Genomic DNA, 55,021 nt, shown 5'->3' with positions numbered 1-55,021 from the left:
GGGGGCCGGTGAGGAACACCAGCTCAAGCGGAGCCTGGGCTTCAGGGACCTTGTCGTCTACGGGCTGCTGTTCATCGCGCCGATGGCGCCGGTCGGTGTCTTCGGCACCCTGGACGCCAAGTCGCACGGCGCGGTGGCCCTCGTCTACGTCGTCGCCACGATCGCGATGGCGTTCACCGCGTTCAGCTACGCGCAGATGGTGCGGGTGGTCCCCCAGGCGGGGTCGGTGTTCGCGTACGCGCGCGTGGGGCTCGGGAACGGGGCCGGGTTCATCGCCGGCTGGATGGCGATGCTGGACTACGTCCTCATCCCGGCGGTGGCGTATCTCTTCTCCGGCATCGCGATGGAGGCGCTGGTCCCGGAGGTGTCGCGCTGGGTGTGGACGGCGCTCGCGGTGGTCGTCACGACCCTGCTGAACCTGTGGGGGGTGCGGGCGGCGGCCCGGGTGGGCTTCCTGGTGCTCGCCATGGAGATCGTGGTCCTGCTGGTCTTCGTGGTGGCGGCGATCGTGGTCCTCGCGCGCGACGGTGCCGAGCGGGGCTGGCTGTCGCCGCTGTCCGGGGACGGCACGCAGGGGGCGTTCGCGCTGTCGGCGGTGGTGGGCGCGGTGTCGGTGGCGGTGCTGTCCTACCTGGGCTTCGACGCGATCGCGACGTTCGCGGAGGAGGTCACCGGCGGTTCCGCGAAGGTCGCGCGGGCGCTCCTGTTCTGCCTGGTGCTGGCGGGCGTGCTGTTCGTGGCCCAGACGTACCTGGCGGCGCTGCTGGAGCCGGTGTCGTCGGCGCAGCTGGCGGCGGAGCCGGAGCGGCAGGGTTCGGCGTTCTACGACGCCGTGGACGCGTCGGTCGGGACGTGGCTGCACGACCTGGTGGCGGTGAGCAAGGCGATCGGCGCGGCGTTCGCGGCGCTGGCCGGTCAGGCGGCGGCGGGGCGGCTGCTGTTCGCGATGGGCCGCGACCGGCGGCTGCCGGGGGTGCTGTCGCGGACGTACTCGGGGGTGCCGCGCGTGGCGCTGCTGGTCTCCGCCGTGATCACCATGGTGGCGGCGGTGTGGGCGGCGCGACGCGACGACGGCCTCGACCACTTGGTCTCGGTGGTGGACGTCGGGGCGCTGACGGCCTTCACGCTGCTGCACGCGAGCGTGGTCGGCTGGTTCGTGGTCCGGCGCGGCGGGGACCCGGTGAGCTGGTGGCGGCACGCGCTGGTGCCGGTGCTCGGCGCGGCGATCACCGTCGCCGTGATCGTGGAGGCGTCGGCCACGGCGCAGGTGGTGGGGGCGATCTGGCTGGCGGTGGGGCTGGTGGTGCTGGCGGCGCAGGCGCGCGGGAGGAGGCGTGCGGAGGGGGTGTGAGGGGGCCGGTGGGCGGCGTGCGGCGGAGGCGCGAGACGAGCCCGGCGGGAAGCCTGCGGCGGAGGCGCGAGGCGAGCCGGCGGGAAGCCTGCGGCGGGCGTGTGAGGCGGGCCGGCGGGAGGAGCGGGGGCCGTTGGGTGCGGGCGGGCCGGGTTGTCGTACCCGGCCGTTACGCTCGGGCGCATGGCTGTTAACTCGACCCCCGAAAGCCCCCTGCCCGTGGGCGAGGTGTCACGGCTGATCGGGGGCTGGATCGACCGGCTCGGCGCGGTGTGGGTCGAGGGGCAGATCACGCAGTTGTCGCGGCGGCCGGGCGCGGGGGTCGTGTTCCTGACGCTGCGCGACCCGTCGCACGACATCTCCGTGAGCGTGACCTGCTACCGGCAGGTGTTCGACGCGGTGGCGGACGTGGTCGGCGAGGGCGCGCGGGTCGTCGTGCACGCGAAGCCGGAGTGGTACGCGCCGCGCGGGCAGCTGTCGCTGCGTGCGGCCGCGATCAAGCCGGTGGGTGTCGGGGAGCTGCTGGCCCGCCTGGAGCAGCTGAAGAAGTCGCTCGCGCGGGAGGGGCTGTTCGCGCAGGAGCGCAAGAAGCCGCTGCCGTTCCTGCCGCAGCTGATCGGCCTGGTGTGCGGGCGGGCCTCGGCGGCCGAGCGCGACGTACTGGAGAACGCCCGGCACCGCTGGCCCGCCGTCCGCTTCGAGGTGCGCAACGTCCCCGTGCAGGGCGTGCACGCGGTGCCGCAGGTGGTGCAGGCGGTGAAGGAGCTGGACGCGATCGACGACGTGGACGTGATCGTCGTCGCGCGCGGTGGCGGCAGCGTGGAGGATCTGCTGCCGTTCTCCGACGAGCAGCTGGTGCGGGCGGTCGCCGCCTGCCGTACGCCGGTCGTCTCGGCGATCGGCCACGAGCCGGACAGTCCCCTGCTGGACCTCGTCGCCGACCTGCGCGCCTCCACGCCGACCGACGCCGCGAAGAAGGTCGTGCCGGACGTCGGCGAGGAGTACGAGCGGGTGCGGCAGTTGCGGGACCGGGCGCGGCGGTGCGTGGCCGCGTTCGTCGACCGGGAGGAGCGGGGGCTGGCCCACGCGCTCACCCGGCCGTCGATACAGGACCCGCACCGGATGATCGACGAGCGGGCCGAGCAGGTGACGGCCCTGCTGGAGCGGGGTCGCCGTACGCTCCGGCACCACCTCGACCGGGCCGACTCCGAGCTGACGCACACCCACGCGCGCGTGGTGGCCCTCTCCCCCGCCGCGACCCTGAAGCGCGGGTACGCCGTGCTCCAGCGGGCCGACGGTCACGCCGTCCGTGACCCCGGCGAGGTGGAGACGGGCGAGACCCTGCGCGCCCGCGTCTCCGAGGGCGATTTCTCCGTACGAGTCGATGCGTAAGGTGAGTGGATGACCAGCGAGGTGGAGCAGTCGGCGGCCGTGTCCGAGGCGCTCGGGTACGAGCAGGCGCGGGACGAGCTGATCGAGGTCGTACGGCGGCTGGAGGCCGGCGGTACGACGCTGGAGGAGTCCCTCGCCCTGTGGGAGCGGGGCGAGGAGCTGGCGAAGGTCTGCCGCCGCTGGCTGGACGGCGCCCGCGCCCGGCTGGACGCGGCGCTGGCCGAGGAGGCGGAAGCGGCCGACGGGGACGAGGACCGCTAACCGGCCCCGTACGCCCTTCCTACTTGCCGGTGTCCTCGGCGAGCGTGTGCGCGACCAGCGCGTTGGCGTGTCCGTGGCCCAGGCCGTGCTCGGTCTTGAGCCAGGAGACGAGTTCCATGTGCTTGGTGAGCGGCGAGGAGCGGATCAGCTCCTTCCACTCCGCGACCGGACGGCCGTACTTCTTCTCGATCGACGGGAAGTAGGACGCGGGTCCCTTGACGGCGCTGGTGGTCATGGCGGTGTGCTCCCTCGGTGCCGGTGATGGTGTTCTGCCGTTTACGACCGCCGCCGGGACGAGAAGTCATCGCCGGCCGCCCGTGACCCGCGTCACTCCGCACTCGCACCTCTCCCCTTCACACGGGCCACCCTGTGAAGCGGATCACCACGATCCGGCTTTGGTTGAAGGTTGAACTTCTTTCGCGTAGCGTCGTCCTCGTCAACGGCTCCCCGCCGACCGGTACGGGGCCGACGCACACCCCCCGAGGAAGATCACGTATGTCTCTCGTCCTTGACCCCGCCGCCCAGGACCTGCTGTTCCGCGAGGCCCGCACCGCGAACACCTTCACCGACGAGCCGGTGACCGACGAGCAGGTGCAGGCGATCTACGACCTGGTCAAGTACGGCCCGACCGCCTTCAACCAGTCGCCGCTGCGCATCACGCTGGTCCGCTCCCCCGAGGCCCGCGAGCGCCTGGTCCAGCACATGGCCGAGGGCAACCGGCCCAAGACGGCCGCCGCCCCGCTGGTCGCGATCCTGTCGGCGGACAACGAGTTCCACGAGGAGCTGCCCCAGCTCTTCCCGCACTTCCCGCAGGCCAAGGACGCCTTCTTCAGCGAGCGTCCGGTGCGTGAGGGCGCCGCCGCCCTGAACGCCGCCATGCAGGCCGCGTACTTCATCGTCGGCGTCCGCGCCGCCGGGCTGGCCGCCGGCCCGATGACGGGCCTGGACTTCGACGGCGTCCGCAAGGAGTTCCTGGACGACGACCACACCCCGCTGATGGTCGTCAACATCGGCAGCCCGGGCCCGGACGCCTGGTTCCCGCGCTCCCCGCGGCTGGCCTACGAGCAGGTCGTCACGACGGTCTGAGGCCGACCCCGGCACGGACGAAGCCCCCGGCGCGGCGCCGGGGGCTTCCTCGTGTCCACGGAGTGCGGCGGTGGCTCAGGCCAGCTTCAGCGCCGCCGCCATCTCGCCCAGCTGCTCGAACGAGCCGGTGCCGGCGACGACCGTCGTCGCGCCCTTCACGCCGTCGGTGTCGTGCAGCACCAGCGCCTCGTACCGGCCGCCCGTGTACCGGGTCCACGTCCGGCCGCCGATCTCCTCGGTGGCCTCGGTCTTCCGCGCCCCCTGGCTGGCCTCCTCGATGAACTCGGCCGGCTTCTGCGTCGACTGCCCGACCGCCACGTACTCCCCGTCGGGGGCGTGGTAGCCCAGGTGCCAGGTGTTGTCCTCGGCGCCGCGGTAGCGGACGGAGGTCGGCTTCCACTCCTTGGGCAGCCCCTCGGGCGCCGCCACCGGGTACGGCGCGGCGCGGCGCGCGGTGGTCAGCTCGACCGTGTAGTCGACCCGCTTGAGGTCGGGCCCGCCGTCGTCGTCGTGCGGGATGAAGAGATACATGACCAGTCCCGCGAGAACGATGACCCCCAGGGAGAGGACCATGTCCCGGGCCGTCTTCTGCTTGCCGTTCGTACCTGCCACGCCCCCTATCGTCGCAGGTCCCCGATGTGCTCATACGTGGGGTCCCCTGCTCATTCTGTCGGACTGACGATAGAGTCATGGCCACACCCTCATCCGGCCGTCGTCGTATCAGAAAGGTGCGTTCCGATGACCGAGCATCATCTGCCCTCCGAGCTGGACGTCCCCTCGGAGGCCCCTGACCGCAACCTCGCCATGGAACTGGTTCGGGTGACCGAAGCCGCGGCGATGGCCGCCGGCCGCTGGGTCGGGCGCGGTGACAAGAACGGCGCCGACGGTGCCGCGGTGCGCGCCATGCGGACCCTCGTCCACACCGTCTCGATGAACGGCGTCGTCGTCATCGGCGAGGGCGAGAAGGACGAGGCCCCGATGCTCTTCAACGGGGAACGGGTCGGCGACGGCACCGGCGCCGAGGTCGACATCGCCGTCGACCCGATCGACGGCACCACGCTGACCGCCAAGGGCATGACCAACGCCATCGCGGTGCTGGCCGCCGCCGAGCGCGGCTCCATGTTCGACCCGTCGGCCGTCTTCTACATGGACAAGCTGGTCACCGGCCCGGAGGCCGCCGACTTCGTCGACATCAACGCCCCCGTGTCCGTGAACATCCGCCGGATCGCCAAGGCCAAGCGGCGCACCCCCGAGGACGTCACCGTCGTCATCCTCGACCGGCCCCGCCACCAGGGGCTGATCAAGGAGGTCCGGGAGACCGGCGCCCGCATCAAGCTCATCTCCGACGGCGACGTGGCCGGCTCCATCCTGGCGCTGCGCGAAGGCACCGGCATCGACCTGCTGCTCGGGGTCGGCGGCACGCCGGAGGGCATCATCTCGGCCTGTGCCGTGAAGTGCCTGGGCGGCACCATCCAGGGCAAGCTGTGGCCCAAGGACGACGAGGAGCGGCAGCGCGCGATCGACGCCGGGCACGACCTGGACCGGGTGCTGACCACCGACGACCTGGTCTCCGGGGACAACGTGTTCTTCGTCGCGACCGGCATCACCGACGGTGAGCTGCTGCGCGGGGTGCGGTACCGGTCCGAGACGGCGACGACCGACTCGATCGTGATGCGGTCGAAGTCGGGCACGGTGCGGCGGATCGACTCCGAGCACCGGCTGAGCAAGCTGCGGGCGTACAGCGCGATCGACTTCGACCGGGCGAAGTGACTCCGTCGGTCGTGCGGGGCGCCCTCTGAATCGGGGGCTTCCGTCTCGGCGGCGAGTGCGGGCGCGTCGTGGTCGGTCGCGCAGTCCCCGCGTCCCTCGGGTCGGCCGCAAACCGCGGCATCCGAAGGTGCGGGTGGTCCTGCCCGCACGGCACGCCCCGTCCCGGCATGAGAAGGGCACCCTCTGTGCGGAGAGGGTGCCCTTTCGTTCGGCTGGAATCTAACCGGCCGCCGCTATGCGTCCCGTGGTGCGGGCCGCCTTCTTGAGTTCGAGGTCGCGGCGGCGGCGCCTCGCCAGGACCACGCGGCGTTCGGCGGCGGTGAGGCCGCCCCAGACGCCGTAGGGCTCGGGCTGCAACAGGGCGTGCTCGCGGCACTCGACCATGACCGGGCAGCGGGCGCAGACCCGCTTGGCCGCCTCCTCGCGGGAGAGCCGGGCCGCGGTGGGTTCCTTGGAAGGGGCGAAGAACAGTCCGGCCTCGTCGCGCCGGCACACCGCCTCGGTGTGCCACGGAGCGTCCTGGTCCCTGTGCCGCACGGGCACCCGCTGGGCCGGAACGGCAGCTACCTGCAGGGACGAATGCGGCGGTTGCAGCACGGTCTACTCCTGACGACGGCTTCGCGAGCGAGAGACGATGCGTCAAGGCTTACCCGTTGTACGCGCGCCTATGCACAGGGTTTACGACCGGCGCGCGAGCCGCGCTACAGGTGCTTGCGCAAACCCTTCTCCACCTTGCGGTGCACCCGGTCGAGGATGTCCGCGACGAGCTTGCCGCGCTTCGGCCGCGCCTCGACGCTGCCCAGTACGGCCCAGCCGTCCACGTAGACGATGGGCGCCTCGGCCTCGGCGGAGTCGACGGCGTCCACCTCGAAGCTGCCGAGCACGCCGCCGCCCGCGCCGCGCAGCGACACGTTCTCCGGGACGCGCACCTCGACGCTGCCGAAGACGGAGAACGCCTTGATCACGACCTGCTGGTGCTCGAAGAGCGCCTCGGTGAGGTCGATCTCGACGCTGCCGAAGACCGCGTAGGCGTGGATACGGCGGCCGGCCCGCAGGCGGCCCCGGCGGACGGCGCTGCTGAAGACCGCGACCACGTTCTCGTCGGGTTCCGCCGGGACGGGGCCGGCGGCGGGGCGGTGGGGAGCCGGGGCGGCGGTGTGCCGGCCCGCGTGCGCGGCGGGCAGGTCCCGCACGAAGACGTCCAGCTCGCCGACCGTCCTGGCGGCCAGCACGCCCTCGACGCGCTCGGCGTGCTCGTCGGCGGTCAGCCGTCCCTCGGCGAGTGCGTCGCGGAGCATGTCGGCGATGCGGTCGCGGTCGGCGTCCGAGGCGCGCAGCTCGGAGACGCTCGGTGCGGTGGCGCGCGGTGCCGCGTCCTGCGTTGGGGCGTGCTTGTGAAGGTCCACGGCGACAGCGTACCGAAACGCGATAGATCGCGACTACCCCCTGTGGGCAACCTTCTCGCGAGCCGGCCGCGGACTACTGAGCCTTACCTCACAAGCTCGGCGGCGTGGGCAGGTTTTACGCTGGTTGGCGCTGCCGATGGAGGCCAGCCGTCGTTGCTGAGGAATCCAGCCGCGCGTGATGCCGAGTGAGGAATGGGCGAGATGCCTGAGTTCGCGTACACCGATCTGCTCCCCCAGGGAGAGGACACCACTCCGTACCGGCTGGTGACCTCCGAGGGTGTCTCCACCTTCGAGGCCGACGGGCGGACCTTCCTCAAGGTGGAGCCCGAGGCGCTGCGCAAGCTGGCCGAGGAGGCCATCCACGACATCCAGCACTACCTGCGCCCGGCCCACCTGGCGCAGCTGCGCCGCATCATCGACGACCCCGAGGCGTCGGGCAACGACAAGTTCGTGGCGCTGGACCTGCTGAAGAACGCGAACATCGCGGCGGCGGGCGTGCTGCCGATGTGCCAGGACACCGGCACGGCGATCGTCATGGGCAAGCGCGGGCAGAACGTGCTCACGGCCGGCGGCGACGAGGAGGCCCTGAGCCGGGGCATCTACGACGCCTACAAGAACCTGAACCTGCGCTACTCGCAGATGGCCCCGCTCACCATGTGGGAGGAGAAGAACACCGGCTCCAACCTCCCGGCCCAGATCGAGCTGTACGCGACCGACGGCGGCGCCTACAAGTTCCTGTTCATGGCCAAGGGCGGCGGCTCGGCCAACAAGTCGTTCCTCTACCAGGAGACCAAGGCCGTCCTGAACGAGTCCTCCATGATGAAGTTCCTGGAGGAGAAGATCCGCTCCCTCGGTACGGCCGCCTGCCCGCCGTACCACCTGGCGATCGTGGTCGGCGGCACGTCCGCCGAGTACGCGCTGAAGACCGCGAAGTACGCCTCCGCGCACTACCTGGACGAGATCCCGGCCGAGGGCTCGGAGCTGGGGCACGGCTTCCGGGACAAGGAGCTGGAGGAGAAGGTCTTCGAGCTGACGCAGAAGATCGGCATCGGCGCGCAGTTCGGCGGCAAGTACTTCTGCCACGACGTGCGCGTGGTGCGCCTGCCGAGGCACGGGGCGTCCTGCCCGGTCGCCATCGCCGTGTCCTGCTCGGCGGACCGGCAGGCGGTCGCGAAGATCACCGCCGAGGGCGTCTTCCTGGAGCAGCTGGAGACCGACCCGGCACGCTTCCTGCCGGAGACCACGGACGAGCACCTCGACGAGGCCGGTGACGTCGTCAAGGTCGACCTCAACCAGCCGATGGACGCCATCCTGGCCGAGCTGACGAAGCACCCGGTCAAGACCCGGCTGTCCCTGACCGGCCCGCTGGTCGTGGCCCGCGACATCGCGCACGCCAAGATCAAGGAGCGGCTGGACGCGGGCGAGGAGATGCCGCAGTACCTGAAGGACCACCCGGTGTACTACGCCGGGCCCGCGAAGACGCCGGAGGGGTACGCGTCCGGGTCCTTCGGTCCGACGACCGCCGGGCGCATGGACTCCTACGTGGAGCAGTTCCAGGCGGCGGGCGGCTCCAAGGTGATGCTGGCCAAGGGCAACCGGAGCAAGCAGGTCACCGACGCGTGCGAGGCGCACGGCGGCTTCTACCTCGGGTCGATCGGCGGACCGGCGGCGCGGCTCGCCCAGGACTGCATCAAGAAGGTCGAGGTCGTCGAGTACGAGGAGCTCGGCATGGAGGCGGTCTGGAAGATCGAGGTCGAGGACTTCCCGGCGTTCATCGTGGTGGACGACAAGGGCAACGACTTCTTCCAGGACCCGGCGCCGGCGCCGACCTTCACGACCATTCCGGTGCGCGGTCCCGGACTCGCCTGACGAGGACGGTGACGATCCGCCTCCACGGGGAACAGTGGTCCCGGCGCGGACGCTGTGACACGTGGAGGTGATCGTCGATGACCGACGAGCAGGACAGGACCGAGTACCGCACCGAGCACGACTCCATGGGCGAGGTGCGGGTGCCCGCCCACGCGAAGTGGCGGGCCCAGACGCAGCGCGCGGTGGAGAACTTCCCGGTCTCCGGGCAGCGCATCGAGCGCGCCCACATCGAGGCGCTCGCCCGGATCAAGGCCGCGGCGGCCAAGGTCAACGCCGAGCTGGGGGTCCTGGACAAGGACGTCGCCGCCGCGATCCAGGAGGCGGCGGCCGAGGTCGCCGAGGGGAAGTGGGACGCGCACTTCCCCGTGGACGTGTTCCAGACGGGGTCGGGGACCTCGTCCAACATGAACACCAACGAGGTCGTCGCCACCCTCGCCACCGAACGGCTCGGCCGGGACGTGCACCCCAACGACCACGTCAACGCCTCCCAGTCGTCCAACGACGTCTTCCCCTCCTCCATCCACATCGCCGCCACCGCCGCCGTCGCCCGTGACCTGATCCCGGCCCTCGACCACCTCGCCGGTGCCCTGGAGCGCAAGGCGGAGGAGTTCGCCGACGTGGTGAAGTCCGGGCGTACGCACCTCATGGACGCCACGCCGGTCACCCTGGGCCAGGAGTTCGGCGGGTACGCGGCCCAGGTGCGCTACGGCATCGAGCGGCTCCAGGCGTCCCTGCCGCGCCTCGCCGAGCTGCCGCTGGGCGGCACCGCCGTCGGCACCGGCATCAACACCCCGCCCGGCTTCTCCGCCGCCGTCATCGCGGAGGTGGCCCGCGCCACGGGGCTGCCGCTGACCGAGGCGCGGAACCACTTCGAGGCGCAGGGCGCCCGGGACGGCATCGTCGAGACCAGCGGGCAGCTGCGGACCATCGGCGTCGGACTGACGAAGATCGCCAACGATCTGCGGTGGATGGCGTCCGGGCCGCGGACCGGGCTCGCGGAGATCTCCCTGCCCGACCTCCAGCCGGGGTCGTCCATCATGCCGGGCAAGGTCAACCCGGTGATCCCCGAGGCCGTGCTCATGGTCGCCGCCCAGGTCACCGGCAACGACGCGACGGTCGCCGCCGCGGGCGCGGCCGGCAACTTCGAGCTGAACGTCATGCTGCCGGTCATCGCGAAGAACGTGCTGGAGTCGGTGCGGCTGCTGGCCAACGTCTCCCGGCTGCTCGCCGACCGCACGGTCGACGGCATCGTCGCGCACCGGGACCGGGCCCGGGAGTACGCCGAGTCGTCCCCGTCCGTCGTCACGCCGCTCAACAAGTACATCGGGTACGAGGAGGCCGCCAAGGTCGCCAAGAAGGCGCTGGCGGAGCGGAAGACGATCCGTCAGGTCGTGCTGGAGAACGGGTACGTCGAGCGCGGCGACCTCACGGACGAGCAGCTCGACGAGGCGCTGGACGTGCTGCGGATGACCCACCCGTGACCGGACGGGCGCCGACGGCCGTCACGCGCGCGGGCGCTCCTCGCGATCACCGGCGCGTCGGGTGGCGAGGGCACCTAATATCTGCCCATGGCAGACGGTGAGACGGTGGACGCGGCGGCGGCGGAGGCGGGCGGGACGGCGGGCCCCACGGAGTTCTGGACGCCCGGGAGCCACATCCTGTGGCGGTACCGGGAGAACGGCGGCCCGCACGTGCACATCGCGCGCCCCGTCACCGTCGTACGGGACGACGCGGAACTGCTCGCCGTATGGCTGGCGCCGGGCACCGAGTGCGTGAAGCCGGTGCTCGCCGACGGCACGTCCGTGCACCTGGAACCGCTGGTGTCGCGCTACACCAAGCCGCGCACGGTGCAGCGCGACCGGTGGTTCGGCACGGGTGTGCTGAAGCTGGCGCGGCCCGGTGCGCCCTGGTCGGTGTGGCTGTTCTGGGACCCGGGCTGGCAGTTCAAGAACTGGTACGTGAACCTGGAGGAGCCGCTCGCCCGCTGGGAGGGCGGTGTCGACTCCGAGGACCACTTCCTGGACATCTCCGTGCACCCGGACCGCAGCTGGCACTGGCGGGACGAGGACGAGTTCGCGCAGGCCCAGCGGGACCGGCTGATGGACGCCCCGCTGGCCGAGCGGGTGCGGCAGGCGGGGCGGGCCGCGGTGGCGGAGATCCGCGCCTGGGGCTCCCCGTACGCGGACGGCTGGGAGCACTGGCGTCCCGATCCGTCCTGGGAGGTACCGTCGCTCCCCGGGGACTGGGACCGGACGCCCGCGCACGTGTCCTCATGAGACCCTTGATGCGCCCCCGGGCAAGAAACGTAGGATCGTCCTCCGCAACCAGCAGGGCAGCAACCGGCGGAGCGTGCATCATGCTTGACCGATCGTCACCGAGGGGCGGCAGGACGTGAGCGAGAGGTACGCAGGCGACACGGGTGCGGGCCGCGGACGGTCCGCCGGTGACACAGGAACAGCCTCTGACCACGCGGGAATCCCGTTCCCGGGGCACGTATTCCGGGTATCGGGATTTCTGCGGGACGAACTGCACGCGCCGCGCGCAGTCCCGGACGGATGGATTCGACACGCGTGACGGAGCACCCGACCTCCTTCGACCGCCCGACGGCGGGCGGTGACCCCGCGGATCCCCGCGGGGCGCTCCTGCGTACCCCCGTGCCGCCGCGCGCCTCCGGGTCCGCGTTACCGGCACAGGGGCGTGCGGGACAGACGCCGCCCGCCTCAGGCGCGGGCGCCTTCGAGCACTCCCAGCCCGGCACCGAACCGGCCGCCGGAGCCGACACCCACCGCCCGCGGCCCACGCCGGACGGCGTCCCGTTGCAGCCCGGCGGTGCGCAGACCGGTGCGGGAGCCGGGGCCGGGACCGACCCCGGACCGGGGACACCGGCGCGGGCGGAGCGCCGTACCGGGCAGCTCACCGCGCCCGGCCGGCCCACGCCCATGCGCCGGGACGGGGACCGGCTCCGCTTCGTGGGAGCGGCGACCCGGCGGATCGCCCGGGGCATGGACCTCGACGAGATCGTGATGGGGCTGTGCCGGGCCACCGTGCCGACCTTCGCGGACGCCATCCTCGTCTACCTGCGCGAGCCGTTGCCGGTCGGCGACGAACGGCCCACCGGCCCGCTGGTGCTGCGGCTGCGGCGCACCGACCGGATCCCGGCCGAACGGGACACCGAGAACGGGTTCACCCCGGCGGCCCCGCCCGAACCCTCGGAGCTGGAGACGGTCGGCTCCGAGCTGTGCGAGGTGCGGCCGGGCAGCGCCCTCGCCGAGGTGCTGCGCGGGGTGCGCCCCGTCTTCACCGACACCCCCTCGGCCCGCGCCGCCCTGCCCGAGCTGCTCGGGGACGGGGGCGACTTCGCCGTGCCCGAGGGCCGGCGGGCCATCCTCGCGCCGCTGCGCGGCCGACGCCGGGTGATCGGCGCCGCCCTCTTCCTGCGCGGCCCCGAGCGCATCGCCTTCGAGGCCGACGACCTGCTCGTCGCCGCCCAGCTCGCCACGCACAGCGCGCTCGGCATCGACAAGGCGGTGCTGTACGGCCGCGAGGCGTACATCGCCGACGAGTTGCAGCGCACCATGCTCCCGGAGAACCTGCCGCGCTGCACCGGCGTGCGGCTGGCCTCCCGCTACCTCCCGGCCGCCGAGACGGCGCGGGTCGGCGGTGACTGGTACGACGCGATCCCGCTGCCCGGCAGCCGCGTCGCGCTGGTCGTCGGTGACGTGATGGGCCACTCCATGACGTCGGCCGCCATCATGGGCCAGCTGCGGACCACCGCGCAGACCCTGGCCGGGCTCGACCTGCCGCCGCAGGAGGTGCTGCACCACCTCGACGAGCAGGCCCAGCGCCTGGGCACCGACCGCATGGCGACCTGCCTGTACGCCGTCTACGACCCGGTCTCGCACCGCATCACCGTCGCCAACGCCGGCCACCCGCCGCCGGTGCTGCTCCACCTGGGCGGCCACGCCGAGGTGCTGCGGGTGCCGGCCGGCGCTCCGATCGGCGTGGGCGGCGTGGACTTCGAGGCCGTGGAGCTGGACGCCCCCGCGGGCGCCACCCTGCTGCTCTACACCGACGGGCTGGTCGAGTCCCGGCTGCGCGACGTGTGGACCGGCATAGAGCAGCTGCGGGAGCGCCTCGCCGTCACCGCGCAGCTCACCGGCCCCGACCATCCGCCGCCCCTGGAAGCCCTGTGCGACGAGGTGCTGGACATGCTCGGGCCGGGCGACCGGGACGACGACATCGCGCTGCTCGCCGCCCGCTTCGACGGCATCGCGCCCAGCGACGTGGCGTACTGGTTCCTGGAGCCCGACGACACCGCTCCGGGACGGGCCCGGCGGCTGGCCCGGCGCTCCCTGGCCCGCTGGGGCATGGAGGACCTGACGGACTCCGTGGAGCTGCTGGTCAGCGAGGTCGTGACCAACGCCGTGCGGTACGCCACCAAGCCGGTCACCCTGCGGCTGCTGCGCACGGACGTGCTGCGCTGCGAGGTCGGCGACGACGTGCCGCAGCTGCCGCGGCTGCGGCAGGCGCGGGCCACGGACGAGGGCGGGCGCGGACTGTACCTGGTGAACCGGCTGGCCCGGCGCTGGGGAGCGACCCGGCTGAGCACCGGGAAGGTGGTCTGGTTCGAGCTGAACCGGGGCTGAGCCGCCGTCCGCACGTGAAAGGGCGCCCGGTGTTCGCCGGGCGCCCTTTCACGTGACTGCGCAGGTTACCGTTCCTCGCGGTCCCCGCCCGGGAAGAGCGGGTTCTCCGGTTCCGTGGACTGTCCGTCCGTCGGCGGTTCGGTGGACGGGCTGTTCGACGGGGACTGGCTCGGCGACTGGGTCGGCGACTCGGTCTCCGGCGCCTCGGACGTCGGCTCCTGGGACGTCGGCGCCTCGGTCTCGGGCGGCTCGGTCGTCTCCTCCTGGGTCGGCGACCGGGTCGGCGACTGGCTCTGCGTCGGCGTGGTGCTCGGCTTCACCGCGTTGCCCTGCTTGGTCTCCAGGTCGAACTCGGTGACCTCGCCCATCACGCCGAAGGTGTACGCGGCCCAGATCTCCGCCGGGAAGCCACCACCGTTGACGCGGTAGTCGACGCCACCCGCCTTGTACATGGGGACCTGCGGGTGCGGCGCCTTGTCGTCCTCGCCGAACAGGCCGACCGAGGTGACCAGTTCGGGCGTGTACCCGGAGAACCAGGCCGACTTGTTGTTGTCGGACGTGCCCGTCTTGCCGGCGACCGTCTGGCCGTCGCGCATCGGGTTGTCCCGCACCGATACCTTGGCCGTACCGTCGTCGACCACGCCGGTGAGCACGGAGGTCACCGTGTCGGCGGCCTCGCGGCTGATGACCTGCTCGCCGATCGGGTCGGGGAACTCCACCGTGCGGTCCTTGTGCTCGACCGACTTCACGACGGCCGGGGTGACCTTCTTGCCGTGGTTGTCGAGGGTGGCGTAGACGCCGGCCATCTCCAGCGGGCTCGCGCCCATACTGCCCAGGGTCTGGGCGGGCACGGCCTGCACGCCCTCGGTGTCCATGCCGAGGTCGCCCGCCGTCTTCATGACCTGGTCCATGCCGACGTCGATGCCCATCTGCGCGAAGACGGAGTTGACGGACTTGTTCATCGCCTCCTGGACGGTGATGTCGCCGTAGCTCTTGTCGTCCTCGTTGGGGGGTGCGAAGCCGACCTCGCGGTCGCCGTCCATGACGGGGCGCTCGCTGGTGCCGTCGTAGATCGTGTTGGCCGTGATGGGCACGCCGTCCTGGGTCTCGGCGTCCTGGTCGACGGCCGCGGCGAGGATCAGAGGCTTGAAGGTCGAGGCGGGCTGGTAGTCGTCACGGGTGGCGTTGTTGGTGAAGTGCTTCACGTAGTCCACGCCGCCGTACATCGCCACGACGCCGCCCGTCTTCGGGTCGACGGAGACGGCGCCGGCCTGGACGTCGGCGTCGACCTCGCGCTTGTCGGGGTCGAGCTTGCTGGTGAGCTTGGTCTTGACGGCCTTCTCCAGCTCCGCCTGCTTCTTCTTGTCGATGTTGAGGGTGACGGTGTAGCCGCCTAGGTCCACGAGGGCCTTGGCCTGCTCCATGTCCTCCGCGGCGCCCTGGGCGACGAGCTGCTTCTTGAGCGCGAAGTTGGCCGCGTCCACCAGGTACCCGGTCTGACCCTCCATGCCGGCGGCGGTCTTGGGTTCCTTCGGCTCGGGGAACTTCATGCTCTGGCGGTCGGCCTGGCTCAGCCAGTCCTCCTCGACCATGTTGTCCAGGACGTAGTTCCAGCGCTCCTGGACGAGCTTCTTGCCGGTGTCGGTGGCGATCGCCCAGTCGTACTGGTTCGGCGCCTGGAGCAGCGCGGCGAGGTACGCGCCCTGTTCGACGGTCAGGTCCTCGGCGTCGACGCGGTAGTAGGCCTGGGCGGCGGCCTGGATGCCGTAGGCGCCGCGGCCGTAGTAGCTGGTGTTGATGTAGCCGGCGAGGATGTAGTCCTTGGACTTCTCCCGGTCCAGCTTCAGGGAGATGACCAGTTCCTTCAGCTTGCGCGAGACCGTCTGTTCCTGGGACAGGTAGTAGTTCTTGACGTACTGCTGGGTGATCGTCGAACCGCCCTGCGCGCCCTTGCCCGAGAGGGTGTTCAGCACGCCGCGCGCCGTGCCCTTGAGGTCGACGCCGGAGTCCTTGTAGAAGGTCTTGTTCTCGGCGGCGACGAAGGTGCGCTGGACCTCCTTGGGCACCTTGGCCAGGTCGACGATCTCGCGGTTGCGCTCGCCGGTGCGGGCCATGATGCTGCCGTCGCTGTACTTGTAGACGTTGCTCTGCAGCTCCGCCTCGGGGTTCCCCTCGGGGATGTCGATGACCAGGTACAGCACGATGAAGGAGCCCATGCCGAGCAGGCAGAGGCCGAAGAACGCGCCCAGGATCTTCTTCCAGGTGAACAGCCGGCGTATGCCGCTCTTCCCGCCGGCCCCCGACGAACGGCGGCGCTTCGGCGCCGCGCGGCGGCCACCGCGCTGTCGCGCTCTTCTCTCTTCCGCTCGTCCCATGGGTCCGATCCGCTCCGCTTCGTTCATCTGTGGGCACGTCCTGCTCACATGTCACACAGGTTCGTCGCTCAGGTCAGCTCAGAAAGCTAACACCGGGAGATATGACAAACGCCTGCCGATCCGGCCTTGTGCGGACGTGAGAATCAGCACCCGTTCCCTTGGAACCGACGTACGAGAGGGGTTGAGGGTTGCCGTTCGAGGGTAAAGTGATATCACTTAGATAGGTTCGAGATAGACACACGGGCGTGCTCCGGCACGTCCGCCGAGAACGGGGGATCCATCGTGTCCGCACCCAACGCGCACGACACTTCGCAGGTCAGAGCGGATGTACCGGAGATGCCGACGCCACGCGTACGCGAGACGCAGGCGAACAGCATCGGTGGCGGCATGGCCCTGCTGCTGGGGCTGCTGGGACTGGTGGCCGGCGCCGGCCTGATCGCCGCGGCCACCGCGGTCTCGTCGACCGGGGGCAAGGCGGCTCTGATCGTCGCGGGCATCGTGGTGGCCCTGGCCGCCTTCCTCGCGATGTGCGGGCTGAACATGGTGGCGCCGGGCGAGGCCCGGGTGGTGCAGCTCTTCGGTCGGTACCGGGGGACGATCCGCCAGGACGGGCTGCGCTGGGTGAACCCGCTGACCTCGCGCACCAAGATCTCGACGCGGGTGCGGAACCACGAGACGGCGGTGCTGAAGGTGAACGACGCCTACGGCAACCCGATCGAGCTCGCGGCGGTCGTGGTGTGGCGGGTGGAGGACACCGCGCAGGCCACCTTCGAGGTGGACGACTACGTCGAGTTCGTCTCCACGCAGACCGAGGCGGCCGTGCGGCACATCGCCATCGAGTACCCGTACGACGCCCACGACGAGGACGGCCTCTCCCTGCGCGGCAACGCCGAGGAGATCACCGAGAAGCTCGCCGTCGAGCTGCACGCGCGCGTGGAGGCGGCCGGCGTGCAGATCGTCGAGTCCCGCTTCACCCACCTCGCGTACGCGCCGGAGATCGCCTCGGCGATGCTCCAGCGGCAGCAGGCCGGCGCGGTGGTCGCGGCCCGGCGACAGATCGTGGACGGCGCGGTCGGCATGGTCGAGGCGGCGCTCGCCCGGATCAGCGAGCAGGACATCGTGGAGTTGGACGACGAGCGCAAGGCGGCGATGGTGTCCAACCTGATGGTCGTGCTCTGCGGGGACCGCGCCGCCCAGCCGGTCCTGAACACCGGGACGCTCTACCAGTGACGGGTCGGTCCGAGGGGTCTCCGGCCGAGGGGTCTCCGTCCGAGGGCCTCCCGAGCGAGGCGTCTCCGTCCGAGGGGCCCCCGTCCGAAGGCTCGCCGCCCGAGGGACCCGGCTCCGGGGGCCAGGCCCCGAAGCGTCGGCCGCAGCAGCAGCGCAAGCAGGTGCTGCTGCGGCTGGACCCCCAGGTGTACGAGGCGCTGGCCAGGTGGGCGGGCGACGAGCTGCGCTCGGCCAACGCCCAGATCGAGTTCCTGCTCCGCCGGGCCCTGGCGGAGTCGGGCCGGCTGCCCGGCGGGGCCGGACCGCTGCCGCGCCGGGGGCGCCCGCCGCGGCGCCCCGGGCCGGGGTCCACACCACCGGCGTAGGAGACGGACGGCACGGCAGGCGTCGCCCCGTGCCGCGCAGCCGCGTCACCGCATCCCTGCGGAGGCGCGGCTTCCGTCGTAGCGGAACCGTGACAATCGCCTCCGACCTGGGAGTCCGTACGTCTGGGCACGTTCTCTGCACCGTGCGTATACATGGCGCGTATACACCGTGTGTAGAGTCGTCGGCATGTCCATCGGTCACACCCTCCTGGGTCTCCTGGAGTCCGGGCCGCGCCACGGTTACGACCTCAAGCGCGCCTTCGACGAGAAGTTCGGTCACGACCGGCCGCTGCACTACGGCCAGGTCTACTCGACGATGTCCCGTCTGCTGAAGAACGGCCTGGTCGTCGTCGACGGCATCGAGACCGGCGGCGGTCCCGAGCGGAAGCGGTACGCGATCACCGACGCGGGGATCACCGACGTACAGCGGTGGCTCGCCACGCCTGAGAAGCCCGAGCCGTACCTCCAGTCGACGCTGTACACGAAGGTCGTCCTCGCGCTGCTCACCCACCGCGACGCCGCCGACATCCTCGACACCCAGCGCTCGGAGCACCTGCGCAGCATGCGCATCCTGACCGACCGCAAGCGCAAGGGCGACCTCGCGGACCAGCTCATCTGCGACCACGCCCTGTTCCATCTGGAGGCCGACCTGCGGTGGCTGGAGCTGACCGCGGCGCGCCTCGACAAGCTCCGTGAGGCGGTGGCCCGATGACTCCTCCCGCAGGTTCGCTGCTCTCGGCCGAGCAGCTCCGCAAGGCCTACGGCCCGACCCTCGCCCTCGACGGCGCCGAGTTCTCCATCCACCCCGGCGAGGTCGTCGCCGTGATGGGTCCCTCCGGGTCCGGCAAGTCGACGCTGCTGCACTGCCTCGCCGGCATCGTGCCGCCCGACTCGGGGACGATCACGTACAACGGGCGCGAACTGTCCGCCATGAACGACTCCCAGCGCAGTGCGCTGCGCCGCTCCGAATTCGGGTTCGTGTTCCAGTTCGGGCAGCTCGTGCCGGAGCTGACCTGCGTGGAGAACGTCGCACTGCCGCTGCGGCTGAACGGCACCCCCCGCAAGGAGGCCGAGCGGACCGCGCTGAGCTGGATGGAGCGGCTGGAGGTCGACGACCTCAAGAAGAAGCGGCCCGGCGAGGTCTCCGGCGGCCAGGGGCAGCGGGTCGCGGTGGCGCGGTCGCTGGTCACCAGCCCCCGCGTGCTCTTCGCCGACGAGCCGACCGGCGCGCTGGACTCCCTCAACGGGGAGCGCGTCATGGAACTGCTCACGGACGCCGCCCGCTCCACCAACGCCGCCGTCGTGCTGGTCACGCACGAGGCGCGGGTGGCCGCCTACTCCGACCGCGAGATCGTCGTACGCGACGGCAGGTCCAGGGACATGGAGCGGGCCGTATGAGCGTGCCCACACGAGAGAGGCCGCCGGCCCTGGCCGCGGGAGAGGCCCCGCGCGAGCGTGGCCGGACGCGACGGGTCGCCGCCGACCTGGCCATGGGCGTCCGCTTCGCCTTCACCGGCGGGCGCGAGGGCTGGACCCGGGCGCTGCTGACGGCCGTCGGCGTCGGGCTCGGCGTGGCACTGCTCCTGCTGACGACGGCGATCCCCAACGCGCTCGAGGTCCGGCACGAGCGGGAGGCCGCGCGCACCGACATCACCTTCACCGACGAGCGGCTGGCCAAGGCGGACGACACCCTCATGGTCGCCGACGTCGGTACGGACTTCCGCGACGACACCGTCCGGGGCCGGGCCCTGGAACCGGAGGGGCCGCGGGCGCCGCTGCCCCCGGGGGTGGAGCGGTTCCCGGCGAAGGGCGAGATGGTGGTCTCCCCCGCGCTGAAGGAGCTGCTGGAGTCGGACTCCGGCGCGCTGCTGCGCGAGCGGCTGCCGGACCGGATCGTCGGCACCATCGCGGAGGAGGGGCTGATCGGCTCGGCCGAACTCGCCTTCTACCGGGGAGCCGAAGGGCTCGCGCCGCACATGGACGGCGGCCGGATCGTCCGCATCGACGGGTACGGCAACCCGAACGCCACCTCCGAGCGGTCCGACCCGGTGCTGCTCCTGCTGATCCTCGTCGTCTTCGTGGTGCTGCTGATGCCGGTCGCGGTCTTCATCGCGGCGGCCGTGCGATTCGGCGGGGAGCGGCGGGACCGGCGGCTGGCGGCGCTGCGGCTGGTCGGTTCCGACAGCGGGATGACCCGGCGGATCGCCGCCGGTGAGGCACTGGCGGGTGCGGCGCTGGGGCTGGTCTTCGGCGCCGGGTTCTTCATGATCGGGCGGCAGCTGGCGGGGACCGCCGAGGTGTACCGCATCAGCGTGTTCCCGAGCTACCTCAACCCCTCGCCGCTGCTCGCCCTGCTGGTCGCGGTGGCCGTGCCGGCGGCGGCGGTGCTGGTGACGCTGTTCGCGCTGCGCGGGGTCGTCATCGAACCGCTCGGCGTGGTGCGCGCGGGCCGTCCGCCCCGGCGCCGGCTGTGGTGGCGGCTGCTGCTGCCGCTGGCCGGACTGGCGATGCTCTACCCGATGATCGGCGACGGGCGGGACAACGGCGACTTCAACCAGTACCTGGTGACCGGTGGTGTCGTCCTGCTCCTGGTCGGCGTGACCGCGCTGCTGCCGTGGATCGTGGAGGCCGTCGTCGCCCGGCTCGGTGCCGGCGGCGTGGCCTGGCAGCTGGCCGTGCGCAGGCTGCAGCTGAGCAGCGGTACGGCGGCCCGCATGGTCAACGGCATCGCGGTGGCCGTCGCGGGCGCGATCGCGCTGCAGATGCTCTTCGCCGGCGTGGAGGACGACTACACCCGGCCCACCGGGCAGGACGTGTCGTTGGCGCAGATGGAGGTGATCCTTCCGGACGGGGTGCCGGGGACCCGGGCGGCCGGCAAGCTCCATGACACCGAGGGCGTGAAGGACGTCTACGCCTACTCCGAGGGCTACCTCGGCGACCGCGCCCGGGAACCGGAGCACGGCACGACGGTGACCGTGGGCGACTGCGCGTCGCTGCGGGAGATGGCCGACCTGCCCTCGTGCGCGGACGGGGACGTGTTCGCCGTCCACGGCGCCGAGTGGGACGCCGGGGAGGACGTGACGAAGCTGGCCGCGCCGGGACGGAAGCTGTACCTCGACCCGTCGTACGAGGGCAGCCCGAAGCGCCTGGAGGTGCCCTGGACGGTGCCGCAGGGTGTGAAGGCAGCGAAGCCGCGTCGCGGTCTGCTGGCCGGGATCGACCGGGGCGGCTTCCTGATCACGCCGAAGGCGATGCCCGAGACGCTGGTGCCGGCCCTGGCCGGGCACGCCTACCTCAGACTGGACGAGTCGGTGCCGGACGTGCACGACCGGGTGCGGAACACCACGGTGGCCGTCCATCCGCTGGCGGACGCCGTGGTGTGGGAGGCGACGGAGCGCACCGGCCGGTTCGACGCCATCCGCACCGGTCTGTTCGTCGGGGCGGCGTGCGTGCTGGCGCTGATCGGGGCGAGCCTGCTGGTCTCGCAGCTGGAGCAGCTGCGGGAACGGAAGAAGCTGCTGTCGGCCCTGGTCGCCTTCGGTACCCGGCGCCGCACGCTGAGCATGTCGGTGCTGTGGCAGACGGCGATTCCCATCGTGCTCGGTCTGCTGCTCGCCTCGGTGGTGGGCCTGACTCTGGGCACGGTGCTGCTCAAGATGACGAACACCCCGGTACGGGTCGACTGGACCGGCGTCCTGTCGATGACCGGCATCGGCGCGGCGGTCGTCCTGGTGGTGACCCTGCTGAGCCTGCCGCCGCTGCTGCGGCTGATGCGGCCGGAGGGACTGCGCACGGAGTAGCCCCCGGTTCACGGCTGAGGGACTGAGCGACCGTCCGTCCGGGCGGTCGCTCAGTCGTGCACCGTCCGTACCGGCAGGTCCGCCATCGCCTCCCGCAGCGCCCCCGCCAGTTCCTCGTACTCCCCGGCGCGGGCCGCCCCCGTGCGCATGGCGAGGGCGACGCGGCGGGTGGGGGCCGGGTCGGCGAAGGAGCCGGTGAGGAGCTGGCTGGAGCGGGAGGTCTCCACGCGGACCGCCGTGCGCGGCAGCAGCGTCACGCCCAGGCCGCCCGCCACCAGCTGCACCAGCGTCGACAGCCCCGCCGCCGTCGTAGTCGCGGGGACGTCCGCGCGGCCGGCCTCCCGGCAGATGTCGAGCGCCTGGTCGCGCAGGCAGTGCCCCTCGTCGAGGAGCAACAGGTTCAGCTCGCGCAGCACCGAGCGCTCGATGCCCTCCCGCCCGCCGAGCCGGTGGTCGAGCGGGGTGACGAGCACGAAGTCCTCGTCGAAGAGAGGGAGTTCCGTCACTCCGGGGACGCCGAGCGGCACCGCCAGCAGGAGCAGGTCGAGGCGGCCGGTGGTGAGCCCGTCCAGGAGGCTCGCGGTCTGCTCCTCGTGGACCTGGAGGTCGAGGTCCGGGTAGCGGTCGTGGACGAGCCGCAGCACGGTGGGCAGCAGGTACGGTGCGACGGTCGGGATGACGCCGAGCCGCAGCGCCCCGGTGAAAGGCGCGCGTACCGCCTCCGCCTCCTCCAGCAGCGCGCCGACCTCCGCCAGTACCGCCTTCGTCCGCACCGCGAGCCGTTCCCCCGCCGGGGAGAGCAGCACTTTGCGCGTCGTACGCTCCAGGAGGGTGACACCCAGTGCCTCCTCCAGGGCGGAGACGGCGCCCGAGAGCGCGGGCTGACTCATCCCGATCGCGGCGGCGGCGTCGCGGAAATGCAGGTGCTCGGCGACCGCGGCGAAAGCCCGCAGCTGGGCGAGGCTGGGCTGCCTCTTCTTTCCCGACACTAATAGCCACCTCCGATCAACTCGACCGAGTGTAGCTATTTCCGTAATCAATGCACCCTGTGCCAACATCAATAACGTCCAACCCATGGGAAACACTCGCAAAGTGGGTGTTTCTTCGCTGCATCTTTTGGAGAGCGTGTGCTCACTGTCGGTGACAAGTTCCCCGAGTTCGATCTGACCGCCTGCGTCTCGCTGGAGAAGGGCAAGGAGTTCGAGCAGATCAACCACAAGACCTACGAGGGCAAGTGGAAGGTCGTCTTCGCCTGGCCCAAGGACTTCACCTTCGTGTGCCCGACCGAGATCGCCGCCTTCGGCAAGCTGAACGACGAGTTCGCCGACCGTGACGCGCAGATCCTCGGCTTCTCCGGCGACTCCGAGTTCGTGCACCACGCCTGGCGCAAGGACCACCCGGACCTGACCGACCTGCCCTTCCCGATGATGGCCGACTCGAAGCACGAGCTCATGCGTGACCTCGGCATCGAGGGCGAGGACGGCTTCGCGCAGCGCGCGGTCTTCATCGTGGACCAGAACAACGAGATCCAGTTCACGATGGTCACCGCCGGCTCCGTCGGCCGTAACCCCAAGGAGGTCCTGCGGGTCCTCGACGCCCTGCAGACCGACGAGCTGTGCCCGTGCAACTGGAGCAAGGGCGACGAGACCCTGGACCCGGTCGCGCTGCTCTCGGGGGAGTGAACTGACATGTCGCTCGACTCCCTGAAGTCCGCCGTACCGGACTACGCCAAGGACCTGAAGCTCAACCTGGGCTCGGTCATCGGCAACTCCGACCTCCCGGCGCAGCAGCTGTGGGGCACCGTGCTGGCGACCGCCATCGCCTCGCGCTCCCCCATCGTGCTGCGCGAGCTGGAGCCGGAGGCGAAGGCGAACCTCACGCCCGAGGCGTACTCGGCCGCCAAGTCGGCCGCCGCCATCATGGCGATGAACAACGTCTTCTACCGCACCCGGCACCTGCTGTCGGACCACGAGTACGGCACCCTGCGCGCCGGTCTGCGGATGAACGTCATCGGCAACCCGGGCGTCGACAAGGTCGACTTCGAGCTGTGGTCCTTCGCGGTGTCCGCCATCAACGGCTGCGGCATGTGCCTGGACTCGCACGAGCAGGTGCTCCGCAAGGCCGGTGTGGACCGCGAGACGATCCAGGAGGCGTTCAAGATCGCCGCCGTGGTCGAGGCCGTCGGCGCCACGCTGGACGCGGAGGCCGTGCTGGCCGCGCAGTAGTCCCGCGAGACCGCGTACGACTCGGGCCCCGCTCACCGACTCGGTGAGCGGGGCCCGTTGCGTCGCGGCGGCGGGGTGGTGCCCGCCGGCGGTCCCGCCCACCGGCCGTCGCTAGGTCGGAGAGGTGCCCCCCGGCGTTCCGTCCCCCGCGTCCTTCGCCGACGGTCCCGTGCCCGCCTCCGGTGGGGCTTCCGGGCCTCCGAGGCCCCTGGACCCGCCCGGCTCCGCCGGTGACGCGTCCGTGGACGTCGCGCCGCGCGGCTTCGGCGCCTGCCGTACGGCGGCCTCGCGGGAGTACGCCCGCAGGTAGCCGACGACGGTGTTCGTCACCGCCACCAGTGGTACGGCGACCACCGCGCCGCCGATGCCGGCCACCATGCCGCCCGCGGCCACCGACAGCACCACCGCCAGCGGGTGCACCCGCACCGCGCGCCCCAGGATGAACGGCTGGAGGATGTGGCCCTCGATCTGCTGCACCGCCAGCACCACGACCAGCGTCATGACGGCCGCGAACACGCCCTGCGTCACCAGCGCCACGACCACCGCGAGGGCGCCCGAGACCACCGCCCCGACGAGCGGGATGAAGGCGAACAGGAAGATGAACACGGCCAGCGGGACGGCCATCGGCACATCCAGGAAGTAGATGCCGAGGCCGATGAAGATGGCGTCGATCAGCGCCACGATCACCGTGCCGCGCACGTACGCGGTCAGCGTCCGCCACGCCCGCGGACCGGCACCCGCCACGCCCGGCCGGGCCGCCGCCGGCACCAGCTTCAGGGTCCACTGCCAGATGCGCTTGCCGTCGTAGAGCAGGAAGAGCGTCGAGAAGGCCGCCAGCAGGATGCCGGTGAGCGCCTCGACGACCACCGTGACGCCCTCCAGACCGGCGGACGTTATCTGGTCGGTGTTGGCGCCGACCGCCTCGCGCAGGTTCTTGGCGATCTCGTTGATCTGCTTGTCGGTGACGTGGAAGGGGCTGTTCAGCAGCCAGTTGCGCAGTTCGTCGATGCCGTCCTGGACCTGGTCGGAGAGGTTGTCGATGTTCTCCATGACCTGCCAGGTCACGAACCAGCCGATCAGCCCCATCACCACGAACCCGAGGACCGCGGTCAGGGCGGTGGCCGGCCCCCGCGGCACCCCGAGCCGGCGCAGCCGCGCCACCGTCGGCTGGAGCAGCGCCGTGATCAGCAGCGCGGCCACGAACGCCAGCACCACCAGCTGCACGGCGCTGATGACCCGCATCAGCACCCACAGGGTCCCGGCGAGGACCAGCAGCCGCCACCCGGCCTCAGCGGCGACCCGTACTCCCCAGGGGACGGCCTGGGCGGGATCGGGACGACTCTGGATCACGAGCTGGTGCTGCGGCGCGGTGGCGTGCTCGGACGACGGTTCGTGCCGCGACGGCGGCTCGTGGTGGGCGGACGGTGACGGTTCGCCGTCGGGGTCCTCTGCCCGCGCCTCTTCGCGGCGCTGTTCCAACCGCCTGCTCATCTGCGTCAGTCCGGCGCCGAGCCGACCGAGCCACCCTGGCACTCGCGACATGATCCGTCCTCTTCCCCCGTCTTTCCCCACCACTCCCCCCTGGAGTCGTTTCGGTCCGACCGTACAACGCGGGCACGCGAAAGCCCCTCACCGAAGGACGGCGAGGGGCTGCGCGAGGTTGAGCGGTGGGGCGGCCGGACGGTGCCCGGCGGCTCAGTACCAGTGGTTGGCCTGCCAGAAGGCCCAGGCGTCGCACGGGCTGCCGTAGCGGCTGTCCATGTAGTTGAGGCCCCACTTGATCTGGGTGGCCGGGTTGGTCCGCCAGTCGGCGCCCGCCGAGGCGTACTTGCCGGCCGGGAGGGCCTGGAAGAGGCCGTAGGCGCCGGAGGAGGGGTTGACGGCCTGGTAGTTCCAGCTGGACTCGTGGTCCACGATGTTGCTGAAGCACTGCCACTGGCCGCTGGGCACCATCTGACGGGCCATCGCCTGGATCTGGCTGGTGCTGTAGGAACTCTGGACGGCGAAGCTGGTGGACTCGCGCTGGGCGTCGCGGCTGGCCGCCTTCTCCTGCGCCTCGCGCTTCTTGGCCTCCGCGGCCGCCTGCTTGGCCTTCTCCTGCTTGGCCACGGCGGTCTGGGCGGCTGCCTTGCGGGCCGCCTCCTCAGCGTCCTTCTTGGCGCTCGCGTCCGCGGCGATGGCCTGTACGTCGGCCTGCTGCGTCAGGGACGCGGTCTGCACCTGCGCCTGCTCGCCCATGGGGATGTCCGCAAGCAGCGTCGTGCCGGCTGCTGTGGCTTCCGCGTCGTTGTTCTGCGCGGTGCTGCCCGAGGCAACGCCGACGACACTTCCGACAGCGGTGACCGCCGTGGCCGAGGCCACTGCGAATCCCCGGACCGAGATCCGGCTCACACGGTTTCCTTCCAGCATCGCCCGCTTCGGTGACCCTCGCGGACGCAATCGTGCCCCTGGCGCTGGCCTCCCCAACTACGGGTCACGGGAGGCACGGGCCCGGTGGACAACTCCCCGTGAGGGGAGCGCCGCGTGGTGCTCGGGCGGCATACGACGCTGCTATGGAGTTGGGACTGGTGTTTCTGCGGTGCTGCCGTACCGCTGGGGGTACGGCTGTGTCGTATGCGGGGCCTGACAGGAACGAGACTCTGCCGTAACCCGACGGGGTGAGGCAATTCTGTGCTGCGTGTGAAAGCTCACATCTCGTTTGGCCCAGGGGATTTACGGAAATCCACACACGCGACGACGCCGCCCGGCTAGGCTCTTCGCCTTCCGGACGGCGCCAACCGTCACACAATCGGTCCTCTTCGGACCTGATCCCTCAGATGTGGCCGTCCTCCAGCATTTCGGTCACGAGTGCCGCGATCTGGGACCTCTCGGACCGCGTCAGGGTGACGTGGGCGAAGAGCGGATGACCCTTCAGCTTCTCGACGACGGCGACGACACCGTCGTACCGCCCCACCCGCAGGTTGTCCCGCTGCGCGACGTCGTGGGTCAGGACGACCCGCGAGTTGGCCCCGATGCGGGAGAGCACGGTCAGCAGGACGTTCCGCTCCAGCGACTGGGCCTCGTCCACGATCACGAACGCGTCGTGCAGCGAGCGTCCCCGGATGTGGGTGAGCGGCAGCACCTCCAGCATCCCGCGCGCGGTCACCTCCTCGATGACCTCCCGGCTGGTGACCGCCGAGAGCGTGTCGAAGACCGCCTGCGCCCAGGGGCTCATCTTCTCGGCCTCGGAGCCGGGCAGATAGCCGAGCTCCTGCCCGCCCACCGCGTACAGCGGCCGGAAGACCATCACCTTCTGGTGCTGCCGCCGCTCCAGCACGGCCTCGAGACCCGCGCACAGCGCCAGCGCCGACTTGCCGGTGCCGGCCCGGCCGCCCATCGACACGATGCCGACGTCCGGGTCGAGGAGCAGGTCGAGCGCGATCCGCTGCTCGGCGCTGCGGCCCTTGATGCCGAACGCCTCCCGGTCGCCGCGCACCAGGCGGACGCTGCCGTCGGGCGTCACCCGGCCGAGGGCCTTGCCGCGCTCCGACTGGAGGGTCAGCCCGGTGTGCACGGGAAGGTCGGCGACCTCGGGGACGAAGACCCGCCCCTCCTCGAAGAGGATGTCCACCTGCTCACCCGGCAGGGTGAGTTCGGACATGCCGGTCCAGCCGGAGGCGTCCGTGATGGCGAGCTCGGCGCGGTACTCCTCGGCGAGCAGGCCCACGGAGGACGCCTTGATCCGCAGCGGGAGGTCCTTGGACACGACGGTGACGTCGTATCCCTCCGCCTGCAGATTGCGTGCGACCGCGAGGATGCGGGAGTCGTTGTCCCCCAGGCGGTAGCCGGTGGGCAGCACGCTGGGGTCCGAGTGGTTCAGCTCGACACGCACCGTGCCGCCGAGATCCCCGATGGGGATGGGGGCGTCGAGGCGACCGTGCCGTACCCGGAACTCGTCGAGCAGGCGCAGGGCCTGCCGGGCGAAGTAGCCGAGTTCGGGATGGTGCCGCTTGGCCTCCAGCTCCGTCACCACGACGATCGGGAGCACGACCTCGTGCTCGTCGAAGCGGTTCAGGGCGTTCGGGTCGGCCAGCAGGACGCTGGTGTCGAGAACGTAGGTGCGCCGATCTGGCTTGTGGCGCTTTGTGCTGGTCACCACGGAAGGACGTACCCCCTCGGAAGAGGTCGGGGAGCGACGGAGTGGACGCTGGGCCGGGAGAGCGGGAACGAGCCGACCGGTCGACGGCCGCCCTGCACTGGCGCGGGCCGCGAGCCGGCCCTCCGCCGCGTCTTCCGTGCCGTGACCGCACGGTGGGGCTGGTGCAAAGGGCCTCCCGGGCGGACGGCTCCGCGCCGTCCGCTGAGATCCGACACCCGTGGTTCGGGCGTCGACCTGCTTGGCTTATGCCCTCGAACAAGCGCCGCCATGCCACGGCACAGGACGGCGCACCGGTGAACTCCTCATGACGGGCGCCCCTCGGGCGCTTCTCGCGCGCCCCTCCGGAAACGGGCATAAAAAACGGGCCGGTCCGTGGGGGGGGGAGACGGACCGGCCCGAGGGGGGGCTTCCACCATAACCCTTCGTAAGGGATGCCGCGCGCATCGGCGTGCCAAAACTACTCTCCGAAATCACCCGACGACGCCCGGGTGGCTACGGAAGCGGTCATTCCGCCGTGAATCATGGCCAAAACGGAGCGGATGGAAAGGGGAAGGGCGCGCCCGGAACGCACCGGAGGGGCGATCCGACAGCCCTCCGTACCCTTCGGCAACCGCGCGGCGGACCGCCCCCGCTTACCTCCACCGGGTGACCTCACCGGCGAACGCCCGCTTGACCGGGCACCGCGCAGCCCCCTCCACTGCGCGGTGCCACACGCGCAGCTTTGCTCACGCGAATTACCTGGCTCCGAACTTACGTGATCAGGCGGGTCGGGTTCGACGCGGGAAGGGCAACGATGAATAACGATGTGGAAAACCTGTGAGGATCCGTGGGTGATTGCACACCCTCTCTCCAGGCGCGCGGACATTTGCGAATGTAGGCACTTTATGCCCGGAAGATCCCGTACGCGGCCACGTCATCGGCAAGCCGGTGAAGGCCGGGAACCGTCCCGCTCCTCCCCTGACGTCACCTCACGACGGAGACGACGGGAACCCACTTGGAGCACGGTGAGCCTTCGCCGCCTCGAACGACAGTTCTTGGCCAAGTCCGCCCGAACGGGCACGCCGGTCGCCGACGTGGCCGGTGCGATGCCCGGCGTCCACACCCGGGTCCTCTCCACGGCGGAGTCGTCGGTCGGCATCCGGGCCGACGGCATGCCCCGGACGGACGTACGGACCCTCCTGCGGCCGACCGGCTCGCCCTCCGCACCGCCCTGCCGGGGGTCCCTCACGCGCGGGGCTTGCGGACGTCGAAGAGGTGACGCGCGCTGTGGGCGACGAAGGGCCCCTCGGCCTCGATGCGCTCGTGCATCTCGCGCAACCGGTCCCGGTACGCCTCGACGGTGAACCCGGGCACCATCCACACGACCTTACGCAGGAAGTGCACGACGGCGCCGATGTCGTGGAACTCCATCCGCAGCCGTTCCGCCCGCAGGTCGACGACCTCCAGCCCGGCGGCCTCGGCGTCGGCACGCTCCCGGTCGGGGTGGCGATGGATCCGGGTCTCCTCCGGCTGGGGCCCGAGGAAGAACTCGACGACCTCGAAGACGCTGGCCGACCCGACGTGCTGGGCGAAGTACGTACCGCCGGGCGCGAGGACCCGGGCGATCTCCGACCAATGCGGAACGACGGGATGCCGGCTCACGACCAGGTCGAAGGCCCCGTCCGCGAAGGGGAACGGCGCGTCGTCGGGCGAGGCGACCACGGGGACGCCCCGGGGGCGGAGCAGCTCGGTGGCCTTCGCGACGTTGGGCGGCCACCCTTCGGTGGCGACCAGGAGCGAGGGCCGGCGCGGGGCGACGGTTCCGAGGGCGAAGTCCAGCACCTCCCCTCCCCCGGTCTGTACGTCCAGCACGGCCCCGGCCCGGGCGAGCCGCCTGCCCATGGAACGCGCGTACCCCCAGGAGGGCCGGGCCTCACTGGCCCGCCCCTCGAACCAGGAGAAGTCCCACCCTTCGGTGGGGACGGCGGCGCCTTCGGCGACGAGTTCGTCGAAGGTACGGGGGGTCGGCGGTGCCATGGGGTCCAATCGGGACGGGGGGGGTGGGGGCGCGGCGGGGTGGAGGCGCGGGGGCGCGGGGGGGGCGGGGAGAGGGCGGAGAAAGCGATCCAGCGGCCCGGAGACACAGGACGTGGAGCCGCACGCAGGACGCAGAGACACAGGGAGGTGTCGCCGGGCGGGAACCCGACGGGCTACGCCACCAAGGGGCGGACGCCCTCGGCGGCGAACCGCACGAAGCCCTCCGGATCGGGCTCGTCACCGGTCGGCTGAAGAATCACGGAGTCCGCCCCGGCCTCGGCCAACCGCCGCACGGCCTCGGCAACGGCCCCCGCGTCCCCGGCCACCCCGAGATCCGGAACCGACTCGACCCCTTCGGCGACCAGCTCGGCCCGCAACCGCTCACGGGCGCCGACACCGGTGGCGGCAAGCAAATAGACGACGACCTTGTGCGCCTCCGTCCGCCCGGCGGCCGCACGCCCCTCGTCGATCAACCGCCGGGCCCGGCGTACGCCGTCCGGCGGGGTGGACGCGGTGAGAACGGTCCCGTCGGCGGCCTCACCGGCCAGCCGCAGCGAACGTGGCCCGGTGACGCCGGCCAGCACCTCGACGCCCTGTCCCGGCGGCCAGTCCAGCGCGACGCCGTCGAGCCGCACGTACCGCCCCTCGGTCGTCACCCGCTCCCCTCCCAACAGGGCTCGCAGGGCGAGAAGATGCTCCCGCAGCAGAGTGACGGGCGACTCCACCCGAGCCCCGACCTGCCCCATCCAGTCCTGCACACCGTGCCCGACGCCGAGGACCGCGCGGCCGGGGAACATCCGGTGCAGCGTCGCAGCCTCCATCGCGGTGATCGCCACGTTCCGCAGGGGCACGGGCAACAGCCCGACCCCGACCCGCACCCGCTCGGTCCACGCGAGCGCGGCGGCGGCCGTGGAGATCCCGCCCTCACGGAAGCAGTCCTCCCAGAGCCACAGCTCCTCCAGCCCGGCCTCATCGGCGGTACGAGCGACGGCACGCAGGCGCTCCGGGGCGAGCTGAGGGCGGAAAACGGCACCGAGTCCAGTCATGCATGCCTTCCTACCTGCGGCTCGTCCGCCGGACAACCGCTTTACGAGTCAGCACCCAAGGGCTTCTCGAAACGGACCGTCTCGACGACCTGCCGCAGAATCGCCCGGTACTCCTCCCTGCGGGCGGTGGCGGTGGTACTGAGCGTGAGGACGGCGAGGCGCTTGCAGTCGGGGTGGGGGAGGTGGGCGTGGATCTGGAGGAGGGGCAGCTGAGGGACACCGCTATTGGCTGCCGGACAGAGCACGGCCTCACTGATGGTGAGAGGGCCGGTGGGCAGTTCGAGGTACTCGACATGGCTGCGGTCCACCGATTCGGCCGCAGCACGGGCAACGGTCGCCGCACGCGGGGCCACCGCAGTGCCGCGCCACGAGATAGTGAACAGGGAGAGCAGAGGCTGTGCGCCCCCACGGGCCGGGCCTTGGACGTCATCGCGATGCAGGCCGACCGAACAGTGGACGGTGCCGAACTCACGCAGCGCTCCCAGCATCCGCTGCCCCGAGGCGAGGAGCGCGATGAGCTTCTGCAGAGCCTGCTCACTGGGTGCCGATTCGAGCAGCGGCGCGGCAGCCGTGCGTAATGCGTCGGCGCCCGGGGTTCCCGGCTCGGCGAGCAGAACGTCCAATGGCAGGGGCGTGAACCCGGCGGGCTCTGCGAACCAGAGTTCTGCATGGGGATCGTCGACGGATTCATCGACGATGAGCACACCGGACCTCACTGCACGCCTCATTTCGGGAACAGGGCTGGAGGGGATGGACGCCCGCGCGTCGACCGCGCTCGATGTCATCGGGGGTAGCGCCCCAGTCGGCGAAGCGCCATCCGCTCCGCACATGCATGCGCTGCTCGAGGACATGCAGCCGGCGAGGGGCGGTACCGCGTCGCGTGGGCGCGGCGACGAGCCCGATGAACCGTGGGTCACCGGCGAACCAGAGGGTTTCGATGTCTGCTTTCAGGCCGGGCTTGGCGCGGGGGGCCATGCGGCGGGACCACCACCCCCTACGGAGGTGGCGGGGGAAAACAAGCGGCAAGGACTGTGCTTGGCAAGCTGGGTTGGGAAACTCAAACCAGCCGTATTGCTCACGCACTACCTCGGGTCTCCTGGTCAGCCCCCGCGGAACGTTTCGAGCAATCTGCCACGGATACGCACGCAGAATCCTCAGCATCAAGAAGGCTGTGGGGAAATACTTCAGTTGCGTCAGCACCCGATAAGGCCCGTAGAGAAAATACGGCATAAAGACCCACGCAACCCAGTTGGGCGCATAGGCGGAGACCGCTAGCAGAATAACCCAACCACCGATCCAGCCGATCAAACCGCTGATGTTCATGGCCATGTGCAGGATCCACGCCCACCGCGTAGGGGGGTGACTCCAAGCGGTGGCGCAGGCGACAGGATCCACAGCTGCTTACTCTCCCTGTGCGAGTCAGAAGACATGGCGGACGAGACCGATGATTCCTCCACTGTCCAGGACGAGACGAGAGCCATCGATTCCTGCAACAGCACCGTCCTTAATACCGTCGTCGTCGGCATCCACTGCCTTGGTGTAAAGGCCGAGCCCTCCAGTGGCAACGCCAGCGAGGCCAGAAGTCGCGGTCACTACTCTCGCCGCCCTTTCCGGGTCGGAACACCCACGCACAGCTCGCGCAACCAACCGGTTCTCCAAGCCGACGATACGCTCAGCTTCATCCAATGACCGTGAACCATAGGTGCCTGCCTTCTGCCAGAATCCCAGTGTCTGCCCACCCGTACGAACAGCGTCCGTTGCTTCGATGCTGCCCTTGAGTGCAGCCCCCAATCCCGGCAATGCACCTGCGAAATCCGCACCCACCGAAACGGCGTTGCTCCAGAAGTCGGCGTCCAATTCTCCCTTGGTGAAGCCGTCCATAAGAGACGCCCGCACCTCTGAGTCAGTCAGCCTCAGTGCCAGCGCTGTAGCGCTCAGTCCCGAAGCCGTGAGCATCAGCGCCGCAACCGTCGCCAGACCCCAGCCCAACGGCCCCGACAGCAGAAGCGCCACCACGCCGATGAGTCCCGCCGTGAAGCTCAGGATGTCCGGCAGGTTGTCGCCGAGCCAGTCCAGTACCTCGTCGAACCACCCCGGCTCGTGCGGCACCAGCTTCTTCGTGGCGTCGCGGATCTTGCCGGCCCGGTATCCGGCCTTCTCCTCGTGCTCTTCGGCCAGGCTCTTCGCCTTGCCGATGATCTTCCGCAGCTCGCTCTCGGCGTCGTCCAGGGCCCCGTTGGCGTGCGTCAAGGCCTTCCGCGCGGCATCGCGATCCGCGCCCTCTGCCTTGAGGCCGGGGTCCTCACCCGCCGCGTCCGCGCGCCCCTGTGCGCGGACGACCGCGGCGCGAGCGTCCTTCGCGTCCTCGTCGAGCTTCTTGGCACGCCGCTGGAAGTCGTCGAGTTCGCCCTCCCAGCGGCTCAGCTGTCTGGCCGCCTTGCGGACGGAATGGGCCGCGTTCTTGAGGTTCAGCGGCAGCGGTCCCCCGTCGAGCTGCTCGCGGAAGGCGACCGCGGCATCGCCCTTCCAGTAGCTGCCGTCCAGGAGCTTGGTGACCGTGTCGTAGGTCTCCTGGAGGACGTCGGCGCAACCGCTGAGCTTCTTCCGCAGGGTTCGCACGGTCTCCGTGTCGCCCGGTACGGGGTTGAAACCGAGGTGCGGATAGTCGGGGTTGGGGATGCGCGGGGCCGACTTGAGGCCCTGAGGCTTGTCCAGGTCGGCCCGGGACCGCGGATCCAGGGCGGCCCCGTACTGATCCTGCCCGGCGCCGACGGTCACTTCTCGCCGCCGCTCTTGACCTCGCGCGACTTCCGCACGGCCTCCTCGAGCGCCTTGTCGACCTCGAGGTAGCTGTCTTTGCTCTTGCCGATGATGTCGGCAAGGTCATCCGTCTGCTTGCCGATCTCCTCCGAGCCGTATTTCCAGTCCTCCTGGAAGGCCTCGCACGCCGAGTCGAGGTCATCCGTGCCCAGGCCGGTGATGGTCGCGTCCGACAGTGCCTTGCGGACGCCGTTGAGTGATGCCGACGATTTCCTCAGCGACTTCATGAAGCGCCCGAGCTCGTCACCGTCGACAGCGAGCCGCCCCGCCATGTGTCCGTCCCCTCTCCGGTCGACCTGCACCGATGAGGGGAACGACGACATCCGGTTTTCGTGGCGTGCGCACGGAGGCTGCCCCTCTTGGGGGTGTCACTTACGCACGGAGGGCTGGTGGCACCGTCAGCGGTTGACGGCCTGGATCTCCTGGACGACGACGTCCTGGGTGGCACCGAACGTCCCGTCGGGAAGGTCGCCGCCCGCGTCGCCGGTACCGGTCCAGTGGATCTCCCAGGTGACCGTCGCCTGGAGAGGGAACGTCCTGTCGCCCGAGGACCGCAGGTACTTCACTCCGCACGGCGGCATGTCGTTCGCCTTGCCCTTCTCGTACGGCTCACCGATACGACCGTCCTTGATCTCGCAGACGCCCGAGGCCGGGTAGGTCTCGGCGTCCGGGGTGCCCGGCTCGATCTGCAGCGAGACCGGCTCCGCCGTGGCCGTCGCCTCGACGCCGATCGCCTCCACGGAGGCGGTGACCGAAACGGGCTTAAACTCGGCACCGTCCAGCCACGCCCATGTCGGGAGGTTCACCTTGGTGGCCTCGGCTGGTGCGAGTGTCACCTCGGTGCCGGGGACCCGGATCTCTGCGTAGGCGAGTTCGGCGAGGATCTCCGGGGTGACGGCGTTCTCGATGTTTGCGGGAGGCGCGTCGCCCGTGTCCACCCAGAAGTAGTCCTCGTCGCAGGAGTCCCAGCCCGGCGGGTAGGCCTTGTTGACGTACGAGCCCCACCAGTAGCCTTCGCCGGCCTTGTCCTTGTTGAAGGCCTTCTTCTCGTCGTTGGCGTTGTATTTCTCCCGCTGTTCGGCGTCCCACTCGTAACCCGTGGAGCCGGCTTCCCAGATGGGTTCCAGGTGCTTCTGCAGCTGTTCCGGGGTGTACTTGGGGGCGTACCAGCAGGGTGGCGGGCTCCAGGACGTGGATGACGTCAATGCCCCGACGGAGTCTCCGCTGCCGTTCTTCGAACGGTCGAAAACGACACCGCCGACGGTGACCGAAACGGTGCCTTCGCCGTCCGTTTCGGCCTGCTGCTCTGTCGAGCCGCGGGTACCACCCTCACCACGCCCGCCGGCGAGCGCAGTGGGGGCCGAGATCAGCGGGACACTGGCAAGCGCTACAAGAGTTGCGACCCTCAGACTGTTTCTCACGGCTGGCATGTTTTGCTCCCCCGTTCCGACGCGATGTCGGTGGTCTGCCATACGCCCTCAGCGCTCTTCGCGAGTTTGGTGTTGTAGAGGACGTAGCTGTCCGCCGTCGTCGGCGTGTCGTCGACCTTGCCCGTCTTCTTGTCCTTGATGAATGACTTGCTCTCGTCCGAGCAGTACGTCACGTATGCCTGGTCGTCCTTGACGAGGTTCACCTTGTAGTCGAAGTACCGGGTCTCGCCGACCCACGTGCGCTGCTTGTCGATGTACCCATTGACATAGGTGATCGAGTTGCTCAGGGCTGACTCGGCGTTGTAGAAGCCGAGGGCCTTGGTGTCCGTGCTGGCCTTGAAGATGGCCTCGTCCACAGAGTTGACACTCAACGTGCTGTCCGCGAGGACAGCGTCCTTCGCCGCGTCTCCGGTCTTCTGATATTCGAATACGTTCTTGGCGTCGGCCGGAAAAGTGATCTCCGGGCGGCCGCCGGTGTCCGACGCGCTAAGGCTGGCGGAGGCCGACGCCTCGCTTCCCGTGTCCGCCCCCGCGATCTTGTCGTTCTCGCCGGAGGCCTTGTCGTCGCTTCCGCACGCGGACAGCGTCAAGGCCGCTGTGGCGGTCAGCGTGAGCGCTGCGAGGAAGGTGGGGCGGCGGCGATTCACGGTCGGCTCCTGGAAGGGCGAGGGTTCTCTCGAGCGAAGCCACGCTATCCAGCGGGATCGGACGGCACCAGGGTGAAGGCTGTCTCCCTGTGGTGTTCCCGGGACTCAAATCAGCCTTACGTGTGCCTTCTTGGGCAGTAACGGTTGCGTAACGCGGCAGCGCGGGCGCAAAGAGGGCGGCGATCGCGCTTGGCGCCGCGGGTCCCTGTCGTGGGTGAGCCGTGACGGATACGTTCGGACGGGCGGCAGCGGACTGCGGGGGCAGGAGGGGTCGGTATGGGGCGGCGGTGGCGGGACGGGGCGGGTTGGCTGGTGGTGGACGGGGAGGTCGGTGGCGGAGGTGTCCGCGTTCCCTTGGAGATCGCCGGGTCGTACCGCGCCCGCACCCGGGGGCTGTTGGGGCGGGACTCACTCGACGGGGCGATGCTCCTCTCCCCTGCCAACAGCGTGCACACGTTCCGGATGCGGATGCCCATCGACGTGGCCTACCTCGACCGGCGGCTGGTCGTCATCGCTGTGCGCACGATGCGGCCGGGCAGGCTCGGGCTTCCCCGTGTGCGTTCCCGGCATGTGCTGGAGGCGGAGGCCGGGGCGATGGCCGGGTGGGGCGTTCGGGTCGGGGTGCGGGTGGGGGTGGAGCCCGGGGAGGCAGATCAGGCAGTGGGAGGGGAGACCGGTGAGTCGGGCGGGTGATGGCCGCAGGCGGCACCGGTCCTCACGGCCAGGCGGTGGACTGTGCCAGGAACACGTCGGGGTCGCTCTCCACGGGCAGGACACAGACCAGGTGGCCGCCGGGGACCCGCAGCACACGGCACTCCTCCCACTGCGTGATCTGCTCCGCGCCCAGCGCGGTCAGGCGCGCGGTCTCCGCGTCGGGGTCGTCGGTCTCGATGTCGAGGTGGATGCGGGGTGCGTCGTCGACTGCCTGCACCGCGGTGACCAGCCCGGGCAGCGCCTGGTGGAGCGTGGTGAACTGCGGTTGCGGAGCGAAGGGACTGGCCGTCACGCCGAGTGCCGCCGCCCAGAAGTCCGCTGCCCGGGCCGCCTCCTCTTCCGGTGCGTCGATCAGAACGGCATACACGCGGCTTCTGTGCATGTCGTGCCCCCTCTTTCCATGTCATGGGCGCGGGCGCATCAGGTGAAGGTCCTCGCCCCAGTCGTCCAGCGTCGGCCCATGGCCGGCCTCCCGCGCCACCGCTTCGACCTGGCTGAACAGCCGTCGTTGCAGGTCGGTGTCGCCCTGTGCCGTGATCCGGCCGATCGTGGCCAGGAGTTCGGGGGCGTTCCAACGCGGTAGTGGGAATCTGTCGAGTTCCCACGTCAGGTACTTGTTGTAGGGGCGGGGGCGACGGTCGAGAGCGAACAGGAACTCCAGGAGGAAGCCGATGCTGTCGCCCGCGTCGAGGTGGGCGGCGAGCGGGTGGCCGTCGCGGGCGTTCTTCACCGACCGGTAGTGCGAGTTCGCGTACGCGTCGAGCCAGCCAGCTGCCGCGCGGGACGCCTCTGCGGTCTCCAGGCGTCCCTTCGCGGCGACGATCGACGCGATCTCACCGTCCAGCCGGTCGAGCAGGACTCGGCCCCGGGCGATTCCGTAGCGCTCCAGGCCGTCGAGCCGGCGGAACCCCTCCACCGTCGTGACGACGAGATCCAGATCGGCGCTACGGCAGTTGTCGAGGCCTGCGAGGGCGGCCTCACGTTCGTCGGAGACGATGGCGTACACGTCGTGGTCGGAGTGCTCGGTGACCATGCCCTCGTGTGCGTGCGAACCCTTGAGGACCAGGCCCAGGACGGCGGGAGCCGCGGTGGCTCGTGCGATCAGCGTCGCGTAGTCCGTGGGGCGGTGTGGGGGCGGGTGAGCGATCTCCGGCACGTTCGGCACGCTATCTGCGTCGGCCACCCGCGTCATCTTGATTTCCGGCGTCCCGACGCGGGTGCGGCGCGGCGTCGGCGCCGGGGCCCGCGCTACGGGGAGACGACGTGCAGTAGCGCCGTGGCGTCCCATCCGGTCGATGCCTGGATCACGACGGCATCGGACTGAGGGCTCGGTCGTGTGCGGCCGGCTCCGCCGCAGGAGGTGCCGCTGCCGTTCTCCCGGATCGCGGTGACGCACCCCCGGCCCTGACCGCTCGCGCCGCCCTTCGCCTGGCCGTTGCCCGACTTCACCGTGTACTCGATCTTGTTCTGACCGACCTCTGTCACGGACAGCGTCACGGCTCCGCCCGGGCCCTGGAAGCGGACGGTCACGGGCTTGGTCACCGCGACCTCGCAGTTTCCGTCGGCGCAGGCACGGATGTCATCGCCGTCCGCCGCCGAGACGGAGGGTTCCGGCGTCGCGGTGGGTGACTGCGGAGTCGCCCGGGACGGCGAGGGGCGGTCCTGGGTGGCTGCCGATGCCTTGTCGGTTTCGTCGGTCGGGTTCGGGCTGCCGCAGGCGGTCAGGGAGAGGGTGGCCGTCAGCGCCGCGATGAGCGCGGCTGCCGGTGGCCGACGTCGGTGGTTCCGCTTTCCTGCGCGGGTCGTCCTGTTCCGCATCGGTGCGCTCCCGTCAGCTCTCCGTACGCGGGAAGGAGACCTCTACCCTGCGGTTCTTCTTGCGGCCGGCCTCGGTCGAGTTGTCGGCGATGGGGTACTGCTCGCCGTAGCCGCGGACCTCGTAGGTGATGCCGGCGTCGTTCAGGGTCTCGGTCAGGATGTCGTGAACGGCGTTGGCGCGTTGCTTGGAGAGGACGTCGCCGTGGGCCGAGGAGCCGAGGTTGTCGGTGAAGCCGAAGACGCGTACGCGGGTGGCGTTCTGGTTCTTGATCTCCTCGGCGATGCCGGTGATGCGGGACTTGGCCTCGGCGCCGAGCTTCGCGCTGTCCTTGCCGAACAGCACCTCCGCCTGCAGCGCAAAGGTGACGCTCGTGTTGGTGTCCTCGCGGCGTTCGTCGCCGCTCTGGTCTTCGACGACCGACTTGATGTCCAGCACCTTCGCCTGCGCGAGCGTGGCGCCGTCCGGCAGTTTGAGGTCGGGGTCGTTGGGGTCCACCTTCACGGGGGCGGCGGCGGAGGCTTCGGTGCCTGGGGGGTCGTCGGCGGCGTGGGCCGTGGCGGCGCCATAGAGGTTCGTGGCAAGCATGAGAGTGGCTGTGGTGAGGGCCATGGTGAGGCGTGGGGTTGGGGACATGATTGGCCTCACCCGGAGATGGAGATCGTCGCGCTGGCGAAGGTCGGCAGTTGGAAGGTGACTTCGGTGGTGCCAGCGGGTGGAGCTGGGAATTGCATAAACACCGCCAGGTGGTCACCAGCCTTGATCGTCGAGAATCCCGTAGTCGTCAACGGCCGACCATCTGTGTCGCGCAGTACGTAGTAGCGCTTCTTACTCTTTGAATCAACCAGTGTGGCCCCGCCGAGCGACCTGCCGTTTCGGATGATCTCCGTTTCGTTGCCGCTCAACGCGGATGGGACTGTGACGCTCTTGTCACCATCGTTGTTCAGCATGCCGTTCACTGTCACAAAGCCACCGGAGTCCCGATCAGCAGAGGTGATCTGCAGGAGCAGGCCGTTGGTCCCCTTCAGCTCTGCCAGTGGCTCTTCCTCATCTCCGTTCTGCGCGCTGGGGCCAGATACTTCTTCCTTGGAAGCGGACGCTGAATTCTTCGGCCTCTTGTCGTCGCCACCACCGCCACCGCAACCGACAGCCCCCAGAGTGAGACTGCTTAGAATCGCCAAGGCGACCGTTGCCCTTCTAGCCATCGTCGTGAACCGAGCGCTCATATCTTGGGTTCCCTCATCACTCGTCGTTCGCTGGTCAGTCAGCCAGGTGGACATCGAACAGATCCTCGGGCTTCGGTAGGTTCAAAGGGTCGTCAGGATCAAGGTTCCAGTCCTCGCCGTTACACGAGAGCATGGGCAGCGCATCACCGTCGGGTTCCTCAACGGACAGTTCGAACGAGCAGCGGGCGTCGATGACGGCCTTGGCTGTTTCAGAAGCCTTCTGCTCCTCCGTTCCCGGAACGATGGTGTCCCCGACAGTCTCGTCGGTCTCCGCCACGACCGTGTAACCCAGGAGACCGTCAGGCTGGCAGGTCACGCTTGCGTCGTTGCTCGCCGCTAGTTCGTGAGCACGCCAGCAGGAGCTGGTCACTGGCGCCTTACCGTCGAAGATTTCCTGCCACGAGTCGGGCTCCAAGATGTTTGTGAGCCACTGGTTGGCGAGTTGGTCACGCGTTTCCAAGGCGGCAGCCAGCGCCGCAGCATCGGCTGCCGTCTGCGCCTCGCTACGGGTCGCTGCAGCCTGACCGACCGCAAAGTATGCGAGCGCGAGAAAGAGCAGGCCTCCCACCACAATGATGTAGATGGGAAAAGCCTGCCCCGCATCGCCGCCGCTATTGGACCACTGCCTCAGCCGCCGGTGACTTCGCCGATCTTCGCTGTGATGGCGTCGAAGATGGTCTGCCCGATATCCGTCCCCGTAATAGCCAACACAATCGCCACCACCACCGCGATGATCCCCAGATACTCCACCGCCGTCTGACCCCTGTCGTCGCGGGCCGTGCGGGTCTGCAGGTGGGCGGCGATGGTGTGGAGCCAGTTGGTCATGGTGTTCCCCTCCAGGGTGGGCCGTGCCGCGGTCGTCGTCTGGAAGGTATGGCGGGAGGGTACTGCGGTCCGAGGGTCCGTGGGCCCAAACGTGGGCCCAATCGCGCGCTGAGGAACGGATGTTCATCGCGGTCACCCCAGACCCAGCCACTTGGCCGTCGCCTCGGAGCGGCTGGTGCTGTGGAGCTTGGCGAAGATGCGGTTGATGTGGTTCTTGACCGTCTTCTCGCTGATGAAGCAGGTGGCGGCGATCTGCTGGTTGTTCATGCCGGACGCGATGAGATCCATGATCTCCACCTCCCTCGCGCTCAGTTGGAACCTCGACCTGTCGGGAGTGCCTGAAGCAGACTGTGCCACAACTGGTTGCAGTTGCGAAAGACTTTTGGGTGAGTTGACCCATCTGGACTGTCCCTCAGGGGGTGTTGGCCGCCCTTCCCTGTGTGCAGTCGCGTTTGCTCCATTGCTCTCCCGCAACTGCGCCAGCAGCGCCCCCGCCGCCGTCGGCGTGAAGTGAGCCCGGCCCTCCCTGACGTCCCGCACGGCCGTCACCAGTTGTTCCGCCGTGAACTCCCCGTGGACCAGGTAACCGCCCGCGCCGCGTCGCAGGGCCTCCTGGACGATCTCCGACTCCCTGCTGTACGTCAGCATCATCACCGGAGCGATCTCCACCAGGTACGGGAGGGCCGAGATGCCGTCCACGCCGGGCATGCGGACGTCCAGGAGGACCACGTCGGGCCGGTGCCGCCGGGCGGCGTCGCAGGCCGCGCGGCCGTCGGCGGCCTCCGCCACGACCGTGATGTCCGCGCGGCCGGAGAGCAGGGCCGTGAGGCCGGCGCGGACCACCGGGTTGTCGTCGGCCACGACGACCCGCAGCGGCGCCGGTGGTTCCGGTGTGGCCGGTATCGGTGACTGGGGCGAGGTTTCGTGCATCAGTGGCCTCCCTCCTGACGTGGGCGTCGTGTCAGCGCGGCCAGGGGCAGGTCCACCCGGACCTCCGTGCCGTGCGGGTGCTCGCCCCGGCCGATGCGGATGCGGGCGCCCACCGAGGCGGCCCGCTCGACCATGCCGACCAGGCCGAAGTGACCGGCCCTGCCGAGCTGATCGAGGTTCGTCCCCGCCGGAAGGCCCCGGCCGTCGTCGTACACGCTGATCCTCAGCAGGCCGCCGTGGACGCCCGCGCGCACCTCGACGCGGGTCGGTGTGGCGTGGCGGTGGGCGTTCTCCATCGCCTCCGAGGCGATCGTGAGGAGTTGGCGGGCCACGGACGGCGGGATGGGCGGTACGGGCGGCTCAGGCGGCTCGGTGGCCAGGCCGTCGGGCTGGGCGAAGGTGGTGGGGATGCCCGTGCGTGCCGTGAAGTTCGCCACCAGTGAGGCGAGTTCGGCCGCCACGTCCGTGCCGTGGGCCGGGTCCGTCTCGCGGCGCAGGTCGGTGAGGAGTTCGCGGGATTCGGCGGCCGCTCTGCGGGCCGATCGGGCGACCAGTTCGGCCTGCCGGCGCGCGACGGCCGGGTCCATGCGGTCCCCGCTTGCCGTGGCGGCCAGGCCCTCGGCCGCCAGCGCCACTCCGTGCAGGGTCTTGGCGACGGAGTCGTGCAGTTCGCGGGCGAGACGGGCGCGTTCGGCGCTCACCGCCTCCGTCACGGCCAGGCGGGCCTGGACCTCGGTCAGGGTCCGGGTGGCGGCGCCGAAGCGGAGCAGCAGGTTGCGGAGGGTGGAGCCGATGGCTCCGGTGATGACGCACAGGCCCGGCAGGAGGAGTGATTCCGCCGGGCCGGGCCGGGGGTCGTCCTTCAGCGTCGCGTGCACGAGGAGCAGGAGCAGGAACTGCAGGGAGGCGAAGCCGGCCGCGCCGCGCCAGCCGTAGGCCAGGCCGGCCAGCAGCGGGGTGCAGACACTGACGTACGCCAGCGTGGTGTCCGGGCCCGCCGAGATGAGGAGAAGGAAGCCGAAGAGGGTGTCCGCGGCCAGGAGGGTGGGGTGGCGCAGGAGGAGGGGGCCGAATCGCTCCCAGTCGCGGAAGAGGACGTACGAGCCCATGAAGGTGACGACCACCGCGGCGCCGACGAGCTTGACGCCCAGGCCCGGGCCGGCGTTGAGGAGGGCGGCGGGGGCCGCCAACGCGATCATGGCCAGGCGGAAGCCGAACACCTGCCGGCACAGCGCCTGCAAGGCGTTCACCTGGAGGGGGATGGCCGGGGCGGGTGGGGTGGGGCCGGGCTGGGGCGCGGGTTCGTGCCATTCGTGACGGGTGCGTTCCGACGTGGCCGCCGCCCCCCGGTCGGTCGGCCGTTGCCTCGCCGCCTCCCAACCCGGTGGGAGAGCAGGGGGTGCCGTCGGTGGGGTCGTGGTCGCCATGCCGTCCTCCTCTGCTCACCCGTGACCGTGCGGTCGTCCCGACCGGTTACTCGCCCGTGATCGTCCCGAAGTCCGTCCCCGACCCCAGGATCAGGCCCGCGCCGAGGAGGATCATCGTGGCCGGGACCATGAACGTCGTGATCATCATCGTGGCCTTGGGGACCGCGCGGGCGGCCTTGCGGCGGGCGTTCTGGGCGTCCGTGCGGCGCATGTCCTTGGCCAGGGAGACCAGGGTGTCGACGATGGGGGCGCCCAGTTCCTCGCCCTGCTGGAGCGCGGTCACGAACATCGCCACCTGTTCGGAGTCGTTGCGCCGGCGCAGTTCCGCGAAGGCCTGGCGGCGGCTCATGCCGAGGTCCATCTGGCGGAGGGTGATGCGCAGTTCGTCGGCCCACGGGCCCTCGTAGCGCGTCGCCACGCGGTCCAGGGCCTGGCGGAAGCCGAGGCCGGCGCTGACCACCACCGCCAGGACGTCCAGGAAGTCGGGGAGCGTGCGCTCGATCTCGTCCTTGCGGATGCGGATCGCCGACCAGATGCCGACCTCCGTCCAGAAGGCGCCGAAGGCCAGCAGGAGCAGGGCCACGACGAACTGGCCGCGCAGGAGGAACACCAGGAAACCCACCGCGCCCAGGAAGCCGTAGACCGCGCGGCGGGCGGCGTAGCGGTCGATGGTGAGGCCGCCGGGGTTGCCGGCCAGGTCGATCCTGCGGCGGTACTTGGCCACCAGGGCGGGGCCCATGATGCGCAGCACGGCGGGGGCGTAGCGCATGCCCATGCGGTCGACGAGGGAGTCGACGGCGCCGGTGCGGGTGGAGCCGACCTCCAGGGCGAGGGCGAGGTCGCCGGGGAGCTTGGCCTCGGCCCGGTACATGCGGATGCCGGCGAAGACGCCCCACACGCTCAGGGCCGCCAGCAGTGCGAGGAGCAGTCCGAGACCCATTGCGGCTCCCTTCTCAGACGTCGATGCGGGACAGGCGGCGGATGAGGACGAAGCCGACGGCGTAGAGCCCGAAGGCGATGACCACCGCGGCCTGGCCGGCCGGGGAGCCCGTCATGCGTTCCAGGGCGCCGTCCTTCACCCCGTTCATCAGGAACAACGAGCCGACGCCGAGGACGGGGACGGCGTACGACGTCATGCTGACCTGGGAGAGCTGGGTGCGGACCTCGCGGCGGGTCTCCTTGCGTTCCTCCAGGGTCTCCGTGAGGTTGCGCAGGGCGCTGACCACCTGGCCGCCGGCCCGGTTGGACAGGACGAGGGTGGTGACCAGGACGACGAGTTCGCGGGAGGGGAGGCGGTCGGCGAGTTCGCCGAGGGCGTCGTCCATGGAGGCGCCGATGGCGAGCTGGTCGGCGACCTTGCCCAGTTCCTCCCCGGCGGGGGCCTCCAGTTCCTCGGCCGCCATGCCGATGGCGGTACGCAGGGCGAGTCCGGCCTGGGTGGCGTTGGCGAGGATGCGGGCGAGTTCGGGGAGCTGGTTGATGAACTTCTCGATGCGTTTCTGGCGTTGCCAGTTGAGGAACTGGACGGCCACGCCGATGCCCAGGAGTCCGGCGAGAGGTCCGAAGAAGGGGGCCAGGGCGGCCTGGCCGACCAGCCACAGGCCGGCGACCGTGGCCAGCATGTAGGCGAAGAACTCGCCGGGGGTGATGTCCAGGCCGGTCGCCGCCAGGCGCAGTTCCAGTTTCCGGCCGAGTTCGGTGCGGCGCAGGCGGCGGTCCAGGGTGCGGAAGCGGCGCCGTCGGCCGGCCGGCGGGAGCTGGCCGGTGGCGGAGAGACGGTCGACCAGGGCCTGGCGCTGGGCCTTGCCGGCGGCGTAGGAATGCACGCCCGCCACCGCGAGGGTGCAGGTCAGCAGCGTGACGCCGGTGGTGAGGGTGACGAGGGTGTCGAGTTCCATCGGGCGGTCCTACCTGGTTTCCGTCTCGTGGCTCTGCCTGGCTTCCATCGGCGTTCCTACCTGGCTTCTCGGGTGGCGAGCTGGTCGGCGGTGTGGGCGACGCCGAATGCTTGCGGGACGGGTTGGTTCGCCATGTAGAGGCGCTCGGCGGTGCGGCGCGGCAGGGGGTGGTACTCGAAGGCGCCGTGGACGCGGCCGTCGGCGGTCATCGGGCGGGCGTTGAAGCGGGCGACCGTGGCCAGGCGGTACGGTTCGCCGCCGTGGCTGGCGAGGAGGGCGATCTCCGTGATGCGGCGGACGCCGTCGGCGAAGCGGGTGAGCTGGACGATGACGTCGACCGCGCTGTTGATCTGGTCGTGCAGGGCGACGAAGGGGACCTCGACGTCCGACATGGAGGCCAGGGTCTGGAGCCGCATCAGGGCGTCCTCGGCGCTGTTGGCGTGGACGGTGGCGAGGGAGCCGTCGTGGCCGGTCGACATGGCCTGGAGCATGTCCAGGGACTCGCCGCCGCGGACCTCGCCGACGACGATGCGGTCGGGGCGCATGCGCAGGGAGTTGCGGACGAGGTCGCGGATGGTGACGCGGCCCTGGCCCTCGACGTTGGGCGGGCGGGACTCCAGGCGGATCACGTGGGCCTGCTGGAGCTGGAGTTCCGCCGAGTCCTCGATGGTGATGATGCGTTCGGTCTCCGGGATCAGACCGGAGAGGGCGTTGAGGAGGGTGGTCTTCCCGGTGCCGGTCGCGCCCGAGACGATGATGTTGAAGCGGGCCTGCACGAGGCCGGCCAGCAGGTAGAGCATGTGGTCGTCGAGCGAGCCGAGGCCGATCAGTTCGTGGAGGGTGAAGGAGCGCGGGAAGCGGCGGATGGTGAGCGCCGGGCCGGTCAGGGAGAGCGGCGGGATGATGACGTTGACGCGCTCGCCGGAGGGGAGGCGGGCGTCGACCATGGGGTTCGACTCGTCCACGCGGCGGTTGACGGTCGACACGATGCGCTCGATGGTCTGCATCAGCTGGTCGTTGGAGGCGAAGCGGAGGGGCAGTTGCTCCACCCGGCCGCCGCGCTCGACGAAGATCGCGTCGGGGCCGTTGACCATGATCTCGGTGATGGACGCGTCTTCGAGCAGGGGCTCCAGGATGCCGAGGCCGAGGGCCTCGTCCACGACCCGGCGGATCAGCTGGGAGCGTTCGACCGTCGACAGGACCGGGCCCTCGCGGCTGATGATGTGGCCGAGGACGCGTTCCAGGCGTGCCCTGCGCTCGGCCGTCGCCAGCGAGCTCATCTCGGCGAGGTCGATCTCCTCCAGGAGCTTGGCCCGGTAGGAGGCGACGAGGTGTCCGTCCTCGCCCCGGCTGCCGTGCTCCTCGGGGGAGTGGATGCGTGCGCGCAGGCTCATGCGTCCTCGGCTCCTCGGTCAGTGGTCGATCGGCATGGTGGCCGTCTTGGTGGCGTTCCCGAAGTCCCAGCCGGGGACGATCGAGGGGATGTCGACGGTGGCCGTGACGGTGACCTCGTCGCCGCCCGCCGCCGTCCCGCAGTCCGTACCGTCGGCCAGCCAGTCGCTGACCGCCGCGGCGCACGCCTGCCCGGCGCCCTCGTCGAGGGAGGCGCTGCGGGCCCCGGCGCGGGCCGCGGTGCCGGCCTGCTGGGCGGTGTAGGCGATCAGGCCGAGCTGTACGGCGGCCATGGCGACGATGATCAGGATCGGGAGGAAGCCGAGGTACTCGATGGCGACCTGGCCCCGGTCCCGGGCGCCCCGACCACGGTCCCCGGCCACGCGATCCCGGTGCCGGTGTCGGTCCCAATGCCGGCCCCGGTCCCTCGCGCGGTACGTCCCTGAGGAGTACGGCATCTCAGTCGGTCTCCTCCTCGACGGCGCCCGCGTGCCCCCGCACGTCGAAGGGGAAGCTGACCGTGCCCGGGAAGAGGATCGGGACCCTGATCTCCACGTCGGCCGTGACGAAGCCGCCCGCCGTGCCGCAGTCCACACCGGCGCCCCCCTCCCACGCGCCCGGCAGCTTGTCCCGGCCCGCTTCCTCGCAGGCTCCCTGCCGCGCCCCCCGCTCGGCCGCGGTCGCCGCCCGTACCGCCTCGTCCGCAGCATTACCCGCGAGCGTGAAGGTGTATCCCACGAGTACGAGCTGCCACAGCACCACCAGCGTCACGATGATCGTCGGCAGCATGCCGAGGAACTCGACGGTGACCTGACCGGAGTCGCGGAGCCTGCCGCGTAACGCGGGCCCGCGCTCTCCCCCGACGCCTCTCATCCCCCACCGTCCCTCCGCCGCCGGAAGCTCACCGAACCCCGGTCGCCGCGGAACCGGCCGCCGCCCTTGCGGTGGCCCTCCCCCTCCGGCGCCTTGACCAGCCGCAGTTCGCCCGCGAGGGCCCACAGGGCCTGCTTCACCGTGCTCTTGCTGTCGAGTTCGTGGACGCGCCCGGCGTCCACGGCCCCCTGGAGTTCCTTGAAGTTGGCGGGGACGGTGGTGGCGGCGACCGGTGTGCCGGTGATCTTCTGGATCAGGGCGGGCTGGATCTCCGTGCCGCGCGTGTGCCGGTTGACGACCACGGTCGTCTCCTCGGCCTTGCGGATCTGCAGCCGGTCCCACATCCGCACCGCCCGCTTGGCGCCCCGGACGGAGACCACGTCGGGCGTGGTGACCAGCAGCGCCGCGTCGGCCATCTCCACGGCCGCGGCACCGGCCCCGCCGAGCTGGGCGCCGCAGTCGATGACGACGACCTCGTAGCGTGAGCGCAGGGCGCTGACGATCTGCCGGGCGGCGCGGTCGGTGACCTCCTCGCCGCGTTCCCCCTCGCCGGGGGCGAGCAGCAGGGCGAGGCCGGTGTCGTGGCGGAAGACGGCGTCGGCCAGGACACGCGGGGAGATGTCGTTGATCGCCGCCAGGTCGACCACCGAGCGGCGGAACTGGACGTCCAGGTAGGAGGCGATGTCGCCGGCCTGGAGGTCCATGTCGACCAGCGCCGTGGGCCGGCCCGACGCCTGCGCGGCGAGCGCCAGTTGGACGGCGGTCAGGGTCGCGCCGACACCGCCCTTCGCCCCGCCGACCGTGACGACGGTGCCGCCGACGCCGGTGAACACGTCCTCTCCGCTGCCCAGGTGCCGGCGTACGCCCACGGACCACTGGGCGACGGCCTGGACGCGGCTGGCGAGTTCCTCGTAGCTGAGCGGCAGGGCGACCAGGCCGCGGGCGCCGTAGTCCATGGCGGCCTGGAAGAGGCCGGGGCCGGGGTCGGAGGTGACGAGGATGACGCCGACGGCGGGGAAGCGGAGGGCGACCTCGCGGATCAGTTCCAGGGCCGGGACCGGGCCGATGCGCTCGTGGACGACGACGACCTCGGGCAGTTCGTCGACCGACTCGGCGGCGAGGCGGGCCAGGGTGTCGACGAGCTGGGTGGAGTCGACGACGGGGGCGACCGGTTCGGCGTCCGGGAGCTGGCTGAGCAGGGTCGTGATGGACCGTACGGCGTCCGCGTCGCCGACCGCCGGGAGAATCCTCGTGGGCATCCGGGCCTCACTTGTCCTTCGCGAGTTCGTACGTCCGGTCCTTGTCCGGGACCGTGGTGTCGCTGCCCGGCGCCACCAGCGCGAGCCGGACCCGCTGGGCGAACGACTCGGCGTAGGTGATGCGCTGGGCGTCGATGGTGGACAGGGCGAAGGTGATGGGGACGGCGTCGGTGGGTTCGCGGTCGCGGCTGTTCTCGTCGGGCTGCAGCGAGGTGAGGTCGCCCACGTCGATGACTTCGGCGTTCGTTACGATGATCTTGGATTGAGCGGGATCACCCTCCCGCTCTCCCTCGAAGGTGGCGTACACGTTGACGGTGGAGCCCGGTGTGATCTTGCCGGCGACACCGGTCGCCGCATCGATCATGATGGCGACCTCCTGCTGCCCCGGTTGCAGGGCGGGCTGGTCGACGATCATGTCGCTCTGCAGCAGGGAGCCCGCCTTCAGCGTCGTCACGGCGATCTTGCCGCGGACCTGGTCGAGATCCGTGACGGCGTTCTTCGACAGCCAGCGCTCGGGCATCTCTATCTTCTCGAACTGCCCCGCGCCGAGGGGCGTGTAGGGCTCCACGTCGGTCTTGAGCCGGTACGCGGTGACCTCGGGTCCGACCTTCGACTTCACGTCGTTGACGACGGACAGCACGCCGGCGAAGGCGCCGAGGGCGCACAGGACCGACAGGATCAGCAGGATGATGCCGCGGCGCTGACGGGAGTTCATGTGCCGTGCAACCTCATTGGGGGAATCGGTCGAGCCGGATCGGATGGCGGGGCGGCGGAGCGGTACGGACCTACCCCGTGAGGGCGCGTCTCTCACGGCGGTGGCCGATCGCGGGGCCGCGGTGGTGGCCCAGGGCGCGGTCCCGGCCGTCGTCGTACTCCGGCGGCGTCGCGGAGCAGAACACGCAGCGGTCGCCGATGACGTCGATGCCGCACCAGTGGCACCGGCTCTGCCGCACCGACGTGACCAGTTGGTAGAGGACGGACAGGTCGGGCAGGTAGGCGCAGAACTCGGTCAGCTTGCCGGTCCCCCACCAGCCCGGCGAGTCGGCGGGCAGCGGCATCTCGCGCAGGCCCTGCACCCGCCAGGACGGGGCGAGGGTGTCGGTGACCCAGTCGGACGGGAGCTGGCCCTTGGCGACCAGCAGCCGGGTGCCGAACTCCGGTCCTTCGAGGGTGGCTTCGGGGCCGATCCGCACCAGTTGCGGCACGGGATGGGCGACGACCCCGAACTGGCTGCCCGGCATCCAGGACCTGGCGTGCGACTTCAGGCCCACGGGGACGTGGTCGAGCCGGGCGACGGAGCCGAGGAGCGCGCCGGCGTGGATGTAGTGGGTGAGGAGGCGGCCGGCGGAGGCGAGGACGCCGGGGCCGATGTCGCAGGAGGCGAGCTGACGCAACTGGCGGGCCAGCACCGCGAGTCCGAGCGGAGGCAGCGGCGGCCGGAACAGGGCGATCCGGTCGGTCTCCAGCAGGGCGCGGACGGTGTGCAGCCGGCGTTCCACGCTCGCCGGGAGAGCCTGCGAGCACACCACGATCACGTGCCCGTGGTGGTCCACCAGCCCCTGCAACTCGGCCAGCGCCTGCTCCAGCGGACGTTGGTCGACGTCCTGGAGCACGGCCGCGGGCAGCGTCCGTTCGTCCTGCGGCGGCAGTGCCATGTCGGCACTGGTCACGGCAATGGCAGTTGGCACGCGCGGCTCCCCGTCTCCCCATGCCCGTCGGTCTGCCGGCGTTACTCCGGCACACCCGGATGACTTCACTGCGTGACTACGTGAGCACTGTATCCACGCGTCTGTGACCGGAGAACAGCGTTTCTGTAGCTGTGGAACAACTTGTGTCGCACAAGTTGCGGCAAATCAGGACAGGTTGAGCATTTCCCGGTCACCGATCGGGCGACGGCGGACCTCATTCCGGAAAGCGCCGAGCCCGGCACCCCGCGTGACCCCAAGTCCGCTCCTCGGCGCCGAACTTGGTCCGTACCTACCTCTTGACACCCTCAATTGGTCTGGACCACCTTGTACTCCACTGCTCCACCGCTCCACTCCCCACTGGCCCACTCCCCCACCGGAGGCCCCCATGGAGCCCGTACACAGACGGCTCGGCAGTCGGACCGCCAGACGGCTCGGCAGACGGACGCGGTTCTGGGCGGGTGCCGTCACCGCCGCGCTCGCCCTCTCCGTCACCACCGTCGGCCAGGCGTCCGCAGCGGACGTCAACAACGCGAAGAACGCCGGCTTCGAGGCCGGGCTGACCGGCTGGACCTGCTCGGCGAACAGCGGCACGACCGTCTCCTCCCCCGCGCACGGCGGCTCCGCCGCGCTGAAGGCGACGCCGAGCGGGCAGGACAACGCCCGGTGCGCCCAGACCGTCAAGGTGAAGCCCGGCTCGAAGTACTCCCTGAGCGCCTGGGTGCAGGGCGGGTACGCCTACCTGGGCGTGACGGGCACGGGCACCACGGACGTGTCGACCTGGACCCCGGACTCGGCCTCCTGGAAGCAGCTGACGACGAGCTTCACCACGGGCTCGTCCACCACCTCGGTCACCGTCTACACGCACGGCTGGTACGGGCAGTCGGCCTACTACGCCGACGACCTGTCCGTGTTCGGCCCGGACGGTGGCGGCGGTGACGACGGCGGCCCCGAGCCCACCGTGCCGGCCGCCCCGGCGGGCCTGAGCGTCTCCGGTACGACGGCCTCGTCCGCGTCCCTGGCCTGGAGCGCGGTCTCCGGCGCCACCGGCTACAACGTCTACCGCGACGGCACGAAGGTGACGGCGGTGACCGGAACCTCGGCGACCGTGACCGGCCTCGCGGCCTCGACGTCGTACTCCTTCCAGGTCACGGCGGTCAACGCGGCCGGCGAGTCGGCCAAGTCGGCGGCGGTCACGGCCCGCACGACGGCACCGGACGACGGCGGCGGCAACGGCGGCGACCTGCCCAAGCACGCGGTGACCGGCTACTGGCAGAACTTCGACAACGGCGCGACCGTCCAGAAGATCTCCGACGTCTCGTCCCAGTACGACATCATCGCGGTGGCCTTCGCCGACGCGACCGGCACGCCGGGCGCGGTGGACTTCAACCTCGACACGGCCGGCCTCGACGGCTACACGGTCGACCAGTTCAAGGCGGACGTCCGGGCCAAGCAGGCGGCCGGGAAGAAGGTCATCATCTCGGTCGGCGGTGAGAAGGGCACCGTCTCGGTGAACGACGCGGCCTCCGCGACCAACTTCGCGAACTCCGTCTACTCCGTGATGCAGGAGTACGGCTTCGACGGCGTCGACATCGACCTGGAGAACGGTCTCAACGCGACCTACATGACGCAGGCCCTGCGCGCCCTGTCGGCGAAGGCGGGCCCGGACATGATCCTGACGATGGCGCCGCAGACCATCGACATGCAGTCGACGTCGGGCTCCTACTTCCGGACCGCCCTGAACGTGAAGGACATCCTCACGGTCGTCAACATGCAGTACTACAACAGCGGCACGATGCTGGGCTGCGACGGCAAGGTGTACGCGCAGGGCACGGTCGACTTCCTCACCGCCCTGGCCTGCATCCAGCTGGAGAACGGCCTCGACCCGTCCCAGGTGGGCCTCGGCCTCCCGGCCTCGACCCGTGCGGCGGGCGGCGGCTACGTCGCCCCGTCGGTGGTCAACGCCGCCCTGGACTGCCTCACCAAGGGCACGAACTGCGGCTCCTTCAAGCCGTCGAGGACGTACCCCGACCTGCGGGGCGCGATGACCTGGTCCACGAACTGGGACGCGACGGCGGGCAACGCGTGGTCGAACGCGGTGGGTCCGCACGTGGACGCGCTGCCGTAGCCACGGTCGATCGGCCACCCCGCCCGCGGAGACGTGGGCGGGGTGTCGGCACGACGCCGCAGGCGTCCGGTCACGGCAGGGACCGCAAGGGCGGGTGCTGTGTCGTGATGCCCGGGGGCTGGAGCAGGGGCGGGGGCTCGGGTCCGGGGTCGTCGGTGAGGACCACCCCGGCGGCCACGGGGTCGAATCCGGCGGGCCAGCGCGTGCGCTCGCTGGCCAGTGCGCCGGTCAGGCGGGCCCGGAGGAGGTCGGCGGCGCTCAGGTCGGTGCCGCGCAGGTCGGCCAGGCGCAGATCGGCGTCGTGGAACACGGCGCCGCCCGCGTCCGCCTTGCGCAGGTTCGCCTCGCGCAGGTCGGCCTCGGTGAAATCGGCGTCGCGCAGGTCCGTCGCGACCATCCGGGCGCCCCGCAGGTCGGTCCGCACGCAGCGGGCCCGGCGCAGGATCGCGGTGGTGAGGTCGGCGTGGCGCAGGTTGACGGAGACGACGGACGCCTGGGTCAGGTTGGCGTGGTAGAGGCCCGCGGCCTCCATGCACGACCGGTCGAGGTTGACCGCGGTCAGCCACAGTCCGTCGCAGTCGGCGCGGCGCAGGTCGGTGACGCTGAGGTTGAGCCAGGTCTGTTCCCGGGGGTGCAGGAGCAGCACACCGAGGCCGGTCAGTGCGACCTGGGTGTCGGCGGACCGGACCTCCAGCGGCACGATGTCGTTGATGTGCGTGTCCGCCGCCGGGGCCCGCCCTTCGGTGGGCGGCCAGGGCAGGTGCGTGCGCAGGTAGGCCGCCTTGATGGAGAGGACCGCCTCGCGGTCGCGGGCGGAGTGCTCCGCGATCCGCCACAGCGCGTGCAGCCCGCCGATCCGGGTCTCCAGCTTGTCGCTGCCGAGCTGGTCCACGGCCGTGCTGAAACGGTCCGTGACATAGCCCTCCTGGGTCGCCCGCAGGCCGTCCTGGCTGACGCGCAGTTGCCGCCAGGTGGCGTACGCCCCGAACAGCAGCACCATGCCGCCCACGGCCTGGAGGAGCGTCGTCCGGACGTTGTTCACCGCGCTCAGCCGGTCCTTCGCGGCGATGCTCGCTCCGGCGAGATCGTGGTCGACCACCACGCCGGGCACGACGACCAGCAGCGCACCCAGCGCGGCCACCGCCGCCGTCCCCGCCAGCAGGACCGCGACCGTCCGACGCCACGCGGCCGACCGACCACGCTCCGGTCCCCCCGTATCCATGGCCCTGGAGCGTAGGCGGCACCTCGGAGGCGATCAAGAAGAGAGGGCCGGCCCCGGGCGGACAGGCGCGCGGTCGGCACGCCCCCGGTCAAGGCGCCCCGTACGCCACCGCGCTCGCCCTCGGCAGCGTCGCCCACACGCGCGTGCCCCCGCCCGGCTCCCTCGCCTCTCCGAATCCCCAACTGCCGTCGCAAGCACGGCAGACGCAGGCCAGAACGCGGAGGGCCGCGCGGCGGCGGGAGTCGCAGGCGGTGGCGAGGTGGGGGCTGGTGTGGCGGGGGTGGCTGTCGTAGGCGATGATCCGGAGGGTGGAGAAGCGGTAACGGAGGGTGAGGTAGTAGTCCGCAGACTCCGTGAACTGGCAGGCGACCGCTGTCAGTTCGCTGACCGCTTGCAGTGCCGGGTCCAGCATGTCCGTCAGGCCGTGCGCCCTGAGCACCTGTCGCGCCGCCGCCCGCGCGAGGGAGGGGCTGGACAGGGCGGCGGGGAGCGTGAAGCTGTAGGCCAGGGTTTCGGGGATGGGGGGTGTGGGGTCTGCCGGGTAGGCAGGGGCGAGGGGGCAGCGGGACGGCGGCACGGTGACTCCTTCGTGAGGGGTGCGGTCGGTGGCTCCGTCGCGCGGGCAGGCTCGCGCGATGCACTTCCGACCTCGGTACGTGTTCGGTGCGTCACTGAATGTAGAGACGGTCGTGGTTCAATTGCCACCTCATTGAGGAAAACAACCCCTTCGTGGTGCGAAGGCCTCAGAGGACGGCAGACTGCTCCAGGACCGCAGGGGAAGGAAGGGCATGCCTCCGAGGACGACACCCACCGAGCGCCAGAAGCGTCTGGGCGGCGAGCTGCGAAAGATGCGGACCGCGGCGGGTATAACGGCCGACCAGGCCGCCGGACTGCTCGGTCTCGACCGGGCGAAGATCTCGAACATCGAGACGGGCATCCGCACTATCAGCCCTGAGCGGCTGCGCACCCTCGCCTGCAACTGCGACTGCTCGGACGAGGCCTACGTCGAGGCGTTGGTCAGCCTGGCCAGACCCGACGGGCGCGGCTGGTGGGAGCGGTACCGGGGTTCGCTGTTCGCAGGGCTGTTGGACATCGCCGAGTTCGAAGCGCTGGCGACCCGGATGCGGACGGTGCACATCGCGCACATCCCGGGGCTGCTGCAGACCAGCGATCACGCCCTCGAACTCTTCAGAGCCGTCCTGCCACCGCTGCCGGAGCACGAGATCGCCCTGCGGCTGGCGTATCGCATCGAACGGCAGCGGGTCCTGGAGGGCGATGATGCGCCCGAGTACGTCGCAGTGGTGCACGAGGCCGCCGTGCGCATGCAGTTCGGTGGGCCTAAGATCGCCCGCGCCCAGCTCGAACATCTCCTCACCGTGTCCGAACGGCCCGGCGTCCGCCTGCTGGTGGTCCCCTTCGCCGCCGGGGCGTTTCCCGGCTCCGGGCAGACGTTCAACTACCTGGAGGGCGCCGTGCAGCAGCTGGACACCGTACAGATCGACAGCACCCACGGGCCGGAATTCCTCAGCGGCGGGTCACAACTCGCGAAGTACCGTACGCACCTGGACTGGATGGAGCGCATCGCCCTGTCGCCACAGGCTTCCCGCGACTTCATCCGGGACGTCGCCAACGGCTTGTGAGGAGACGCACGATGAACGACATCACGTGGGAAGAGCCCTTCTGCGGGGAGGGAGCGAGCTGCTTCCGCCTCGGCACCGACACCACCGGCAACGCCTACATCGCGATAGCCGGT

Annotated in this window: 56 protein-coding genes (2 of these 56 cut by a window edge); 20 read left to right on the top strand and 36 right to left on the bottom strand. The window is 70.6% G+C overall.

What is annotated here, in order from left to right; translation table 11 throughout:
• From ACLIN4_RS22820 to ACLIN4_RS22810, 3 genes are all read left to right on the top strand, one after another.
• A protein-coding gene (locus ACLIN4_RS22820) for an APC family permease (protein WP_289904244.1) crosses the window boundary here: on the top strand, positions 1-1,351 show its 3' portion. Its footprint begins 26 nt before the window's first position; 1,351 of the gene's 1,377 nt are visible here — the last part of the coding sequence; the start codon falls outside the window, past its left edge; the stop codon is at positions 1,349-1,351.
• A gap of 183 nt (positions 1,352-1,534) precedes the next feature.
• Entirely contained in the window at positions 1,535-2,743 is a 1,209-nt protein-coding gene (gene xseA / locus ACLIN4_RS22815; RefSeq protein ID WP_289904246.1) for an exodeoxyribonuclease VII large subunit, read from the top strand.
• Positions 2,744-2,752: 9 nt separating this feature from the next.
• Positions 2,753-3,004, top strand: a complete 252-nt coding sequence (locus tag ACLIN4_RS22810) for an exodeoxyribonuclease VII small subunit (RefSeq protein ID WP_381939014.1) — start codon at positions 2,753-2,755, stop codon at positions 3,002-3,004.
• Between the two features lie 19 nt (positions 3,005-3,023).
• On the opposite strand, the gene ACLIN4_RS22805 is transcribed toward ACLIN4_RS22810, so the two are convergent.
• On the bottom strand, positions 3,024-3,239 hold the full coding sequence (locus ACLIN4_RS22805) for a DUF4287 domain-containing protein (protein WP_100048278.1): 216 nt from the start codon (positions 3,237-3,239) through the stop codon (positions 3,024-3,026).
• Positions 3,240-3,499: 260 nt separating this feature from the next.
• On the opposite strand from ACLIN4_RS22805, the gene ACLIN4_RS22800 reads away from it, so the two are divergent.
• Positions 3,500-4,090: a malonic semialdehyde reductase gene (locus tag ACLIN4_RS22800; protein ID WP_411576155.1), complete on the top strand. Its 591-nt coding sequence runs from the start codon at positions 3,500-3,502 to the stop codon at positions 4,088-4,090.
• 75 nt (positions 4,091-4,165) lie between these two features.
• Here the strand turns inward: ACLIN4_RS22800 and ACLIN4_RS22795 are convergent, their stop codons facing one another.
• On the bottom strand, positions 4,166-4,702 hold the full coding sequence (locus tag ACLIN4_RS22795) for a DUF4245 domain-containing protein (RefSeq protein ID WP_100048277.1): 537 nt from the start codon (positions 4,700-4,702) through the stop codon (positions 4,166-4,168).
• 126 nt (positions 4,703-4,828) lie between these two features.
• Between ACLIN4_RS22795 and glpX the strand changes: the two genes are divergently transcribed.
• Positions 4,829-5,860 carry a class II fructose-bisphosphatase gene (glpX, locus tag ACLIN4_RS22790; RefSeq protein WP_019329205.1) on the top strand — a complete coding sequence of 344 codons (1,032 nt, stop codon included), beginning with the start codon at positions 4,829-4,831 and terminating at the stop codon, positions 5,858-5,860.
• A gap of 219 nt (positions 5,861-6,079) precedes the next feature.
• On the opposite strand, the gene ACLIN4_RS22785 is transcribed toward glpX, so the two are convergent.
• Together ACLIN4_RS22785 and ACLIN4_RS22780 are read right to left on the bottom strand one after the other, a co-directional pair.
• The gene (locus tag ACLIN4_RS22785; RefSeq protein WP_043380407.1) at positions 6,080-6,457 is read right to left on the bottom strand and encodes a WhiB family transcriptional regulator; all 378 of its coding nucleotides are present in this window, start codon (positions 6,455-6,457) and stop codon (positions 6,080-6,082) included.
• A gap of 104 nt (positions 6,458-6,561) precedes the next feature.
• The gene (locus tag ACLIN4_RS22780; RefSeq protein ID WP_289904270.1) at positions 6,562-7,266 is read right to left on the bottom strand and encodes a DUF1707 SHOCT-like domain-containing protein; all 705 of its coding nucleotides are present in this window, start codon (positions 7,264-7,266) and stop codon (positions 6,562-6,564) included.
• Positions 7,267-7,467: 201 nt separating this feature from the next.
• On the opposite strand from ACLIN4_RS22780, the gene ACLIN4_RS22775 reads away from it, so the two are divergent.
• From ACLIN4_RS22775 to ACLIN4_RS22760, 4 genes are all read left to right on the top strand, one after another.
• Positions 7,468-9,135: a fumarate hydratase gene (locus tag ACLIN4_RS22775; RefSeq protein WP_179342727.1), complete on the top strand. Its 1,668-nt coding sequence runs from the start codon at positions 7,468-7,470 to the stop codon at positions 9,133-9,135.
• A 77-nt stretch (positions 9,136-9,212) separates the two neighbouring features.
• Entirely contained in the window at positions 9,213-10,616 is a 1,404-nt protein-coding gene (locus tag ACLIN4_RS22770) for a class II fumarate hydratase (RefSeq protein WP_290014198.1), read from the top strand.
• Positions 10,617-10,703: 87 nt separating this feature from the next.
• Positions 10,704-11,411, top strand: a complete 708-nt coding sequence (locus ACLIN4_RS22765) for a DUF402 domain-containing protein (RefSeq protein ID WP_289904273.1) — start codon at positions 10,704-10,706, stop codon at positions 11,409-11,411.
• 279 nt (positions 11,412-11,690) lie between these two features.
• Positions 11,691-13,781 (top strand): SpoIIE family protein phosphatase, encoded by a 2,091-nt coding sequence (locus ACLIN4_RS22760; protein ID WP_179342726.1) that lies wholly within the window; start codon positions 11,691-11,693, stop codon positions 13,779-13,781.
• A gap of 65 nt (positions 13,782-13,846) precedes the next feature.
• Here the strand turns inward: ACLIN4_RS22760 and ACLIN4_RS22755 are convergent, their stop codons facing one another.
• Positions 13,847-16,156 (bottom strand): transglycosylase domain-containing protein, encoded by a 2,310-nt coding sequence (locus ACLIN4_RS22755; RefSeq protein ID WP_179342725.1) that lies wholly within the window; start codon positions 16,154-16,156, stop codon positions 13,847-13,849.
• A 336-nt stretch (positions 16,157-16,492) separates the two neighbouring features.
• Between ACLIN4_RS22755 and ACLIN4_RS22750 the strand changes: the two genes are divergently transcribed.
• From ACLIN4_RS22750 to ACLIN4_RS22730, 5 genes are all read left to right on the top strand, one after another.
• The gene (locus ACLIN4_RS22750) at positions 16,493-17,386 is read left to right on the top strand and encodes an SPFH domain-containing protein (protein WP_100048271.1); all 894 of its coding nucleotides are present in this window, start codon (positions 16,493-16,495) and stop codon (positions 17,384-17,386) included.
• The gene (locus ACLIN4_RS22745) at positions 17,383-17,751 is read left to right on the top strand and encodes a hypothetical protein (RefSeq protein WP_381939008.1); all 369 of its coding nucleotides are present in this window, start codon (positions 17,383-17,385) and stop codon (positions 17,749-17,751) included. Before ACLIN4_RS22750 ends, ACLIN4_RS22745 begins: the two co-directional genes overlap by 4 nt.
• Positions 17,752-17,938: 187 nt before the next feature.
• Positions 17,939-18,463, top strand: coding sequence for a PadR family transcriptional regulator (locus ACLIN4_RS22740; protein ID WP_100048270.1), 525 nt, complete (start codon positions 17,939-17,941; stop codon positions 18,461-18,463).
• Positions 18,460-19,149, top strand: a complete 690-nt coding sequence (locus ACLIN4_RS22735; protein WP_107480318.1) for an ABC transporter ATP-binding protein — start codon at positions 18,460-18,462, stop codon at positions 19,147-19,149. The genes ACLIN4_RS22740 and ACLIN4_RS22735 overlap by 4 nt, the downstream gene beginning before the upstream one ends.
• 92 nt (positions 19,150-19,241) lie before the next feature.
• Positions 19,242-21,551, top strand: a complete 2,310-nt coding sequence (locus ACLIN4_RS22730; RefSeq protein ID WP_411576775.1) for an ABC transporter permease — start codon at positions 19,242-19,244, stop codon at positions 21,549-21,551.
• 50 nt (positions 21,552-21,601) lie between these two features.
• Here the strand turns inward: ACLIN4_RS22730 and ACLIN4_RS22725 are convergent, their stop codons facing one another.
• Positions 21,602-22,540, bottom strand: coding sequence for a LysR substrate-binding domain-containing protein (locus ACLIN4_RS22725; protein ID WP_107480317.1), 939 nt, complete (start codon positions 22,538-22,540; stop codon positions 21,602-21,604).
• Between the two features lie 138 nt (positions 22,541-22,678).
• On the opposite strand from ACLIN4_RS22725, the gene ACLIN4_RS22720 reads away from it, so the two are divergent.
• Together ACLIN4_RS22720 and ACLIN4_RS22715 are read left to right on the top strand one after the other, a co-directional pair.
• Positions 22,679-23,233: a peroxiredoxin gene (locus ACLIN4_RS22720; RefSeq protein WP_100049627.1), complete on the top strand. Its 555-nt coding sequence runs from the start codon at positions 22,679-22,681 to the stop codon at positions 23,231-23,233.
• A 6-nt stretch (positions 23,234-23,239) separates the two neighbouring features.
• Entirely contained in the window at positions 23,240-23,776 is a 537-nt protein-coding gene (locus tag ACLIN4_RS22715) for an alkyl hydroperoxide reductase (RefSeq protein WP_217246645.1), read from the top strand.
• A gap of 111 nt (positions 23,777-23,887) precedes the next feature.
• Here the strand turns inward: ACLIN4_RS22715 and ACLIN4_RS22710 are convergent, their stop codons facing one another.
• The 11 genes from ACLIN4_RS22710 to ACLIN4_RS22660 all read right to left on the bottom strand — a co-directional run bounded on the left by ACLIN4_RS22710 (position 23,888) and on the right by ACLIN4_RS22660 (position 35,873).
• Entirely contained in the window at positions 23,888-25,318 is a 1,431-nt protein-coding gene (locus tag ACLIN4_RS22710; protein WP_381911636.1) for an AI-2E family transporter, read from the bottom strand.
• 153 nt (positions 25,319-25,471) lie between these two features.
• Complete coding sequence (locus ACLIN4_RS22705) at positions 25,472-26,167, bottom strand: transglycosylase SLT domain-containing protein (protein WP_179342787.1); 696 nt, start codon at positions 26,165-26,167, stop codon at positions 25,472-25,474.
• A gap of 421 nt (positions 26,168-26,588) precedes the next feature.
• Positions 26,589-27,914 (bottom strand): PhoH family protein, encoded by a 1,326-nt coding sequence (locus ACLIN4_RS22700; RefSeq protein ID WP_100049624.1) that lies wholly within the window; start codon positions 27,912-27,914, stop codon positions 26,589-26,591.
• 1,224 nt (positions 27,915-29,138) lie between these two features.
• Positions 29,139-29,930, bottom strand: a complete 792-nt coding sequence (locus ACLIN4_RS22695) for a class I SAM-dependent methyltransferase (protein WP_411576154.1) — start codon at positions 29,928-29,930, stop codon at positions 29,139-29,141.
• A gap of 173 nt (positions 29,931-30,103) precedes the next feature.
• Positions 30,104-30,976: an LLM class flavin-dependent oxidoreductase gene (locus ACLIN4_RS22690; protein WP_411576153.1), complete on the bottom strand. Its 873-nt coding sequence runs from the start codon at positions 30,974-30,976 to the stop codon at positions 30,104-30,106.
• A 41-nt stretch (positions 30,977-31,017) separates the two neighbouring features.
• The gene (locus ACLIN4_RS22685; protein ID WP_289904293.1) at positions 31,018-31,680 is read right to left on the bottom strand and encodes a hypothetical protein; all 663 of its coding nucleotides are present in this window, start codon (positions 31,678-31,680) and stop codon (positions 31,018-31,020) included.
• The gene (locus ACLIN4_RS22680) at positions 31,664-32,305 is read right to left on the bottom strand and encodes a hypothetical protein (RefSeq protein ID WP_411576152.1); all 642 of its coding nucleotides are present in this window, start codon (positions 32,303-32,305) and stop codon (positions 31,664-31,666) included. Before ACLIN4_RS22680 ends, ACLIN4_RS22685 begins: the two co-directional genes overlap by 17 nt.
• Positions 32,306-32,395: 90 nt before the next feature.
• Positions 32,396-33,754, bottom strand: coding sequence for a putative T7SS-secreted protein (locus tag ACLIN4_RS22675; protein ID WP_411576151.1), 1,359 nt, complete (start codon positions 33,752-33,754; stop codon positions 32,396-32,398).
• Positions 33,751-34,119: a hypothetical protein gene (locus ACLIN4_RS22670; protein WP_381911648.1), complete on the bottom strand. Its 369-nt coding sequence runs from the start codon at positions 34,117-34,119 to the stop codon at positions 33,751-33,753. Before ACLIN4_RS22670 ends, ACLIN4_RS22675 begins: the two co-directional genes overlap by 4 nt.
• 75 nt (positions 34,120-34,194) lie before the next feature.
• A complete protein-coding gene (locus ACLIN4_RS22665) occupies positions 34,195-35,226 on the bottom strand; it encodes a hypothetical protein (RefSeq protein WP_411576150.1) in 1,032 nt (343 codons plus the stop codon).
• Positions 35,214-35,873, bottom strand: coding sequence for a hypothetical protein (locus tag ACLIN4_RS22660; RefSeq protein ID WP_411576149.1), 660 nt, complete (start codon positions 35,871-35,873; stop codon positions 35,214-35,216). The genes ACLIN4_RS22665 and ACLIN4_RS22660 overlap by 13 nt, the downstream gene beginning before the upstream one ends.
• 276 nt (positions 35,874-36,149) lie before the next feature.
• On the opposite strand from ACLIN4_RS22660, the gene ACLIN4_RS22655 reads away from it, so the two are divergent.
• Positions 36,150-36,566 carry a DUF192 domain-containing protein gene (locus tag ACLIN4_RS22655; RefSeq protein ID WP_290013593.1) on the top strand — a complete coding sequence of 139 codons (417 nt, stop codon included), beginning with the start codon at positions 36,150-36,152 and terminating at the stop codon, positions 36,564-36,566.
• 22 nt (positions 36,567-36,588) lie between these two features.
• Here the strand turns inward: ACLIN4_RS22655 and ACLIN4_RS22650 are convergent, their stop codons facing one another.
• From ACLIN4_RS22650 to ACLIN4_RS22570, 17 genes are all read right to left on the bottom strand, one after another.
• Positions 36,589-36,954, bottom strand: a complete 366-nt coding sequence (locus ACLIN4_RS22650) for a VOC family protein (RefSeq protein WP_411576148.1) — start codon at positions 36,952-36,954, stop codon at positions 36,589-36,591.
• Positions 36,955-36,990: 36 nt separating this feature from the next.
• Positions 36,991-37,779 carry a hypothetical protein gene (locus ACLIN4_RS22645; protein WP_373420255.1) on the bottom strand — a complete coding sequence of 263 codons (789 nt, stop codon included), beginning with the start codon at positions 37,777-37,779 and terminating at the stop codon, positions 36,991-36,993.
• Positions 37,780-37,835: 56 nt separating this feature from the next.
• A complete protein-coding gene (locus ACLIN4_RS22640) occupies positions 37,836-38,405 on the bottom strand; it encodes a hypothetical protein (RefSeq protein WP_289904307.1) in 570 nt (189 codons plus the stop codon).
• A 13-nt stretch (positions 38,406-38,418) separates the two neighbouring features.
• On the bottom strand, positions 38,419-39,039 hold the full coding sequence (locus ACLIN4_RS22635; RefSeq protein ID WP_290013595.1) for an OmpA family protein: 621 nt from the start codon (positions 39,037-39,039) through the stop codon (positions 38,419-38,421).
• 8 nt (positions 39,040-39,047) lie between these two features.
• Complete coding sequence (locus ACLIN4_RS22630; protein WP_289907115.1) at positions 39,048-39,629, bottom strand: hypothetical protein; 582 nt, start codon at positions 39,627-39,629, stop codon at positions 39,048-39,050.
• A 34-nt stretch (positions 39,630-39,663) separates the two neighbouring features.
• On the bottom strand, positions 39,664-40,260 hold the full coding sequence (locus ACLIN4_RS22625) for a pilus assembly protein TadG-related protein (protein ID WP_289907117.1): 597 nt from the start codon (positions 40,258-40,260) through the stop codon (positions 39,664-39,666).
• Positions 40,257-40,454 (bottom strand): Flp family type IVb pilin, encoded by a 198-nt coding sequence (locus ACLIN4_RS22620; RefSeq protein ID WP_289904311.1) that lies wholly within the window; start codon positions 40,452-40,454, stop codon positions 40,257-40,259. Before ACLIN4_RS22620 ends, ACLIN4_RS22625 begins: the two co-directional genes overlap by 4 nt.
• Positions 40,455-40,586: 132 nt before the next feature.
• Positions 40,587-41,384: a response regulator gene (locus tag ACLIN4_RS22615; protein ID WP_107476141.1), complete on the bottom strand. Its 798-nt coding sequence runs from the start codon at positions 41,382-41,384 to the stop codon at positions 40,587-40,589.
• On the bottom strand, positions 41,384-42,811 hold the full coding sequence (locus ACLIN4_RS22610) for a sensor histidine kinase (protein ID WP_381911671.1): 1,428 nt from the start codon (positions 42,809-42,811) through the stop codon (positions 41,384-41,386). The genes ACLIN4_RS22615 and ACLIN4_RS22610 overlap by 1 nt, the downstream gene beginning before the upstream one ends.
• Positions 42,812-42,857: 46 nt before the next feature.
• Positions 42,858-43,751 carry a DUF5936 domain-containing protein gene (locus tag ACLIN4_RS22605; protein WP_100047525.1) on the bottom strand — a complete coding sequence of 298 codons (894 nt, stop codon included), beginning with the start codon at positions 43,749-43,751 and terminating at the stop codon, positions 42,858-42,860.
• 13 nt (positions 43,752-43,764) lie between these two features.
• Positions 43,765-44,709, bottom strand: coding sequence for a type II secretion system F family protein (locus ACLIN4_RS22600; RefSeq protein ID WP_107476143.1), 945 nt, complete (start codon positions 44,707-44,709; stop codon positions 43,765-43,767).
• A 56-nt stretch (positions 44,710-44,765) separates the two neighbouring features.
• Positions 44,766-46,103 (bottom strand): CpaF family protein, encoded by a 1,338-nt coding sequence (locus tag ACLIN4_RS22595; RefSeq protein ID WP_100047523.1) that lies wholly within the window; start codon positions 46,101-46,103, stop codon positions 44,766-44,768.
• Between the two features lie 18 nt (positions 46,104-46,121).
• Complete coding sequence (locus ACLIN4_RS22590; protein WP_257101391.1) at positions 46,122-46,559, bottom strand: TadE/TadG family type IV pilus assembly protein; 438 nt, start codon at positions 46,557-46,559, stop codon at positions 46,122-46,124.
• Between the two features lies 1 nt (position 46,560).
• A complete protein-coding gene (locus ACLIN4_RS22585; protein ID WP_107476145.1) occupies positions 46,561-46,974 on the bottom strand; it encodes a septum formation initiator in 414 nt (137 codons plus the stop codon).
• Positions 46,971-48,233, bottom strand: a complete 1,263-nt coding sequence (locus tag ACLIN4_RS22580) for an AAA family ATPase (RefSeq protein WP_100047521.1) — start codon at positions 48,231-48,233, stop codon at positions 46,971-46,973. Before ACLIN4_RS22580 ends, ACLIN4_RS22585 begins: the two co-directional genes overlap by 4 nt.
• 7 nt (positions 48,234-48,240) lie before the next feature.
• Complete coding sequence (cpaB, locus tag ACLIN4_RS22575; RefSeq protein ID WP_107476146.1) at positions 48,241-48,948, bottom strand: Flp pilus assembly protein CpaB; 708 nt, start codon at positions 48,946-48,948, stop codon at positions 48,241-48,243.
• A 70-nt stretch (positions 48,949-49,018) separates the two neighbouring features.
• Positions 49,019-49,921, bottom strand: coding sequence for a hypothetical protein (locus ACLIN4_RS22570; protein ID WP_373429006.1), 903 nt, complete (start codon positions 49,919-49,921; stop codon positions 49,019-49,021).
• Between the two features lie 385 nt (positions 49,922-50,306).
• Between ACLIN4_RS22570 and ACLIN4_RS22565 the strand changes: the two genes are divergently transcribed.
• Positions 50,307-52,046: a chitinase gene (locus tag ACLIN4_RS22565; RefSeq protein WP_381911678.1), complete on the top strand. Its 1,740-nt coding sequence runs from the start codon at positions 50,307-50,309 to the stop codon at positions 52,044-52,046.
• Positions 52,047-52,116: 70 nt separating this feature from the next.
• Here ACLIN4_RS22565 and ACLIN4_RS22560 read toward each other — a convergent pair whose 3' ends face one another.
• Both ACLIN4_RS22560 and ACLIN4_RS22555 read right to left on the bottom strand, forming a co-directional pair.
• Entirely contained in the window at positions 52,117-53,268 is a 1,152-nt protein-coding gene (locus tag ACLIN4_RS22560) for a pentapeptide repeat-containing protein (RefSeq protein WP_381938973.1), read from the bottom strand.
• An 88-nt stretch (positions 53,269-53,356) separates the two neighbouring features.
• Positions 53,357-53,845 (bottom strand): hypothetical protein, encoded by a 489-nt coding sequence (locus ACLIN4_RS22555; RefSeq protein ID WP_107476149.1) that lies wholly within the window; start codon positions 53,843-53,845, stop codon positions 53,357-53,359.
• 211 nt (positions 53,846-54,056) lie between these two features.
• Between ACLIN4_RS22555 and ACLIN4_RS22550 the strand changes: the two genes are divergently transcribed.
• Both ACLIN4_RS22550 and ACLIN4_RS22545 read left to right on the top strand, forming a co-directional pair.
• Positions 54,057-54,908, top strand: coding sequence for a helix-turn-helix domain-containing protein (locus tag ACLIN4_RS22550; RefSeq protein WP_107476150.1), 852 nt, complete (start codon positions 54,057-54,059; stop codon positions 54,906-54,908).
• An 11-nt stretch (positions 54,909-54,919) separates the two neighbouring features.
• Positions 54,920-55,021: the 5' portion of a hypothetical protein gene (locus ACLIN4_RS22545; RefSeq protein WP_107476151.1), read on the top strand. 90 nt of this gene lie beyond the right edge of the window; only the first 102 of its 192 coding nucleotides appear in the window; it begins with the start codon at positions 54,920-54,922; its stop codon lies off the right edge, out of view.

Source organism: Streptomyces mutabilis (assembly GCF_046628145.1).
GTDB lineage: Bacteria > Actinomycetota > Actinomycetes > Streptomycetales > Streptomycetaceae > Streptomyces > Streptomyces mutabilis.
This window is presented reverse-complemented; position numbering and strand designations above follow the sequence as displayed.

Excerpts from the sequence above, each read along its gene's own strand:
- ACLIN4_RS22590 (WP_257101391.1), bottom strand. The coding sequence starts at position 46,559 with ATGCCGTACTCCTCAGGGACGTACCGCGCGAGGGACCGGGGCCGGCAT.
- ACLIN4_RS22595 (WP_100047523.1), bottom strand. The coding sequence starts at position 46,103 with ATGAGCCTGCGCGCACGCATCCACTCCCCCGAGGAGCACGGCAGCCGG.
- ACLIN4_RS22810 (WP_381939014.1), top strand. The coding sequence starts at position 2,753 with ATGACCAGCGAGGTGGAGCAGTCGGCGGCCGTGTCCGAGGCGCTCGGG.
- ACLIN4_RS22710 (WP_381911636.1), bottom strand. The coding sequence starts at position 25,318 with ATGTCGCGAGTGCCAGGGTGGCTCGGTCGGCTCGGCGCCGGACTGACG.
- ACLIN4_RS22610 (WP_381911671.1), bottom strand. The coding sequence starts at position 42,811 with ATGGCGACCACGACCCCACCGACGGCACCCCCTGCTCTCCCACCGGGT.
- ACLIN4_RS22580 (WP_100047521.1), bottom strand. The coding sequence starts at position 48,233 with ATGCCCACGAGGATTCTCCCGGCGGTCGGCGACGCGGACGCCGTACGG.
- ACLIN4_RS22695 (WP_411576154.1), bottom strand. The coding sequence starts at position 29,930 with ATGGCACCGCCGACCCCCCGTACCTTCGACGAACTCGTCGCCGAAGGC.
- ACLIN4_RS22600 (WP_107476143.1), bottom strand. The coding sequence starts at position 44,709 with ATGGAACTCGACACCCTCGTCACCCTCACCACCGGCGTCACGCTGCTG.
- ACLIN4_RS22775 (WP_179342727.1), top strand. The coding sequence starts at position 7,468 with ATGCCTGAGTTCGCGTACACCGATCTGCTCCCCCAGGGAGAGGACACC.
- ACLIN4_RS22735 (WP_107480318.1), top strand. The coding sequence starts at position 18,460 with ATGACTCCTCCCGCAGGTTCGCTGCTCTCGGCCGAGCAGCTCCGCAAG.
- xseA (WP_289904246.1), top strand. The coding sequence starts at position 1,535 with ATGGCTGTTAACTCGACCCCCGAAAGCCCCCTGCCCGTGGGCGAGGTG.
- ACLIN4_RS22690 (WP_411576153.1), bottom strand. The coding sequence starts at position 30,976 with ATGACTGGACTCGGTGCCGTTTTCCGCCCTCAGCTCGCCCCGGAGCGC.
- ACLIN4_RS22565 (WP_381911678.1), top strand. The coding sequence starts at position 50,307 with ATGGAGCCCGTACACAGACGGCTCGGCAGTCGGACCGCCAGACGGCTC.
- ACLIN4_RS22585 (WP_107476145.1), bottom strand. The coding sequence starts at position 46,974 with ATGAGAGGCGTCGGGGGAGAGCGCGGGCCCGCGTTACGCGGCAGGCTC.
- ACLIN4_RS22605 (WP_100047525.1), bottom strand. The coding sequence starts at position 43,751 with ATGGGTCTCGGACTGCTCCTCGCACTGCTGGCGGCCCTGAGCGTGTGG.
- ACLIN4_RS22630 (WP_289907115.1), bottom strand. The coding sequence starts at position 39,629 with ATGAGCGCTCGGTTCACGACGATGGCTAGAAGGGCAACGGTCGCCTTG.
- cpaB (WP_107476146.1), bottom strand. The coding sequence starts at position 48,948 with ATGAACTCCCGTCAGCGCCGCGGCATCATCCTGCTGATCCTGTCGGTC.
- ACLIN4_RS22635 (WP_290013595.1), bottom strand. The coding sequence starts at position 39,039 with ATGTCCCCAACCCCACGCCTCACCATGGCCCTCACCACAGCCACTCTC.
- ACLIN4_RS22805 (WP_100048278.1), bottom strand. The coding sequence starts at position 3,239 with ATGACCACCAGCGCCGTCAAGGGACCCGCGTCCTACTTCCCGTCGATC.
- ACLIN4_RS22665 (WP_411576150.1), bottom strand. The coding sequence starts at position 35,226 with ATGCCAGCCGTGAGAAACAGTCTGAGGGTCGCAACTCTTGTAGCGCTT.
- ACLIN4_RS22620 (WP_289904311.1), bottom strand. The coding sequence starts at position 40,454 with ATGACCAACTGGCTCCACACCATCGCCGCCCACCTGCAGACCCGCACG.
- ACLIN4_RS22765 (WP_289904273.1), top strand. The coding sequence starts at position 10,704 with ATGGCAGACGGTGAGACGGTGGACGCGGCGGCGGCGGAGGCGGGCGGG.
- ACLIN4_RS22550 (WP_107476150.1), top strand. The coding sequence starts at position 54,057 with ATGCCTCCGAGGACGACACCCACCGAGCGCCAGAAGCGTCTGGGCGGC.
- ACLIN4_RS22800 (WP_411576155.1), top strand. The coding sequence starts at position 3,500 with ATGTCTCTCGTCCTTGACCCCGCCGCCCAGGACCTGCTGTTCCGCGAG.
- glpX (WP_019329205.1), top strand. The coding sequence starts at position 4,829 with ATGACCGAGCATCATCTGCCCTCCGAGCTGGACGTCCCCTCGGAGGCC.
- ACLIN4_RS22715 (WP_217246645.1), top strand. The coding sequence starts at position 23,240 with ATGTCGCTCGACTCCCTGAAGTCCGCCGTACCGGACTACGCCAAGGAC.
- ACLIN4_RS22560 (WP_381938973.1), bottom strand. The coding sequence starts at position 53,268 with ATGGATACGGGGGGACCGGAGCGTGGTCGGTCGGCCGCGTGGCGTCGG.
- ACLIN4_RS22640 (WP_289904307.1), bottom strand. The coding sequence starts at position 38,405 with ATGCGGAACAGGACGACCCGCGCAGGAAAGCGGAACCACCGACGTCGG.
- ACLIN4_RS22680 (WP_411576152.1), bottom strand. The coding sequence starts at position 32,305 with ATGGCCATGAACATCAGCGGTTTGATCGGCTGGATCGGTGGTTGGGTT.
- ACLIN4_RS22645 (WP_373420255.1), bottom strand. The coding sequence starts at position 37,779 with ATGACGCGGGTGGCCGACGCAGATAGCGTGCCGAACGTGCCGGAGATC.
- ACLIN4_RS22755 (WP_179342725.1), bottom strand. The coding sequence starts at position 16,156 with ATGGGACGAGCGGAAGAGAGAAGAGCGCGACAGCGCGGTGGCCGCCGC.
- ACLIN4_RS22615 (WP_107476141.1), bottom strand. The coding sequence starts at position 41,384 with ATGCACGAAACCTCGCCCCAGTCACCGATACCGGCCACACCGGAACCA.
- ACLIN4_RS22760 (WP_179342726.1), top strand. The coding sequence starts at position 11,691 with ATGGATTCGACACGCGTGACGGAGCACCCGACCTCCTTCGACCGCCCG.
- ACLIN4_RS22670 (WP_381911648.1), bottom strand. The coding sequence starts at position 34,119 with ATGTCGTCGTTCCCCTCATCGGTGCAGGTCGACCGGAGAGGGGACGGA.
- ACLIN4_RS22655 (WP_290013593.1), top strand. The coding sequence starts at position 36,150 with ATGGGGCGGCGGTGGCGGGACGGGGCGGGTTGGCTGGTGGTGGACGGG.
- ACLIN4_RS22730 (WP_411576775.1), top strand. The coding sequence starts at position 19,242 with ATGGGCGTCCGCTTCGCCTTCACCGGCGGGCGCGAGGGCTGGACCCGG.
- ACLIN4_RS22770 (WP_290014198.1), top strand. The coding sequence starts at position 9,213 with ATGACCGACGAGCAGGACAGGACCGAGTACCGCACCGAGCACGACTCC.
- ACLIN4_RS22740 (WP_100048270.1), top strand. The coding sequence starts at position 17,939 with ATGTCCATCGGTCACACCCTCCTGGGTCTCCTGGAGTCCGGGCCGCGC.
- ACLIN4_RS22750 (WP_100048271.1), top strand. The coding sequence starts at position 16,493 with ATGCCGACGCCACGCGTACGCGAGACGCAGGCGAACAGCATCGGTGGC.